This is a genomic window from Flavobacterium pectinovorum, from assembly GCF_006438875.1.
GTDB lineage: Bacteria > Bacteroidota > Bacteroidia > Flavobacteriales > Flavobacteriaceae > Flavobacterium > Flavobacterium pectinovorum_A.
On the sequence record NZ_RCZH01000001.1, the window covers coordinates 173015 to 230685 of the forward strand.

The window sequence follows — 57671 nt, forward strand, 5'->3', positions numbered from 1 at the left end:
ACAAGCATCAAAGGCGATGCTTCATTTAGTAACAAATTATCGAATGCTATTCTGGAGAAACTGGAAAAAGAATATACTAAAACCCAAGTGCAAACTTTTGATCTTTCTAAAACGCCTTTGCCTTATTTGAACGAATTGCAGCTTAATGCATTTTATACTCCCGAAGAAGCACATACAACAGCCCAGTTAGAATCAATTAAACTTTCTGATGAGGCTATACAAGATTTATTAGAAGCTGATATTATCGTTATTGGTGTTCCTATTTATAATTTTGGAATTCCAGCCTTATTAAAAGGATGGATCGATCAGGTTGCAAGAGCTGGTAAGACTTTTAGTTATGACGAAAATGGACCAAAAGGATTGATAACTGGTAAAAAAGTATATTTATCTGTTGCGTCGGGAGCTGTGTTTTCTGATGGTCCGTACAAAAGTTATGATTTTGCAGAACCTTATTTACGTGTAGTTTTAGGCTTTTTGGGAATTACAGATGTTACGACTTTTCGCGTAGAAGGAACTTCAATTCCTGATTTTGCCGAAAGTGCTTTACCAAATGCTTTGGCTGCTGTTGAAGAATATGCTTTTTAATTAAAATGAAATTACGATAGTTGGACATTGTCGTATGTAGTAAACCCGACATTCCCGATCCCGAAACTTCGGGACGGGATAAAACCTGTCGGGTTTGACGTAGAATATGATGAGGATTTGAAAATCGAAATCTTTTCACACAAAATACCCACAATCATTGTCATTTCGACCGGAGGGAGACCCGAGCGATAGCGAACAGACGAAGTAAATCACATAAAGTAGCTCGCCAACAGTGTGTCTTCCCGCGTTTGATTTACTATCGGTCGGGTCTCCTTTCGGTCGAAATGAAGATTGTGTTTAAACTTTGTGAAGATGGATTGAAATCCATCCCTACAATATGTTTTATTCCTTTGGAACTGCTTTAAAAATTCCTATGGAATAATTTATTTTGTGGCAATGCCTAATCCCGAAACTTCGGGACAGATTAATTCATTGAAACTTTTTACAAAATATTTAATTTAAAAAATATCTCGGAGAGATTATCTATTGGTAGAACATAAAGATACCCATCAATATTTGTCCTGTAGGGACTACACCGTCGTGTTTCCGGTTTATTACGGATATTGCTTCTTCGTCCTTAACCCATTTAATATAGCACAGCAAAAACGAGTTTTATATCATAGAAATCAGAATGATAAAAATGGATAAATCAATTTTAAAAATTAACTCTTGTCAAAGTTCTTTACAGTCTTGGTTGAAAACTTTGACAAAGATCGTTGTGTTTAGTAAACTGGTTTGAATATCGAATACTATAATTACTTCTCTATAATCATCGTAACACCTTGTCCTCCGGCGGCACAAATGGAGATTAATCCTTTTCCGGAACCTTTTTCGTTCAGTAATTTTGCCATAACGCCAATAATTCTTCCGCCTGTTGCGGCAAAAGGATGAGCTGCGGCAAGACTGCTTCCTTTCACATTTAGTTTTTCTCTGTCAATAGCGCCAAGAGGTTTTTTAAGTCCTATTTGAGTACTTAGTTCAGGGCTTTCCCAAATTTTCAGAGTAGCTAAAACCTGTGCGGCAAAAGCTTCGTGAATCTCATAATAATCAAAATCCTGTAAGGTCAAACCCGCTTTCTCGAGCATTCTGCTTACTGCAAATAACGGTGCTAATAAAAGGTTTTGTTGGTTTTTGACATATTCGATTGCTGCAATTTCGCCAAATGTTATATAAGCTAAAATTGGAAGTCCTTGTTCTTTTGCCCATTCTTCGGTGGCTAAAAGTACACAAGATGCACCATCAGTAAGCGGAGTTGAGTTTCCTGCCGTGAGAGTTCCGTTTACTTTATCGAAAGCAGGTTTTAGTTTTGCCAGTTTTTCCAAAGTGCTGTCTCTTCTGAGATTATTGTCTTTTTCAAGTCCGTTAAACGGAGTAATCATATCGTCAAAAAAGCCTTCATCATAGGCTTTTGCCATATTCAAATGACTTTTGAGCGCGAAGTTATCCTGATCTTCACGGGAAATTTGATAATGTTTGGCTGTAATTTCAGTATGACCGCCCATCGAAAGTCCGGTTTGGGATTCTTCGTTTTTAGGAACCAATGGTGATAGGTCTTTTGGACGTAGTTTCAAAAACAGCTTGATTTTTTCTCCTAATGATTTTGCCTGTCTGGCATTCAATAAAATCTTTCTAAGTTTTTCGCTTACCGCAATTGGCATATCGCTAATAGAGTCAACGCCGCCGGCAATTCCTGAATCTATTTGGCCCAACGCAATTTTGTTGGCGATATAAATGGCACTTTCTATTCCGGTATCACAGGCTTGTTGCAAATCACAGGCAGGAGTTGCGGGATCAAGAGAAGTTTTCATAACACATTCCCTGATCAAATTATTATCATAAGTATGTTTAATAACAGCACCGCCGGCAACTTCACCCAACAATTTGCCTTCTAGTTTGTATTTGCTGATGAGCCCGTTTAGTGCAGCTGTCATCATTTCTGTGTTTCCAACATTCGCGTAAGCGGTATTAGCTCTTGCAAATGGAATTCGATTGTAACCTACAATAGCTACTTTTCTAATTGTTTGGGTATTATTCATAATTATGAGGTTTGTTTTTTGAAAGACTTTTTTAAATTTTCCAGCTTAAAGATAAGTAGACTTATTTATAATTTGAGCTTTTGTATTCATATTGTTTTTTATTTCCGAATAATATTACAATTTATTTTTATTTAGAATAATTAAAAATAATCTTGTTTTAGAAAGATTTAGCAATTACTTTTGCCACGAAAATCAAAACCAATTAAAATGAATATAATGACCCTAAAAAAAGTTTTACTTTGTCTGGTGTTGCTAAGCTCACTATCAATGATGAGTCAAGAACTTGGAAAAGTAACCGGAAAAATTTCCCTAAACGGAAATGCACCTGCCGAAAATATTTCTGTTGTTCTTAAAGGAACAAAATACGTAGCTGTTACCAATGAACATGGACAATACGAGATTAAAAATGTTAAACCGGCTACCTATACAGTTATTATTAGAGCAGTAGGAATTCATAAAGTTGAAGATCAGATTGTTGTTACGGCAAAACAAACGACGATTAAAAACTTCACACTTTCTGAAAGTCAGGAAGATCTTGACGAAGTAGTGATTACAAAAAACAAATACAAACAAGATAAACCTTCGTTATCATTACGTTTGCAGACTCCGGTACTTGAAATTCCGCAAAACATTCAGATTGTGAGTGGTCAGACTTTAAAAGACCAACAAATTACAAGTATGAGTGATGGAGTGATCAGAAACGTGAGTGGAGCGGTACGTTTAGAGCACTGGGGAGATTTGTACACGAATATTACAATGCGTGGTTCTCAAATTCAGGCTTTTCGTAATGGTTTTAATGTGGTTTCTTCTTTCTGGGGACCTCTTACAGAAGATATGAGCTTTGTAGATCATATTGAATTTGTAAAAGGACCTGCAGGATTTATGCTTTCGAGCGGTGATCCAAGCGGACTTTATAATGTGGTTACTAAAAAACCAACCGGAATTACAAAAGGGGAAGTATCTGTATTAGGCGGAAGCTATGATTTTTACAGAGTAAGTATCGATCTTGACGGAAAATTAGATAAAAAAGGAAAATTATTATACAGATTCAACGGAGCTGCTCAAAATAAAGGTTCGCATCGTGCATTTGAACACAATAATCGTTATGTAATTGCTCCGGTAATTTCGTACCAAATTGATGACAAAACAAAAATTACAGCTGAATATAATTTTCAGTATGCAAACATGACAGAAGTTGGTTCTTATTATGTTTTTGGACCTAAATCAGAAGGTTATGCGACATTGCCTGTTGGATTTACAATGACACAACCGGGATTGCCGGATACTAATATTCAGGATCATAGCGGATATCTTATGTTTGAACATAAGTTTGATGACAATTGGAAATTGACGGCGCAAACTTCTTATTTTAAATACATTCAACAAGGATATAGTTCCTGGCCAGGAGTTGTAGGTCCAGGTCCGGTTGACAGAGATTTTAACGGAGTTCCTGAGGGTAATCTTGAAAAAGGAGAAATCATTAGAAACGTTGGTATTTGGGACGCAGAAAGTAATATGTATTTGGGTCAAATTTTTCTTAACGGAAAATTCACTACAGGATCAATAACTCACAAAGTATTAGGTGGAGTAGATTTGGGAAATAAAGATTATATGGCAGATTGGGGACAATCGCATGATCTTGATACCGTAGATAATCCGTTCAATGTTTATAATCCAAATTATGGAACTCCATCAAATGGTTTGCCTGCTTTTGATCATACAACACCGTTATCAGTAAGAGCAGGTGGTAAAATGAATTCTTCATACGCAGCCGGATATGTTCAGGACGAACTTGGTTTTTTCGAAAACAAATTGAGATTGACTCTTGCCGGAAGATATACCTGGATTAGTCAGACAAGCTGGGGAGAAACTCAGGCAGACAGTCATATCACGCCACGTGTTGGTGTTAGTTTCTCTGTAACGGATGATCTGGCAGTTTACGGATTGTATGATCAGGCTTTTTTACCGCAATCGGGTATAATTAAAAATGGAGACAAAGTAAAACCGCTAACCGGGAATAACATCGAATTTGGTATCAAAAAAGATTGGTTTGACGGGGCTTGGAATACTTCTGCATCAATTTATCGTATTGTAAAAGAAAACGAACTTACGGCTGATCCAACTAATGGACCAAACGATATTTATAAAATTGTTTTAGGAGAAAAAAGAGCTCAGGGTGTTGAATTTGACGTGAGAGGAAAATTGTTAGACGGTCTTAATCTTATTGCTAATTATGCTTTTACAGAATCTGTTGTAACGAGTTCGGCTATTTCGACTATAAGTGTTGGTTCAGTTGTTCCCGGATATGCAAAACATACTGCAAATGCATGGTTAAATTATAGCCTTCAAAGCGGTAAACTGAAAGGATTGGGCGCTTCTATTGGAGGTACTTTTCTTGCAGGCCGTCAAACGGATACCTGGAGCGCAGGAGCAGAGAAATTACCTAACTATTTCAAACTTGACGGAGGTTTATCTTATGAAACGGGAAAAATAAAAATTACGGCAAACGTATTTAATATCCTTGATAAATACCTTTACAGCGGATCTTATTACGAATGGCTTAATGCTTACTATTGGCAAACCGAAGCACCAAGAAATTTTAGGGTTGGTGTAACGTATAAATTCTAAGAACAATCTCTTTAGAATAACAAATGAAAAGCATCCGTTTCTGCGGATGCTTTTTTTTATGGTTTTGGCTCGCGGATTGTGCAGATTAAACAAGTTTTCGCAGATCCTTTTTTTGTATTAGAAAAATGTAGATATTTTTTTGCCCACGGATGACACGGATTTAAACTGGTTTTCGCTGGTTTTTTATTTTCACTTTTCGGATTGGGATAAGACGATAATTTTAAACAAAAAAATCTGTGTTAATTCGTTTAATCCGTACAATCCGTGGGCAAATTCGCCCAGTTTATCCGTTACGTATCAACGGAATCACTTTTGAACCTATAAGTTCAATAGCATTCATTAATTGCGTATGCGTAAGACCTGCATTATCCATCTGGAATGTAAATCTTGAGATTCCGCCAAGTGCTTCGCTGTGTTTTAAAATTTTCTCAGCAACACGTTCCGAACCTCCCACAATTAGAACACCAAGATCATCGATAAGTCCGTCAAATTTGGCTTTTGTAACAGGTGGCCAACCGCGCTCGAGTCCTAATTTTGTCCAGAGTTCAGCATAACCGGGATAATATTCTTCAATTGCTTTTTCGGTTGTAGTTCCAACAAAACCAGGTGAATGTATTCCTACTTTAAGTTCTTCGGGTTGGTATCCAGCGGCTTTTCCGGCTTCACGATACAAATCGATTAAAGGACGAAAACGATGTGTTTGTCCTCCAATAATAGCAACCATTAAAGGCAAACCAAGACTTCCTGCTCTTACGAAAGATTCCGGAGTTCCGCCAACACCAAGCCAAACCGGTAATTTTTCTTGTAATGTTCTGGGATAAACTGGAAGATTATTCAACGCAGGGCGAAATTTCCCCGACCACGTTACAAACTCATTATCTCTAATTTGTAGAAATAGCTCTAATTTCTCTTTAAAAAGCGCATCATAATCATTCAAATTATATCCGAAAAGGGGATAAGCTTCAATAGAAGATCCACGGCCAACGACGATTTCGGCCCTTCCTTTCGAAATTAAATCAAGCGTTGCGAAGCTTTGGTAAACACGCACAGGATCTGCAGCACTTAAAACCGAAACAGCACTGGATAAACGAATGCGACTTGTTTTTGCAGCAGCAGCACTTAAAATGACAACTGTAGCCGAATCTAAAAACTCTTTTTTATGATGTTCTCCAATTCCAAAAACGTCAAGTCCCGCCTGATCTGCCAGTTCAATTCTTTGCAGTAATTGTTCCATTGCATCAACACTGCTCAAAGTGTTATTGTCTCCGTACATTGCCGAAGCAAAACTGTCTATTCCTATTTCCATTTTTTTATATTTTAGCATTAGAACACTTTCATTAAGTTGAGTTTTTTGACTAGCCTCCAGCTTTAACCCAATGTCATTAAGTTAAGTTTTTTGATTATATTTTTTATCTCAAAGTGTATTTTTGAATAGCCTCCAGCTTTAGCTGGAGTTTATATAAAATTAATCTGAATGGCTTTAGCTAAAAATGTACGATTTAACTAAAGCCTTCTTATTGTGCGTATTAAACACCTAAAGCTAAAGCTCAATGTCATTAAATTAGGGAAAAATCCAATGGAACAATTTGTTTTTGTTCCATCGGAACATTTCATTGGTAGCCCAATAAATATGGCGTTTTTTCACGTTCCGTAGGAACGTTTGATTTTATAAATAATAATTGGTAAAAACATGTACGGATTACATATACAATTTCTCAAACGTCCCAATGGGACGATGTTTCTCTCAATGCATTTTTTTTCTACCAATGAGTTGTTCCGATGGAACAAAATCTAAAATATCTTAACTTAATGACATTAAAGTTATAGGCAATAGGCTCTAAGCTTTTTCAAAAAGCCTACAGCGTACATAAAGCCTATAGCATTATCAATGTGAAAAACCAAAAGAAACACTAATCAAAATGATCAGAATTACAATTAGTGTAATGACCACATAAAGATAATCTTTTTCTAAAAGGAACGAAAACAAAGAAAGCAGCACACGAAAAACAGGCGTTAGAAACAGTAGAATGATTCCGACGAAAATTAAAGATTCGCCATTTCCCTGAATAGCACCCTTATAAATAGCTGAAATTACTTCGAATATATTGCGGTCATTTTCATGAAAGACAGAATAATCTTCAATATCTGAACTGTGTCCTAATAAATAAACAATTCCGCCAATGAAAGCAACTGACAATGAAGTCCAGACACCGTAACGCAGTAAATTTCCAATTATAGTCTGAAAATCTTTCTCTCCAAATTTTTCGTTTTGCATAACCTTAGATTTTTCCATTAAGTCCATTATAAATCATATTTACTGCAAGTACAAAAATCAGGCAGGCAAAAAATATTCGTAGTTTTTTAGGGTTTGTTCTCACTAATACTTTGGCTCCCGCCATAGCTCCAAACAAAACACCAATGACAACAGGCATACAAATTCCGGGTTCGATATACCCTTTCTGGATATAGATTACAGAACTAGCCATTGCTGTAACGCCCATCATAAAATTGCTGGTTGTAGTAGAAACTTTAAACGGAATTCTCATGATATTATCCATCGCAATCACTTTGAAAGCGCCTGAACCAATCCCTAATAATCCCGACATCATTCCGGCGATTCCCATCATGCCAAAACCTCCAACTACATTTTTGGTTCCGTAACTTACGACTTCGCCATCATGCGTGGGATAAGTTCCGTCCAATCTTAGTTTTTTGGCCAATGGACTGGATTCTAAAACAATATGTTCTTCTTTTTTTCGAAGAGAATTTATAGCTGAGAAAATTAAAGTAAGTCCAAATAGTACTGCTATAAAGGATGTTGGCGCAATTGTAGAAAGTAAGGCTCCGCAAACGGCTCCAATTGTTGTTGCGATTTCGAGAAAGATTCCTAAACGCATATTGGTGATTCCTTCTTTGACATATGCCGAAGCTGAACCTGAGGATGTTGCAATTACAGAAACCAAAGCGGCCCCAATTGCATAATGGATATCGACACCAAGAATAACTGTTAAAAGTGGAATAATTATGATTCCACCACCTAAACCTGATAATGAACCAATAAAACCTGCTAAAAAAGCACCAAGAATCATAATCAGCGTAAATGTAAGTACAGTCATTCGGATAAATTTTGTTTGGTGCTAATTTACGAATAGAAATTTGGTAGAAGGATATTTGAGGGCTTAAAAAAACCTTAAAAAGAAAATGGTAACTATATCAGATAGTTAGGTTTAGTAACTTTTGATAGAATTTAGTTTATTTGTTTTAAATCAGAAAAGCCAAGTTTCACTTCAGGAATTGGTTTCTATAATTTTTTGTACACTATTAATAAAGGTTTCAGTGTTTTTAACTTCGTGTTTGATTGATAAGTCATAATCTGTAAGTTTAAATTGTTCGATTATGTCTTTTTTTAAGTATTTTATCATGGATTCGACACTTCGGGTATCATTTTCCTGTTGTCGTTTTAAATCTCTCTGTTTGCTTTCGAGATATTGTAAACTCTTTCTTAATCTTTGAGTATTTAATTTTTCCAATATTTATTCTCTTTAAAAATTTACTAAAAAACGATAATTCGGAGATTGCGTAGTCTTGTGATGTTCTAAAATAGGATTGAATTTTCTTTTAATCATTCACGATTATGATTCTCCATAGCGCTCCCGAATTTGAGATTTAGTTTTTGAAAAACAGTTATATAATTTCTTAAATATTTTATAAAATTCCCATGTTATAGATGTAGTTTGTTGGAAATGTTGTGATTAAGAATGGTTCTTTCCAATTCCTATAAAAAAATAATTCTTGTTCTTCGTAATCATAACCGTAATTTTATCATTTCGACCGAAGGGAGAAATCACATAACGGATTCAAAGTTCGTTGCTCTCTGGATGTGATTTCTCCCTTCGGTCGAAATGACAATCTCCTTGTCTTTTGAACGGATTAATCCCGAAGCCCAATGTCATTACGTTAAGCTTTTTTTAGACAATTATGATTAAAAAAAATCGCGCAATCCCGAGGCTTCGGGAGCAAAGCCGCCAAGTTTGCATACTTTTCTTTGCGACTTTGCGACTTTGCGCGAAAAATTTTGGACCAAAAGCTTAACTTAATGAGATTGCCCGAAGCCTCAGGACGTTGCTATAATATAATTCGTTCCGCCGGAACTTTAGAAAAGAACCGCAGGCACGAATTATATTGTAGGTATGGTAATTTTTTATCCTAATCCTTATACTTTTCTAAATTTATTATCAAAAGCAAAAGAAGTTCTTCCGATTGTAGAAAGCAATAAAGCCGCTGCAGAACTTGTTAAAACAGAATAATCGAAAGGCGCTTTTATAGAAACTGAAATCGCCATGCTTATCGCAAAAAGTAACATTAATCCCGAAGTTCCAAGAGCTATGATTCGGGTTTTGAAACCAATGATTAGAAATAAACCAAATAGAATTTCGAAAGTAGTTGCCAAAACTCCTAATATTCCCGCCACAGATTTACTGGCAAAAGAGTTTAAGGTTTGGGTATAAGCAATAAAGTTTTCCCAGTTTCCCCATGCCACTCCGGGATCTCCGGGTGCGCCCCAAAGTCCAAAACGATCTGCAACCGCTGATAACATGGTGATTCCTAAAACAATTCTTAAAACTAAACCGGCTTGTGGTATTGTTATATTTTTCATTTGGATAAATTTTTATGTAAAAGTAAAAAGATGTTGGGTAACTTTGTGAGCCAATTTACATAAAAACCACAGCCCAGATGTTGCCGTATAAATCCCTAATTCAAATTGATCGCCAATCGTCGATTACGCTTTATATACAAGTGTGCAATACCTTTATTTCGTTAATAACTAGTGGCACATTAAAACCATCAGATGTATTGCCGAGTTCTCGTGTTTTATCAGAGCTAATTGGCATTAACAGAAACACGGTTAAGTTGGCTTATGAAGAATTAATTAGTCAGGGTTGGGCAGAATCTGTAGATCGAAAAGGCGTTTTTGTACTTTCGAAACTGCCTATAATTACTAAAATAAAATTACCTGAAACCCATAAAAACCAATCTCAGGAAGGTTTTATATGGACGAATAGCTTTGAGAAAGAATTTGCTTTATCGGCTAAAATTATTCATAAAGATCCCATTGTTATAGATGATGGTTTTCCAGATGTTCGCTTGGCGCCAATAGATCAATTAATGCGCGAATACCGAAGCTTATCGCGAAAATTTTATGGCAAAAACTTCCTGAAATACGGCAGTACAATGGGATCTGAAAATCTTCGTATAGCAATTTGTAATTATCTTTCGAACACGCGCGGTTTATTGGTTTCGCCCGAAAATATAATCATTACAAAAGGCAGCCAAATGGGCATTTATCTGGCGTCACAGTTAATTTTAAATCCAAATGATACGATTGCAGTTGGTATTTCGAGTTTTACGACGGCTGATGATACTTTTAAATATCGCGGCGCAAATTTAGAACGAATTCCAGTTGACGATAACGGAATGGACGTTGACTTTTTGCAGGAAGTGCTACAACACAAAAAAATAAAAGCAGTTTACATCATTCCGCATCATCATTGTCCAACGGGCGTAACAATGAGCATGGAACGTCGTTTAAAACTGCTGAATCTTGCCAAAGAATATCGTTTTGCGATTATAGAAGACGATTATGATTTTGATTTTCACTACGATAATAAGCCTTATTTGCCTTTGGCAAGCATTGATCACAATCAGAATGTGATTTATATTGGATCGATTTCAAAGACTTTTGCGCCCGCTTTGCGAATTGGTTTTATGGTTGGACCTCCTGCGTTTATTGAGGCTACAGCATCGTTGCGAAAAATGATCGACAGACAAGGCGATACACTTCTTGAAGAAGCTTTTGCCGTTATGTTTGAAAATGGGGAAATGGAAAGGCATTTTAGAAAATCATTAAAAATTTACAAACAGCGCCGAAATCATTTCTGCGAACTTCTGTCAGCAGATTTTAAAAACGAAATAGAATTCAGGATTCCGGAAGGTGGATTGGCGGTTTGGGCGAATTTTAATGAAAGTATTAATTTAATAAAAATGTCTGATGAAGCGGCTAAAAAGGGACTTTCGATCAGTAACGGCAATTTTTATAAAAATGATACTTTCTCCCCAAATGCAGTCCGAATGGGATTTGCTTCCTTGACCGAAAATGAAACGGAAAAGGCATTCACAATTCTGAAAAGCATATTTTAATAAACTTCTGGACCACTATCGATTTTAGAATTGGGGTATTTTACATTTTGATCACTGACCTAATTTTGTATAAAAAATACAATTATGAAGTCTATTTATCAGATTAAAAAAATCGAAACAACCGCAGAAATTAATCAATGTTGGGATGTAGCTTATGTTTTAAGACCGCATTTGGACAAGAATAACTGGAATGCAACTATTGCAGAAATGATGCAAAACGAAAAGTACAGCATCGCCGGAATTATGGATGGTGATAAGGTTGCTGCCTTTGCAGGATATCGAATTATGACTTCTTTGCATAGCGGAAACATTATTTATATTGATGATTTGTGCACGCTGGAAGCTTACAGAGGCAAAGGTTTTGCTACTCAATTATTAAATCATGTAAAAGAAGTTGCCATTTCGCTCAACAAAGAAGCAGTAGTTTTAGATACTGGCTTTAATAACAATACAGCCCAAAAAGTATATCTAAAAAATGGTTTTGAATTGGTTGCAGTTCATTTAGCAAACAGATTGAAAAAGTAAGTTTTTAAAGATTTTTGCTTAAGTTCACAGCAAACCCGAGAGGTTTTAAAAACCTGTCGGGTTTAGTGGCAATACATTTCTCGCATTTTTTGTCATTTCGACCGRAGGGAGAAATCACATTACGKATTCACGGTTCGTTGCTCTCTGGATGTGATTTCTCCCTYCGGTCGAAATGACAAGATTATGGTTATATGATATATTTTAAAGAAATCAGTTCAATTCTTTTTCTATAAGATCTTTTATCATCTGATGTGAATCATTTATAGATTCCTGATATTTTTCAGGATCAAAACTTTCTCCGTTTATAGCAACGGTATGAATATTTGTAATGCCAATTATATTAAAAACAGTTTTTAAATAATTGCTCTGAAAATTCATATGTTCGTTATATTCTCCTTTTTCGTAGCCTTGTGCGCCTCTGGAAAGCAATAGAAATACCGTTTTGTTTTGAAGCAAACCAATATACGGATTCTGCATATTCTCCGGATTAAGTTTCCAGGTTTCGTTGACTCTCAAAACCTGATCAATATAAGCTTTTAGCGTACTTGGAATCGACCAGTTGTACATGGGCGCACCAATTACAATAACGTCCGCTTCGCGTAACTCGGCGATATATTCGTCACTTGTTTTTAGCGCTTCAATTTCCTGCAAAGAGCGTGAAGCTTCGGGTTTGAAAGCTGCTGCAATCCAATTTTCGTTAATGTGTGGAACGTGAGTTTCGCCTAAATCCCTATACGTAATACCGTTATTATTGTGGATGTTTTTCCAGTGATCTGTAAATACTTCGGTAAGTTTTCTGCTTTTAGAATTATGTTTTCTGGCACTTGAATTTAAAACTAATACTTTCTTCATTTGGATAAAATTTTTATACAAAAGTATCGCTGTAGTGGACTGATTTTCTATACCAATTTACATAAAAACTACAGTCCAGATTGCGTGTCGTCAAACCCATCTTCTTTATCCTTAAAAGCCCAGCTTGCCATTGCTTCAATAACGGGCATTAACCCGTTTCCTGCGGCACTCAAACGATAAGTCACAAATGGAGGAACAACCGGTTTTGCTTCTCTAATAACAAGATTATCGGCTTCAAGCTGTTTCAAATGCTGAATCAACATTTTCTCGGTAACTGCCGGAATAGCTCTTTTTAATTCGCTATAGCGTTTGCTTCCGCCAGAAAGATGATAGATAATAATCGGTTTCCAATAGCCGCCAATTTTTTCCATAACATAGGTTACAGGGCATGTTTCTAAGGCATATTGCTTATTTTCCTGAATAGTCGACGATTCTTTGATTGCTGTCATTTGTGCATACTTTAGGGTAAGTACTTGTATAAAAGTAAGTACAAATATACCTTTGTTTCAGATAATAAAAAAATATAAAGCTATGAAAATTACAATTTTAGGTTCATTAGGAAATATCGGAAAACCATTGACCAAGAAACTTATTGCATCAGGAAATCAGATAACCGTAATCAGCAGCAATGCAGACAGAACAGAAGCTATTGAAACTTTGGGCGCTAAAGCGGCAATTGGATCTGTTAGTGATGCCGCTTTTCTAAAAAGTACATTTGCCGAAACTGATGCTATTTTTGCCTTAACGCCACCAAATATGGGCGGATCAAATATCATTGAAAATACTACTGATGCCGGCAAAGCAATCGCAACGGCAATTAAGGAAGCCGGAATAAAACGTGTTGTAATGTTAAGTAGTATTGGAGCTGATTTACCTAACGGAACTGGGCCAATTACTGGACTTCATAACATCGAGAAAATCTACGAAATATTAGAGAACGTATCGGTTACTTTTCTTCGTGCCGGATTTTTCTATACGAATTTGTACAATGATGTTCCGATGATAAAAGGAGCTGGGATTATTGGTTCCAATTATGCAGCAGAAACTAAAATACCTTTTGTACATCCTGAAAATATTGCAACCGCAGCTGCCGAAGAATTGCAAAAAACGACATCAGGAAAAAATATCCGTTATATTGTGAGTGATGTCCGCACACCAAATGAGGTCGCAAAAGTTTTGGGTCTGGCAATTGATAAACCAGAATTACCGTGGGTAGAATTTACAGATGAACAAGCGCTTGGCGGAATGAAACAAGCCGGACTTCCGGACGAAATAGCTGGATTATATGCCGAAATGGGCGCTGGTCTGAGAAGTGGAAAAATTCAGGAAGACTTTTTAACTAATAAAATTTCTGTTGACGGAAAGACAAAATTAGAAGATTTTGCAAAAGAATTTGCAGAGAGATTTTAATTTTTATAAAAAAGAGCTGATCGTAAAATCAGCTCTTTTTTTTGTATTTAACCTATTGGGGTAATTAACTTTAAGTCCCAGCGGGACAACATATTTATAAAAAATCAAAAATAATTACGCAAAAGAACCCCATCGGTGTGAGACGTTAATTTACTAATAACAAAGAGGTATTTCACTCCGCTGGAGTTTGATTTTCAAAACATGTATTAAATTAGCTATAAATATATTGCTCCGCTGGAGCTTGGATTAAAAAAAAATAGCAGATATATTTATAAGTGATTAATTATGATTATGTTAAAAGTTTTTCTCCAGAATGTTTTTTACATTGCTAATAAAGAACTCCGTGTTTTTTAGTTCGGGTTTAATTTCAGGATGATAATCGGATAGTTGAAATTGCTCCAGCATATCTTTTTTTAAGTATTTGATTAAGGATTCAATACTTCTTGTATCATTTTGATGTTCTTTTTTTAGCTCTCGTTGTTTGCTTTCCAGATAATCTAAAGCCTTTTTTAGTCGTTGAACGTTTAATCCTTCCAATCTGATACAATTTTTAAAGTTTAATAAAAAACAATAATCTGGAGTGTGATAAAATTCAATATGTTCCAAAAACTATTACCATTTGAATCTATACCATTCCAGACTATCGTATTTCTCTACATACGTATTATTTGACAGTTTAGTTTTATATAGAACCCTTTATTTAACAGACTTTTAGCATGAAACCGACATCTTTAATTTGTATGTGTTTGAAGGTTAGTGTATTTGGTTGTTTTTATGATAAAAAGGAGAGGTGAAAAAGGATAAAAATTCTTTTAATTTTTTAAAGATTTCGCAATGTTAGCTACTAATTAGTCTATTACATTGATAGGATAATAAAAGTTTTATCGTTTTATGCATAAAAATTAAAAATAACTCTTTAAATTTGCCGCACAAATGAAAAACAATAACCAAGATAAAATGTATTATAGCTGCGACATGATGATGTGTTGTGATGTTGCTATGCGTATGTTTTGATCTGGCTGATATAAAAGTTTACTTTATTTTAAGGCCTTTCATAAACAATTGAAAGGTCTTTTTATTTTAAAAACGGAATCAAATTATAATGCAATAAAAAGTATTGCCCAAAATAAACTTGAATAAAAAATGATTGAATTAAAAAATGTAACTAAAAATTTCCATCAGAAAAACCGAATTGTTTCGGCTTTATCAGATGTTTCGCTTAAGGTTCCTCCAGGCAAAATATTTGGTGTAATAGGAACTTCGGGAGCGGGAAAAAGCACCTTAATTCGATGTGTAAACTTATTAGAAAGACCAACTTCGGGAGAAATTATAGTAGATGGAAAATCGTTAATACAACTATCAAATGCGCAGCTTGCGATTGAAAGAAGACAAATCGGAATGATTTTTCAGCATTTTAATCTGCTTTCGTCAAGAACTGTTTTTGAGAATGTTGCTTTTCCGCTGGAACTTGTCGGAGCTTCAAAATCAGATATTAAAACCCGAGTTTTAGAATTGCTTCAATTAGTAGGTTTGGACGAAAAAGCAAACGATTATCCTGCAAGTCTTTCCGGAGGTCAAAAACAAAGAGTTGCAATTGCAAGAACTTTGGCTAATAATCCCAAAGTGCTATTATGCGATGAAGCCACGAGTGCGTTGGATCCTGCGACTACAAGATCGATTTTAAATTTATTAAAAGATATCAACCGCCGTCTTAATATCACGATTTTGCTAATTACCCACCAAATGGAAGTTGTAAAATCTATTTGTGATGAAGTTGCCGTAATCAGTCACGGAAAACTAATAGAGCAGGGAAGTGTGGGAGAAATTTTTGCAGATCCAAAACACGAATTGACAAAAGAATTTATTTCGTCGTCCTTGCATATTGATGTTCCAACGGTTTATCAGGAAAGACTTCAAAAAGAAGATGGCGAAGGTTTAAGTCCGCTGTTAAGACTTGAAATGACAGGAAAATCAGTAAATGAACCTGTTATTTCGGAAGTTTCGAGATTATTTGATACCAATTTTAAAATTGTAAGCGCACAAATGGATCAGGCAGGAGACGTTAATTTCGGAGTTATGCTGATCGAACTTTCCGGTAAACGGGAGAATTACGAAGCTGCAATTCAATATTTTATTTCTAAACACATTAAAACAGAAATTATAGGTTATGTCTGAATCCATTTTTGAATTATTATTAAAAGGCACTTGGGAAACCATCGTTATGACATTTGTCTCTGGTTTTTTTGGCTTTGTATTGGGACTTCCAACAGGAATTTTACTTTTCTTAACCCGAAAAAATCAAATATTAGAACAACCGGTTTTAAACCGAACTTTATCTGTTTTGGTTAACATTTTCAGATCGATACCATTCATTATATTAATAGTCTGGATGATCCCGTTTACACGCGCACTTGTAGGAACTTCTATTGGCGTAAGTGCCGCATTAGTTCCGTTAAGTATAGGAGCAGCGCCTTTCATTGCACGACTTGTAGAAAATAGTTTACTGGGTTTGCCTTCAGGATTAATCGAAGCCGCAAGAGCTTTGGGCGCAACGCCTTTGCAAATTGTCTATAAAGTTTTACTTCCCGAAGCTTTGCCATCTTTAATAAATGCAGCATCAATAACGCTGATAACACTTGTAGGTTATTCGGCAATGGGCGGAGCTGTTGGAGCAGGCGGTTTAGGACAAGTTGGATATCAATACGGATATATAGGTTATGATGCCGTAACGATGAACTCGGTTTTGGCATTGCTTGTACTATTGGTGTTTCTGATACAATTTGCGGGAGATACATTATCAAAACGATTTGACCACAGATAGATAAGTTTGCCACAAAGGCTCAAAGACGCTAAGTTTTGTTTAAAGTAAATAATTTTTTGTTTCACGCAGATTATTAAATTCAAATCTGCTTAAATCTTTTTAAACCTGCGTGAAAAATCTTTGCAAACTCTGCGGTTAAAAAACAGAATGATTACGATTTGACCACAGATAGAATAAGTTTGCCACAAAGACTCAAAGGCGTTAAGTTTTGTTTAAAGTAAATAATTTTTTGTTTCACGCAGATTTAAAAAGATTTAAGCTGATGAACGCAGATTATTAATTCAAATCTGCTTAAATCTTTTTAAATCTGCGTGAAAAAACTTTGCCAACGCTGTGTTAAAAAACATAAATATTAATTATAAATTAAAAAATAGAATGATTACTAAGATAAAATTTTTAAAAACAATCGGAATTATAGCCTTGTCATTATCACTGGCAAATTGTGGAAAAAGTAAAAACGACGATCCGCATCATATAAAAGTTGGTGTTGCAACCGGACCGGAATATGCGGTGGCACAAGCAGCGCAAAAAGTAGCAAAAGACAAATACGGTCTTGATGTAGAATTGGTTTCATTTAACGATTATGTAATCCCAAATGAGGCTTTAAGCCAAGGTGATATCGATGCCAATGCTTTTCAGCACAAACCTTATCTTGATGAGCAATCAAAACAACGCGGCTATAAATTGGCAATAATTGCAAAAACCTTCATTTATCCAATCGCTGCTTATTCTAAAAAGATCAAAAATCTTTCGGAATTAAAAAACGAAAGCACAATTATTATTCCAAATGATCCAACAAATGGCGGACGTTCTTTATTGCTTTTGCAGAAAAACGGTTTATTGAAATTGCGTCCAAATGTGGGATTATTGCCTAAAGTAACAGATATTGTAGAGAATCCTAAAAATCTAAAAATATTAGAATTGGAAGCGCCACAATTGCCACGAGCTTTAGACGATCAAAATGTAACGATTGCGATCATCAACAATACTTTTGCTTCTCAAGCCGGATTGGTTCCTGCACGTGATGCCTTGTTTGTAGAAGATAAAGATTCGCCCTACGTAAATCTTATCGTAAGCCGTGAAGACAATAAAAAAGACGAAAGAATACAACAATTTGTAAAAGCTTTTCAATCTGTAGAAGTAGAGCAGGCAGCCCTTCGCGAGTTTAAAGGCGGAGCGGTAAAAGGCTGGTAATATCTTATTTATTATATATTTTCAATTTTAAAACTCATCATAATCTGATGAGTTTTTTTGTATAATTGAGAAAAGGATAAAAAACAACACGAATTGCACTAATTTACACAGATTCTAATTAATTAACCTTGTTTGCGAAATTAATTTCATAAAGGAATTAGTGACAATTCGTGCAATTCGTGTTCAAAATTTTAGTCTATATAAGATCGCTTTTTTTATGCATTAAACATTGAAAAGGCTTATATTTGAGAGATCAAAGCCTTCTTTTTCAAAGAAAGATTTTAAACTATAATTTTCCAATACACAAAGTCATTTATGAAGCTATTTTTTTTGAAAGCAATGTTATTTTTAATGTTCTTAACTTTATTTTCCTGTGAATCAAAAAAACAAAAGCAAGAGCCAAAAGCCTATAAAGCCGGAGTGATTTTGTCTTTTGATGATGCTTATGTAGATGAATGGTACAATGCAGACCAGGCTTTGAAAAAATATGGATGGAAAGCTACTTTTAATGTTTGCCGAATAGATTCTATTGGTGCGCCGCAAATCAAAAAACTGCTTCAAATGCAAAAAGAAGGACACGAAATTGCAGGCCACGGATATCACCATTATAATGCTGTAAAATTTGTTAAGAAATACGGAATTAACGAATACATGAAACAGGAAATACAGCCTATGATTGTGTCCATGAAAAAGAAATCATTTAAGGTCACAACATTTGCTTATCCTTACGGAGAAAGATCTGATGCATTGGATAAAGCATTATCAGCCAAATTTAAAATTATCAGAGGAAGAGCTTTTGGTGGCGAAGTTCCGGAGAAACAAGACAGTTATTTCAATAATTCAAAAATTGTATTTGCTTTTGATATTGACAATAGCCACATTCATTTTAGTATTCCGTATGTTTTAGAATTACTGGATTATGCCAAAAAGAACAACAAAATTTTGCTTTTGTGCGGTCATAAACCAGTCAAAAATGTAACCGAAAACTATCAGACAAAAATAGAAACTTTAGAATTTATCTGTAAATACATCAAGCAACATGATCTTAAATTCTATACTTCATCAGATTTAGATGATTTGCTTCCGCAGAAGTAAAACTGATTTTTAAGAGTAGTAATTAGTGTTTGAATGTTGAGTCCCGGCGGGACGGTATATTTATAGAATAGTTTTAAATCATTTGATAGAACCCCATAGGGGTGATATATTCAGAAAAATAATAAAAGAAGATATCGCTCCGCTGGAGCTTTAGCGAAAGAACGCATAAATTAGCTATAAATATAATACTCCTCCGGAGCAGAAAATAATATGTCTTTCTGTGTTTTATAATAATTGAGCCCAACTAACTGATTAAGGCTTTATCACTTTAGATAAAATCCTGGGAATTTGAATCAAATCATAATCATCTTCAAAAACAATATATTGATTGTGCCAGGAAGGAGAAAATTTGTCTTTGAAATTGCGCAGTCCTTTATAATGGGAAAAGGATTTTACTTTTTCGTAAGCATATTTCATTGATTTTTCCTGAATCGTTTGTGGATTTTCGATTCCGCTCATTGGTGCCAAACCAAGATCTACAGATATAATTTCTTTTGATTTAAGATAATTAAAGAGCGCCACCATTATAAAATCCATGATGCCATTTGGAGCATCGTCTGTTTTGCGAATCAAATCATACGTACTTTCGTCTTTTGCATAATCCGGAATGATATTTATGAAAGCAAGAATTTTTCCTTCGTTGTTTTCGACCGTAATAATAGTCTGTTTTTTGAGTTCTTCCCACAGAAAAATTCCCTGCGAAAAAAGAATTTCCTTTCTTGAAGTTTCCTGTAGCCATTGATCGCTGACAGCTTTAATTTGCTGCAATAATCCGTCTTTTATTGGAGGTTCGTTTACAATGGCTTGTAAACCAAGATCAGTAATTTTTTTAAGACCATTTCGCAAAGATTTTCTGTTTTGACCTTCCAGATTGAATTCCCTGAGATCGACAACCGCGGCTTGCCCCAGAAAGAAGTATTTTTTGCCAATTTCAGTATATATTTTCAGACTCACTTCCGGAATTCGGTAATAGATACTTCGAAGTCCAAAATCGTAACAGAATTTATCAAATTCAAGGATACAAAGCTTGATTTCTTCGCTGGTACTTCCAACAGGATTTTCTAAAGCAACGGCAAAATTCCCTGCCAATCGATACGAAATAAAGGCATTTTTGTTTTTAGAAATAAAAAATAATTTATCAAAATAGGTTTTAAAATACCCCAGACTTGAGTTTCCGTATTGTTTCATTAGCTCCGTTACAATTTCTTTTTCTTCGTCTGTTGGCGTATTTTTCAGGATTGAGGGTTTTACCAAAGTATAGATTAAAAAACAAAAAGAAAGGAATCCGCTGATCTTGAGCGAGATTAAAAAATGTGTCGCAAAAGTTCCCGTTGGATGCAGATTTTCGCTTCCAATAAGAAAGTAATTCTGAAGCGTATATCTAATAGATTCTTCTAAACTAAAATCAATATTAAAATGTTTTTTGTCAAAGAAATAAAAGCCCAGAACACCATAAATAAGAACGGCAAGAATGCTTAATAACGAAGTTTGTAGACCAATAATACCAAGCTTTGGATTTGTTTTGATGTAATACTCTTTTCTTGTGGCGATCAAAACAAGGAGCACGAGAAGAGCGATTGTAGATTCTTCAAAATCAATTGCTTTGGTTAAATTCCCTATCAAAGAAATTACAGATAAAAGCACTGCAAACCACCAAGCCATTCTAAGACCTTTGAGCATAAATGCTGATGTAACCAACAAAAAAAGCCCTGTTGTAAGTACCAGATAATTTGAAGTGCTTATCGCTTCTATTGGCAGGAAATCCTTAAGAATATGCAATCTGCTATGGATTGCGGGCGTGATTGCCGAAATAATATTGATGACGCCCAGAATCAACAAAAGCAAAGCCGGAATAATACGCAATAAAAGCTTCTGAATTTTGGAAATAAAAAGAAGTACACCTGCAAATAACGGAAGCCAGAATTCGAAAAAACGATAAAATAAAGTGATTGCAACCGCTTCCATAGTATTAAAACCATACCGAATTAAAATATATCCCATTGAAACTTCTACAGCGCCCAAACCTCTTAGAAATGGAGAAATAATCAGGAAAATCACCGCAACAACATACGCTATTGTTGCAGCAAAAAGAGATGGCTCAAATTGCAATGCTTTCATAGCAATGTAAATGTGCAAAATTCCAACGGCGTCAATAATTACGGAACATAATACTATTTTTAGAAAGGTATTTCTGTTTATTTTATGCTCTTGTAAATCGATTAGAAATGGTTCTATTTTAGGAAAATTTTTTAAGATAAACCGATACAATTTCCCTTTTTGGATTAGAGAATTAAACAAAAGTACAAACATCGGAATGATGATAATCACGAGTCCAAAAAACAGCCATTCATTATAACCAACACTTCCTTTTAACAAAGAGTAGATAAATAAAGGTATCGCAAAGAGTATGACAGATAAGATACCTACAAATCCATAAATTGCGGATGCTAAGTGAACATCTGTTTTTGTTACTCCTTTTTTTAGTAAAGGTTCCGTAAAGAATAATAATGATGTGATGCCGCCGGCGGGAATAAATATACTTATAAAATTACGTTTCAGAAATAGGGAAGTAGCATCTTTCAAAGTGATTTTGGCACCAATAGACGAAAACGAAATTACGTACATTAATCCTTGCAGGAAAATATAGGAGAAAGTAACTATGAAACCAATTATTATCCAGATTGGAGTTGCTTCTGTAATACTGTTTTTTATTTGATAAAGTTCGTTTCTTTCTTCTTTTATAAACCAAAAACCAATTAGAAAAAAGATAAATGTCAACACAATCTGACTTAATAATTTGCCCTTTTTAGAAAAAAAATCAAGCATTCTCTTTTTAAGGAAATTTAGATTGACAGTAATGTTTTTGTTTTCTCTCATAATGAGCGCACTTGGTTACTTTATTATAAAAATACTGTATTTTTTTGCATTTAAGTTGTTTTGGTGTTTAAAAATCAATGAATTAAGTTTTGAATAAGAAATGCTATACTTCAGCTAAAGATTAAATTAAGATTTGATGTTTATAAAGTAAAAACTTGTTAATTCGTTTAAAGCAGATTAATAAAATAAAATTTTTGATGTACATTTATACATCAATTTTTAGGGATATTATGGAAGATAAGAAACAAGTATTTCAGACTGAAACAAAACTACGTTGGCGAGCTTTTCAATGGTCGACGCGATTGATTATTTTTCTATTACTAATGTTGATTCCCGTCTTTATTATCACGCTCAATCGGGGACTAAAACCTGTATTGCCAATTTTAGGTAATGATCCTTCGACCCAAAAATTATTAAATCCAACCACTCCGCAGGAACTTAGTATAAAAGACCTCAGAAAATACAAAGGTTTTGACAGTTTTTTGAGATCAAAATCAAAAATGGAAGCGTTGAAAAAGCAAAATCAGGCAATTGATTTTCAGGAAATCCGGGCAGCATTTTATGTAGATTGGGATCCGCAGAGTTTATTTTCACTTCAAAAAAATATTGACAAACTCAATATGGTTATTCCGGAATGGTTTTTTATAGATCCTAAAACTGATTTACTTCGCACAGAAATTGATACGGCAGCTTTGAAAATTATGAAAAAAGCCGGAATCAAAATTATTCCCATAATCAATAACATTAACGAATCTAAAGGAGGCGATTTTGATGGTGATTTGGTTCACCGAATCCTGCATGACGATTTAAAAAGAGAAAGACTGATCAATGATATTATAAAAAATCTTAAGCAATATAAACTTCAGGGAATTAATATAGATTTTGAAGAATTTAAAGAAAACAGCGATGAACCAATTATTGCTTTTCAGAAAGAACTTTACGAAAAACTGCATGCACAAGGATTAATTGTCACTCAGGATATAATGGCTGATAATGGCGATTTTAATATAAAAGCATTGGCAAAATACAACGATTATATGTTCCTGATGGCATATGACGAACATTATGCCGGAAGTGTTCCGGGAGCAATAAGCAGTCAAAAATGGACGGAGAGAATACTTGATGAAATTGCCAAAGAAATTCCGTCAGACAAAATAATTCTTTGTTTTGCCGGATATGGTTATGATTGGGAACAAAATAAAGAGGCAATAACCGTTACTTATGATGAAGCATTGTCGCTCGCAAAACAATATGGTGCCACGATTACTTTTGACAATACTACTTATAACAATTCTTTTAGTTATAAAGATGGACGAGGAAACAAACATCAGGTTTATTTTACAGATGCTGCAACCAATTTTAATACCATTCGTTTTGCTGATGAATACGGAACTGCAGGTACAGCATTGTGGAGATTGGGAAGTGAAGACGGCAGATTATGGCATTATTATAATCGAAGTTTAACGAATGAAAGTATTATCAAAAGCAGTTTTGATTTTCGAGTATTAGAGAAAGTACACATGAGTTTTTCGACACCGGATTATATTGGCGAAGGTGAAGTTCTGAATGTTTTGACAGATCCTCAGCCAGGGAAAATTAAGCTTCAAACAGATCCAAAAGAATCGATAATAACAGAGGAAAATTATCTTGAATTGCCAACAAAATATGTAATAAGTAAGTTTGGAAATGTGCACAATGAAGTGGTTTTGACTTTTGATGATGGTCCTGATCCAACTTATACACCGCAAATTTTGGATATTTTAAAACGCGAAAAAGTACCGGCAACTTTTTTTGTCGTAGGACTTCAGGGAGAAGATAATATTCCGCTTTTACAGCGAATTTATACAGAAGGACATGAAATTGGGAATCATACTTTTACACATCCAAATATTGCATTGGTAAGTAAAGAAAGAGCCTCGGCAGAAATGGAAACGACCCGTTTATTGATTGAAGCCGTTACAGGCAGAAGCACAGTGCTTTTTAGAGCGCCATACAATGCTGATGCTGAACCCACAACAGAAGCAGAATTAAGACCTGTTGCGTTAAGCAAAGCCCAGAATTATTATACTGTAGGAGAAAGCATTGACCCAAATGACTGGGAAAAAGGAATTATCGCAGATAGTATTTATAACAGGACTATTCGAGAATATGAAGCATATCCCAGCAAAGGAATAATTTTGCTTCATGATGCAGGCGGAAACAGACAACAAACTGTAGAAGCTTTGCCACGGATTATTAAATATTTTAAAGACAAAGGCGTTCGATTTACTACTGTTTCTAAGCTATTAGGAAAAAGTAAAAACGAAATTATGCCTAAAGCCAAAGGAAATTTAATGACGATTGACAATATTATTTTTGGTTTGGGATATTGGTTAGGAAATTTTATTACAGCCGTTTTCTGGATTGCGATTCTTTTGGGATTTTTTAGGATTTTGCTGATGGCATTTATGGCCTTTTACAAAAAATGGAAAGATTTCAAACATCCTTTATCTTATAGTGATGACGGAGATATTTATCCAAAGGTAAGCATCATTGTACCGGCGTATAATGAGGAAGTAAATGCTTTAAAAACAATTCAGAATTTACTTCGTCAGGATTACCCAAATTTCGATATTATTTTTGTTGATGATGGTTCAAAAGACAGCACTTTTTCTAAAGTAGATGTAGAATATAAAGATCATCATATCGTAAAAGTGAATACGAAAGTAAATGGCGGAAAAGCCTCGGCACTTAACTACGGAATTTCCCTAACAAAGAATGATTTTGTAGTTTGTATTGATGCCGATACACAATTAAAAACGGATGCACTTTCTCAATTAATGAAGTGCTTTAGGTTACAGTTCAAAAATCATCAAAAAGTAGGAGCCGTTGCCGGAAATGTAAAAGTAGGGAACGAAAATACAATGTTGGCAAGATGGCAAAGTATCGAATATACAACCGCACAGAACTTTGACAGACGAGCTTTTGATTTAATTAACGGAATAACGGTCGTACCAGGAGCAATTGGAGCCTTTAGAAAAGAAGCTATCGAAAATGCCGGAGGTTTTACAACTGATACTCTTGCAGAAGATTGTGATTTGACAATCAGGATTTTGCGAAACAATTATCGTATTGTCAATTGTGTTGAAGCAGTTGCCGTTACAGAAGCGCCGGAAACTTTGAATGAGTTCATGAAACAGCGTTTTCGCTGGAGTTATGGAATTATGCAGGCATTCTGGAAAAATCGTGATGCTTGTTTTAATCCCAAATACAAAGGTCTTGGAATGATCGCTTTGCCAAATGTGTTGATTTTTCAGATCATACTTCCAATATTTGCCCCATTGGCAGATTTAATCCTGATATTAAGTTTAATCTGGAATCATAATGATCCTGACAGCCTTCATAAAATAGCGATTTATTATCTCGTATTTATGCTCGTAGATATGCTGGTGAGTGTTATTGCTTTTGTTTTTGAAAAAGAGAAATTAAGCAAATTAATTTGGCTTATTCCGCAGCGATTTGTGTATCGTCAATTAATGTATGTTATACTATTCCGAGCCATTCGAAGAGCCATAAAAGGAGAAAGTCAGAGTTGGGGAGTATTAACCAGAACCGGAAATGTTGGCTCATTAGATTAGTTATCAGGGACTTAATTTTTTATAACAAAAATTTGGTTTTAAGTAAAAATTGAAACGTTTTTTTATTTTCTAATGGTCATTTAAACTATATATTTGATCCGCGCTATAGCAAGGATTAGAAAAGAAAATTGGGTAAATAATTAAATAAATAAAATGGTGGTTTTAGGAGATAAAGAGTATTATAAAGGAATTGACAAAATCAATTTTGAAGGAAAAGATTCAGATAATCCTTTGGCTTTCAGATATTATAATCCGGAACAAATTGTTGCAGGCAAAACCATGCGCGAACATTTTAAATTTGCAGTATCGTATTGGTACAGTTTCGGAGGTAATGGTTCAGATGTTTTTGGACAAGCCACTCAGACTCTTGCCTGGAATGAATTTAGAGAACCTATTCAGGCTGCAAAAAACCGAGCCGATGCTGCTTTTGAATTTATAGGCAAAATGGGATTTGGTTATTATTGTTTTCACGATCATGATTTGGTTCAGGAAGGACAGACTTTTACCCAAACTGAGTTGCGATTGGCAACGATGACAGATTATTTAAAAGAAAAACAAGCTGCCTCAGGAATTAAGGCGCTTTGGGGAGCTGCAAACTGCTTTTCTAATCCACGATATATGAATGGCGCTGCTACAAATCCTGATTTCAGGGTCGTAGCCAGAGCCGCCGCTCAGGTCAAATTAGCCTTGGATACTACTATTGCTCTTGGTGGAGAGAGTTATGTATTTTGGGGAGCCCGCGAAGGATATTTAAGTTTACTTAATACTGATATGAAGCGTGAACTGGATCATATGGGCGCATTTCTGGCTCAGGCACGAGATTATGCAAGAGAACAAGGTTTTAAAGGTAATTTTTTAATAGAGCCAAAACCTATGGAACCTTCTAAACATCAATATGATTTTGATTGTGCCACAACAATTGGTTTCTTGCGTGAATATGGTTTAGAGAAAGATTTTAAAATAAATATAGAAGTAAACCATGCAACAATGGCACAACATTCTTTTCCGCATGAGCTTGAAGTAGCTGCAATGTCAGGAATGTTAGGGAGTATTGATGCCAATAGAGGAGATCCTCAAAACGGTTGGGATACATCTCAGTTTCCAAACAATATTCAGGATGTAACAGAAGCGATGTTGGTTTTTCTAAAAGCAGGAGGAGTTCAGGGCGGCGGAGTAAATTTTGATTCAAAAATAAGAAGAAATTCTACAGATATGGAAGATGTATTTTTGGCACATATTGGTGGTGCAGATGTTTTTGCAAGAGCCTTATTGACTGCCGATAAGATTATCACTTCTTCGCCTTATGAAAGTCTTAGAAAACAACGTTACAGTTCTTTTGACAGCGGAAAAGGAAAAGAATTTGAAGAAGGTAAATTGAATTTTAAAGACTTATACGCTATTGCGAAAGAAAACGGGGAACTGGAATTACAAAGCGGAAAACAAGAACTTTTTGAGAATATAATCAATAGATATATTTAATTTCAAACTGAAGTTTTTTTACCACAGCGAACACAAAGTTTTTTATCCATAAGATTTTATAAAAAACACAAAGGACACAAAGCTTTGTGTTGATGTAGCTTTGTGTCCTTTGTGTTTTTAACAAACTTAGTTGAGTAAAAAAACTTTGTGCACTCTGCGGTAAAATCTCAATGGTAAAAAAAATCCTATCCGCATCGCAGATAGGATTTTTTAGTTTAGAATCAGGGCAAATTTTAAACCTTACTTTTTAACGAATTTAAAGTTTTGAACTCCATTTTCAGTTGTCGAAGCTTTTATCATATAAACACCTTTTGCAAGATTATTTACCGGAACTTCTGAAGTAATCATATCTTCGGCAACAATAGTTGTTTTCCAAACTTCTTTACCTGCCGTGTCATACATAGAAAGCGCAACAGGACCATTAATCGTATGATCAAACTTTATTTGAAAAGTCGTCGATGCAGGATTCGGAAATACATAATTGGTTGCGGCAGTTTTAAAATAACTCGGAGTGCTTAACACAGATCCAAGAGAAATAGCATAAAGCGCAGCATCGGCCTGAGGCAATTGAACGCTTAATGTTCCTTGTGTTGTGCTTGTAGTACCGGAGTATAATTCTTTGACCGTATAATTTCCTGAACCTAAGCCTAAACGACTTAAGTTGATATTGTTCGTTACGGCAGCATTACTGTAATTAAATACCGCAACATAAGTAACATCATTGTGAGTAGCCGAGAAAATATTGGCAGCATTGTAACCCGTATTTCCATCGGCAGGACGAAAGTTTACATCAGCGCGGGCAACATTCATAACATCATTATTTTGTAAAAGAGATTGCGCTTTCGCTTTCCATGCACCTGCAACAGAAAAATCATCACCACTTGTAATTGTTCCTGTTACGACACTGCTCAAAAGTCTTGCACGGTTTTCTCCTGCAGTAACAGTCCCAAACACAACATGATCAGCATCCAGATAATCGTAAATCTGATTTTGCCACCATCCATAAGTAGTACTGTTAAGCGTATAATCAGTATCGCCAATACTGCTGTAAGCATCGCAGGCAATACGGCGTACATGTACATACGGTCCCGTTGCAATATTGGGTGAAATTGCAGCTTCAACCAACATAGTTCCGTTAATTTCATCTATTAAATATTTCATTCCTTCCTGATAAGCTTCCATACCCGTATGCAATTGATAATTTACAAAACTATCAGCCTCAATACTGGCGTGCGTCAAAAAGTCGACTTTTACCATCTCAAAACCCGCTGCTTTAAAGCGATTAATGAAATAGTGTATTCTTGCCTTAGTTCCCGGACTTGTAGGATCCATTGCATAAGCGCCGTCAAGCTCAAAAGGAGCACCATTAACCGTAGTCCAACATTGATTGTAACTGTATGAACTGCCCTCGACCTGACGATTGTATTTACCCCAATCTACAAACGGAGCCCAGTAAATACCCGCTTTAAAACCTTTACTTTTGGCATAAGTAACAAATTGTGCCAGTTGCGCATCAGTCATATTATCCCAATAAGAATCCAAATCTATGAATAGTGTATTATCCTCGGTTTTGTATGCCGGACAATCATCATGAAAAAAGTCTGTAACTGCATTAACCTTCGTTAAATTGATAGAAGTCTGCATGGCGCCCCAACTGTTCCAACCTATAGGTTTTGGAGCCGTCCAGTCAAAAATATATTTAGGTTGCAGTGCTGCATTTGCCTGAGCAAATTCTTCAAAACCAGATCTCCAATCGTCATTAGCGCTAATAATTACCTTTGGCGAAGGACAACTTGTTTGACCAACGTTTACCCAACCGTGACCACGAGTATCCCTTGTAATCTCTTTCTTTGTCCATCCTGCAATAACCGAAACATAAGCAGATGAAGTTCCACCGCCGTTTACAGTAATACCGGTTTTCCATTTTGTATGTTCAAGAGAACCTATAACCAAACCTTTACGATTGGTATTATTGTAAATATTAGTAACCTCAGATGCCGTAAAATCGGCAGCATTAAGCGGATAAGCATTGTATCGAACCCAGGCATCATTATCGTAAGGGACAAATACAGCTCTCGTGTCTCCGCTGCCAAAGTTTGGCGTAACCTGATAACTCGTCAATGGTGACATTTTATAGCAATTAGATCCATTTCCCGTAAGGACAACCTGCACGGCAAGATAATTTTTATTGGTATACGTATAAAAAATCTGTTGCATGCCTAAAGTATAATTTCCACTTAAAGTGAAAATATGCTTCGTACCGCTGCCAATATTGTCTGTAAAGGATTCGGAAGTATAAACCGCCGTGGCAAAATTACTACTCACATATTGCTGATCACTAAAAGCATAAGCCGATGCCTTCGCGATTACTGTCGCACCATTGAATTTTACGTCGTACGTTTTATTACCTAAATTGTAAACTATACTATTATTGGTACCAAAAGTAACAGTTTGCAACGTACCGGCAGCAATTGGTGTCAAAACGAACTTGTCCAGATTAGGCGCCCACGAACTCGTGTTGTCCCAAAGCAGAGTAGTGTTTCCGCTGTTTAAGTACACGCTTATATTTTTTGAAGCCGCAGTACTCCAACCGCCACTTGACTCACACGGAATCGCTATAGCTGTTGCTGAACCCGCTGTTAAACGGATTGTTCGAGGATCACCGGTGCAATAAAACAATTGTAAATTGTACCAGCCTGTTGCAGATACTGTAACATTTACAGAAACGCTGCTATCTCCACCCAGATTCCCTACTATTTTGCCGGAACAAGCATCACAGGTTTGTATGTTGGCGCTGTTGGTTCTGGTGCCATTTTCAAATTCATAAGTTTGAGCTGACCCATATAGGGCAAACAATGAGGCTATGACGGTAAGAAATCCTTTAACCGAAAATTTTTCTTTTGTAATTTTTTCTTGCATAATAATTTATTTTAAATAGTTAAGATGCAGTACTATACTATACTGTGCTACAATGATAAGAAAAATATGAATAGAATGTATAAAATGTTAAAAAATAATTGATTTAATTATTTTTTACAGACTTAATTATGGTATTTGTTTATTGTTTGCTGATGTTGTTAAAAAAGAATATTCCGATTAATGATAAAGTATAGCGCACGAAAAATGCATATTGATGTTTTACAGGATATGATTCCTTACTTTTTTAACTAAAAGTTATTTAGAGTGGAATTATTAAAATTAATCATTTGATTAAATCTTTTGTTTAAAATTAAAAAATATTTATATCTTTGCCTCAGATTAAAATTATTATGGCACCAAAAAGCAAAGACGCAAGCACCGAGGAAAGAATAAAAGAAGCAGCCCGAACCGTATTTACCCAAAAGGGATATTCGGCTACGCGTACTCGTGATATTGCCGAAGAAGCTGGGATTAATCTGGCTTTGTTAAACTATTATTTTAGAAGCAAAGAGAAACTCTTTGAGCTTGTCATGGCAGAAAAAGTTGGGAAGTTGTTTGGTGTAATTGCACCAATTGTTAACAATCAAAATACTTCGCTTGACGAAAAGGTAACCTTGATTGCTGACGCTTATATTACAATGTTAACTCAAAATCCGGGTTTGCCTTTGTTTGTTTTGAGCGAAATACGAAATAATCCAGAGCATTTTGGCAATAAAATGCAAGCCGGAAAATTACTGACAGAATCTTATTTTGTGAAACAATTAATAGAAAAAAGACCGGACATACATCCGTTACATTTTATTATAAATGTTTTATCGATGTGTATTTTTCCGTTTATTGCAAAACCCGTTTTAGAATCTGCGGGAGTTATGTCAGCAAATCAGTTAAATGATTTTACAGAAGAAAGAAAGACATTCATTGTAAAATGGTTTAAAGCTATGATAGACTCGTAGCTATTTTTTTGGACTTAATTTAATCAAATGATTAAAACGAAATATTAAATATTAAAAAATTGAGTATGAAAAGGTTATTAGTTATTGTACTGGTTATTTTTCCTGTATTACAGTTTTATGCACAACAAGAACGCAAGATTTTAAAACTTGAAGATTGTTATGCACTGGCAGAAGAAAATTACCCGTTATCTAAAAAAAGAGATTTGATTGCCAAAAGCAGCGAATACACAATTGATAATATTGCAAAAGGATATTATCCTAAGTTTGACATTTTTGGACAGGCAACTTATCAGTCAGATGTGACAAAATTACCCGTTCGGCTTCCGGGTCTTGAAGTGCCTATTTTAAAGAACGATCAATATCGCGCTTACGCGGAAGTGAATCAGCTTATTTATGATGGAGGTGCTTTGAAACAACAGAAAGAACTTGTTGAAAAACAAACGAAAGTTTCGGAACAGCAACTCAAAGTTGATTTGTATGCCGTAAAACAACGCATTACGGAACTTTATTTCGGAATTCTTGTTTTTGAAGAACAGCTTCGCCAGAATGATTTGCTTAAAAATGATATTAACATCGGAATGAAAACTGTTCAGGCACAACTTACAAATGGAACGGCTTTTAGAAGCAGTCTGGATTTGCTTAAAGCAGAATATCTCAAAGCAGATCAAATCGCCATTGGGATTCGCAATTACAGAAAATCATATTTAGATATGCTCGGACTTTTTATTAATTCAGAACTGGCTTCGGACACACAACTGGAAACTCCTGCAAATGTTGTTAATTTAACAGAGATAAAACGTCCTGAACTGGCGCTTTTTAGTTATCGAAATGAAAGTTTGGAACTCGGCAAAAAAACAATCGAAATACAGAATTTACCCAAGTTTAATTTTTTTGTCCAAGGCGGTATGGGAAATCCCGGACTAAATATGCTTGAAGAAGGCTGGAAAGGATATTATATTGGCGGCGTTAGGCTTAATTGGTCTTTAACGGGACTTTATACCGATAAAAAACAAAAGCAGATTATCGATATTAACAAAGAACAACTCGAAGTCGATAAGGAAGTTTTCCTTTTTAATACAAATCAATCTGTAAAACAGCAAAATGCCGAAATCACGAAACTGGAAGAATACCTTATTTCTGATACTGAAATCATAGCGCTTAGAAACAATGTAAAAAAAGCAGCTTTGGCACAATTAGAAAATGGTGTAATTGATTCAAGTGATTATCTGCGTGATGTAAACGAGGAAAATACGGCGGCGCAAAATAAAATAATCCACGAAACAGATTTGCTTTTGGCCAAATACAGACAAAAATTAATAACCGGTAATTAATTATAAAGATGAAAAGAATACTATTCATAACAATAGCAGCATTCGCAATATCATGTTCTGATAATAAGAATGAATTTGATGCCACAGGAACTTTTGAAGCCGTAGAAACTATTATTCCGGCAGAAGCTGGCGGAATTATCAAAGAACTCAAAGTTGAGGAAGGGAATGCCTTAAAGGAAGGTCAGGTTGTAGGTTATATCGATACGATTCAACTTTCGCTTAAGCGAGATCAATTATTGGCACAAATTAAAGCCACACAAAGCAAAAAACCGGATATCAACTCGCAGTTGGATGTGTACAGAGAAGAATTGCGTCAGGCGAAAATCGATCAGCAACGCATGCAAAATCTCGTAAAAGCTGATGCTGCAACGAGAAAGCAACTTGATGACGCCACAACAAAAGTTGCCGTGATTCAAAAGCAAATAAACGCTTTGCAAACCCAACTGAATATTAGTACAACCGGAATTGATGATGAAACGCAAACTTTGAAAGTGCAAATAAATCAGATAAAAGATCAATTATCAAAATCTAAAATCGTAAACAAAACCACGGGAACGGTATTGACAAAATATGCTGAGGTTGGTGAAATGGCAACAATTGGTAAACCATTATATAAAATCGCAGATTTGTCAACTATAATTTTGAGGGTTTATATTACCGGAGATCAATTGCCAACGGTTAAACTGAACGATAAAGTGAAAGTTTTTGTTGATGCCACAGACAAAACCTATAAAGAATATGAAGGTGTTGTTGAATGGATTAGCGATAAAGCAGAGTTTACACCAAAAACAATCCAGACAAAAGACGAACGTGCCAATTTGGTTTATGCCGTAAAGGTTAGAGTCAAAAATGAAGGTTATCTTAAAATTGGAATGTATGGCGAAATAAAACTTTCGAAATAATGGAATCCGTTGTTGTAAAAAATATTGTCAAAACCTACGGCAAGGAAAAAAAGATAGCAGTAAACGATGTTTCTTTTTCAGTAAACAAAGGCGAGCTTTTTGGTTTGATTGGTCCTGATGGAGCGGGCAAAACCAGTATTTTTAGGATTCTGACCACCCTTTTGCTTGCAGACCAGGGTTCAGCTACAGTTGGCGGTCTTGATGTGGTAAAAGATTTTAAAGCTATCCGAAATACAATAGGCTATATGCCTGGGAAATTCTCGTTGTATCAGGATTTGACTGTCGAAGAAAATCTGAACTTTTTCGCGACATTATTCGGAACAACGATCGAAGAAAATTACGATTTGATAAAAGATATTTACATTCAGATTGAACCTTTTAAAACCCGAAGAGCCGGGAAATTATCAGGCGGAATGAAACAAAAACTAGCTTTGTGCTGCGCATTGATTCACAAACCAAATGTGCTTTTTCTGGACGAACCTACAACCGGAGTTGATCCTGTTTCAAGAAAAGAATTTTGGGAAATGCTCAAGAAACTAAAACAGCAGGATATTACCATTATCGTATCAACGCCATATATGGATGAAGCCAATCTTTGCGACAGAATTGCCCTGATTCAGGATGGAAAAATACTGTCGATAGATACTCCCAAAAATATAATTGGTAATTATCCCGATGCACTTTTTGCAGTAAAAGCTGCCGAAATGTATCCGCTTTTGCAGGCTTTGAAACTATATCCAGACCGACTTGCGAGTTATGCATTTGGAGAATTTGCTCATTTTTCTTTCAAAGGAAATCCTGATAAAGCAGGTTTAAAGCTGTTTCTCGAAAGTAAAGGAATTAAAAACATTGAGATAAAAGAGGCAGATGTGACGATTGAGGATAGTTTTATTAAGCTTTTGAGTTAGTATGCGCATTTTTGTCATCCCGAGGAACGAGGGATCTCCGCGAGTAACTCGACAAAGATTAGCAATTTATTTTACAGGAATGACAAGATTATGGAAGCTTTGTGTGTAGGTGTAGTCCCTACGGGACAAATATTTTGGAGCGGCGTAATAATTTTTCTACCAACAGATAATCTCTCCGAGATATACTTGTAGGAATTAAATATGTAATAAAAAATTAAAAAAAATACTCCGTTAGGAGTTTCTGCCAATATATAATCTCTCCGAGATATACTTTTAGGAGTCAAATATGTTGGCAAAAGATATAAAAACGATAAATGTATCAGTTTTATAGGTCACAAATATGTGATCGAAAATCAAAAAAATACTCCGTTAGGAGTTATCTGTTGGTAGAAAAAGAAATGAAATATAATTGTATTGTCCCGTAGGGACAATACAATTATATACGATTGACAAAATACGCCCCAACGATTTAAAACCAATTTTATGAACGAAAATGTAATTTCATGTAACGCATTAACAAAACGATTTGGAGATTTTACAGCTGTAGATTCCATCACGTTTGACGTAGAAAAAGGAGAGATTTTCGGTTTTCTTGGAGCAAATGGTGCGGGGAAAACCACTGCAATGAGAATGTTGTGCGGATTATCGATTCCAACATCCGGAGAAGCGACAATTGCCGGATTTAATGTGTATAAAGAAACAGAGAAAATAAAGAAAAATATTGGGTATATGAGTCAGAAATTCTCGTTGTATGATGATTTGACGGTGCAGGAAAACATTACTTTTTTTGCCGGAATTTATGGGCTTTCAGATAAATCTATTAAAGAAAATAGTGCTTCATTATTGAAACAATTGGGCATGGAAGATCAGGCGAATAAAAGAGTAGGTTCGCTTCCGTTGGGATGGAAACAGAAATTGGCATTTTCGACTGCCATTATTCATAAACCGGAAATTGTATTTCTCGACGAGCCTACCGGAGGCGTTGATCCTGTTACTCGTAGACAATTTTGGGATTTAATTTATGAAGCCTCAGGAAACGGAATTACCGTTTTTGTAACGACACATTATATGGACGAAGCAGAATATTGCAACAGAGTTTCGATAATGGTCGATGGAAGGGTAGAAGCACTAGATACGCCAACCAATTTGAAAAAGCAGTTTAATGTTTCGACAATGGACGAGGTATTTTATCATCTTGCCAGAGAAGCAAAACGTGGGGAATAATATAAAAAAACATTGGGTGTAAATGATTTTAATACATAGAAATATAGATTTTGCAAACCTAAAAAAGGCATTTCATTTATTTTAAATGCATCCCGTCCCGTCCCGACGCTTCGGGATTGGGATCGGGACTATGTGATAGAAATTTGTTTCTTTTTGTACCCTTTTTTACACATAAAATCTATGTTCTATGTGTTAGAATGACAATTTTAATGAATTACTGATAATACGTTAATATAAAATATGAAACAGTTTCTAACATTTGTAAGGAAGGAATTTTTGCACGTACTGCGCGACAAAAAAACATTATTCATTCTCTTTGGAATGCCCATTGTGCAAATCCTGATTTTTGGTTTTGCGTTGACAAACGAAGTGAAAAATTCACAAATTGTTGTAGTGGATTATGCTAAAGATATGGCTTCACAGGAAATCATAACTAAAATCGAAGCGAGCCGTTATTTTGAAATCACAAAAAGTCTTAGCGGAAGCAAGGAACTCGAAGCGGCATTTAGAACCGGGGAAATAAAAATGGCAATTGTATTTCCGGAAGGATTCAATAATCAGTTATTACATCAGAATAAAGCACAGATTCAGGTTATTGCAGATGCTTCGGACCCTAATAATGCGACAACATTAACCAATTATGTATCATCGATAATAAGCGATTATCAGGCACAGATGAACGAAAATAGTCCGGTTCCATATCAAATCAAGCCGGAAGTAAAGATGTTGTATAATCCACAATTAAAAGGTGCGCCTAATTTTGTTCCCGGTGTTATGGCTTTGGTTCTAATGCTTGTTTGCGTAATGATGACGGCAATTTCTATTGTGAAAGAAAAAGAAACAGGAACAATGGAAATCCTTTTGGTTTCGCCCTTTAAACCTCTTATGGTGATACTCTCAAAAGCAGTTCCATATCTTTTACTTTCGATGGTAAATGTAATTTCTATCTTGTTATTGAGTGTTTTTGTGCTTGATCTTCCTATTGCGGGAAATATTTTCTTGCTTTTTGCCGAAAGTACCTTGTTTATTATAACCTGTTTAACGTTAGGAATCTTTATTTCGGTAAAAACAGATTCCCAACAAACTGCAATGTTGATTTCGTTATTAGGAATGCTTTTGCCAACGCTGCTTTTTAGCGGTTTTATGTTTCCCATAGAAAATATGCCGGTTCCTTTGCAATGGTTTTCGAACATCGTTCCTTCAAAATGGTATTATATCATCGTAAAAGGAATTATGATCAAAGGATTAGGATTTTCATATATATGGAAGGAAACTCTGATTCTCTTTGGAATTACTGTTTTCTTATTGATAATTAGCCTTAAAAGCTTTAAAATACGATTGTAATGAGAATTATAAAATTTTTGCTCATCAAAGAATTCAAGCAAATATTCCGCAATCGCGCTATATTGGCGGTGATAATTGTAATGCCGGTTATTCAGCTTATTGTTTTGCCGCTTGCTGCCAATTATGAAATCAAAAACATCAATCTGGCTGTAGTAGACAATGATCGATCTGATTATTCGAGAGATTTAATTAATAAAGTTGTTGCTTCCGGATATTTTAAACTTCGCAGTTATAACGACTCCTATAAACAAGCTTTTACTCAGGTTGAAGAGGATCATGCCGATTTAATTCTGGAAATTCCAAGAGGTTTTGAACAAGATTTAATACGCGAAAATCACCAACAGCTTTTTATTGGCGTGAATGCCATTAACGGAACTAAAGCAGGCTTAGGCGCCGGATATATTGCCGATATTATAAGAGATTATAACAATAATTTGCGAGTAAAGAATAATCCTAAAGGGACTTTTAATCCAATTCCGCAAATAGAAATTACATCTTCAAACTGGTACAATCCGCACTTGAATTATAGATTGTATATGGTTCCGGGAATCTTGGCTATTTTGGTAACACTTGTGGGTGGATTTTTATCGGCGTTGAATATTGTAAAAGAAAAAGAAGCCGGAACAATTGAGCAAATTAATGTTTCTCCTGTTAAAAAATATCATTTTATACTAGGGAAATTAATTCCGTTCTGGATTCTGGGTAATGTTGTCTTTACCTTAGGATTATTGGTTGGATGGTTGTTTTATGGCATAATTCCGCTAGGCAATCTATTGGTTTTATATGCTTTTGTGTGCGTTTATTTATTGGCAATTTTAGGTTTTGGTTTATTGATCTCGACCATTTGTGAAACCCAGCAACAAGCAATGTTAATCATGTTTTTCTTTGTGATGATATTTGTTCTAATGGGCGGTTTGTTTACACCAATTGACAGTATGCCGGATTGGGCAAAAACGGTTTCAAAATTTAATCCCATAAGTTATTTTATAGATGTCATGCGAATGGTGATTATCAAAGGAAGCGGTTTCAGGGATATTTCAAAACATATTCTGATTATAATTGGTTTTGCAATTGTATTAAATTTTGCCGCGATTCTTAATTATCGTAAAACGTCGTAAAAGTCTACCAAGGTTTAACGGTTTAATCAAGAAAGCAATTATAAAAATCCGTTTTTATCAGCGTTTTCGCTTTAGCGAATCAGTAAAATCAGCGTCTAATTTTGACGCGGATAAAACAGATTTACTTCGTAAAAACGCGGATAAAAACGGATTTTATTTGCATTATCAATATATAATTTCTACAAGATATTTTTTCTAATTACCAGTTAAAACAGGTCATTATCTATAATTTTTTGTTTTTTTTAAGAAATTAGACATTAACTAAAGTGTTTATGTATCTTTGCGCTCGCAATGGTTTAGCTATTCTTTTCGAGTTTAGCTGACGAAGAGGGAATCAGGTGCAAATCCTGAACAAGCCCGTTACTGTAAAATTCCATGCAACATTTTGACTGATTCAACGGCTTTTTTAAGCTTTTGAAATCGAATCTTTTGCCACTGCATTTTTTTCAAATGTGGGAAGGCTGATCAAAATGGGAATAAGTCAGGAGACCTGCCACTGCACATAATTTCAAGCTCTCGGGGACCAGAGTTTTGGGAGAAACACAAATATCAAACTAACATTTGATTTCGATTTTACCGTTAACAACTATTTAGTTAAATAGAGTATTTTGCTATGCACTTATGTGAAAATAGGCGTTTTTGCCTAAAACATGGTGGATTGTTTCTGCTTTTATGGATTTTATTTTGGAATCCGATTTATGCACAGAATAATCTTCCAAAGAATAATAAGGAGTCAGATTCTTTAAAAAAACACCAATTGAATGAGGTTATTGTAACCACAAGCAAACGTGAATTTAAGGTTGAATCTCCAATGCCTGTACAAATCTTGTCCGGTAAACAGCTTGAAAAACTAAACAGTCTTTCTGTAGCAGATGCTGTACGTTATTTTTCTGGCGTGCAATTGAAAGATTATGGCGGAATTGGCGGTTTAAAAACCATAAACGTTAGAAGTTTAGGAAGCGCGCATACCGCAGTTTTTTATGATGGAATGAGTGTAGGAAATGCGCAAAACGGTCAAGTAGATCTGGGGAAATATTCACTGGACAACATTGAAGCCATTGAATTGTATAACGGGCAAAAGTCTACCATTTTTCAGCCTGCGCGAGGTTTTTTCTCTTCAAATACACTTTTCTTAAAAACCAAAGTCCCTGATTTTTCATCGGGAAAAACGACTAAAATCAGAACTTCGGTAAAAACCGGTTCTTTCGGACTTTTTAATCCTTCTTTTCTTTATCAGCAAAAAATATCTTCTACTTTCTCTCTTACAGCAAGTGCAGATTGGCTTAAAGCCGATGGAAAATACAAGTACAGATATCAGAAGACGAACGGTTACGATACAACAGCAGTTCGTCAAAATGGCGATATCGAAGCTTTAAGAAGTGAATTAGCGCTGCATGCAAAACTAGGAACTGGTCAGGCTTCGCTAAAAACGTATTATTACGATTCAGAACGTGGACTTCCGGGAGCGATTTTAGCCAATAAATATGAATATGTGCAGCGACAATGGGACAGGAATTTCTTTGTACACGGTTCTTATCAGAATTCATTTTCTAAGAAATACGAATTGCTCGCCAATCTAAAATTCAGCAGAGATTACAACCGTTACATCGATCCGGATTATAAAACGCTGCAAGGTGCGCTGGATAATAAATATTATCAAAACGAATTTTACGCTTCTGTTGTCAATCAATACACGATTAAGGAATGGTGGAAAGTATCTCTTGCAACCGATTTTTCGATCAATAAGCTTGATGCCAATTTATACCGATTTCCGTATCCAACGCGATATTCTTATCTGGGCGCATTGTCTACAGAAATGCATTGGTCAAGACTTGATATTCAGGCAAATTTTTTAGGCGCTTATGTAGATGAACAGGTTAAATATTATCAGCAAGGAGATAGTCAGCATGTTTTTTGCCCGGTTATATCGGCTTCTTATCAGCCATTTGATACTAAAAATTTCAGAGTCAGGGCATTTTACAAAGAATCTTTCAGAATGCCGACTTTCAATGATTTGTATTACACTTTTATAGGAAACAGCTCTTTAAAACCTGAATTTACTACACAATACGATTTTGGATCAACTTATATTATTGAACCAAAAAAGTTTTTACAATCAGCTTCTTTTCAGGCTGATGTTTACTACAATCACGTAAAAGATAAAATTGTCGCCATGCCATCTGCCAATTTATTTAGATGGACAATGATGAATCTTGGCGAAGTAGATATAACGGGTTTCGAACTTAATACCAACTTCGTATTCCGATTTCCCGAGCAAATATTTCTGGATTTGGGTTTAAGTTATACGTATCAGAAAGCAATCGATGTGACGCCAAAAGGTACTACTTATGGTGATCAGATTCCGTATACGCCGATGAACAGCGGCACGGCAACTTCGTCTATAAGCTGGAAAAACTGGCAGCTGAACTATAGTTTTATTTATACCGGAGAACGCTACAGCCAGAAAGCAAATATTCCGGTAAATTTTGTAAAGCCTTGGTACACGAGTGATATGGCTTTGATCTGGGATGGAAAATTCTTAAAACTTCCAACAAAAATAGGAGCGGAGGTAAACAATATATTCAATCAGTATTATGATGTGGTTTTGAATTTTCCGATGCCCGGGAGGAATTATCGTTTGAGTATGTCTGTAAATTTTTAATGTAAAAGATTCTAATAATTAAATTTTCTGTTATGAAAACAAATTTCAAGTTTTTGATCTTATTGGTTTTAGTCGCTATAGGCTTTCAGTCGTGTCAGGAAGACGATCCCATTATTCCTGAAGAGGTTGTGGTTTTACCTCCGGAAACGGCTACGACTGTAGAAGGATTTTATCTTCTTAATGAAGGTAATATGAATATGAACAAATCGTCATTAGACTATTATGACTATAAATCCGGGAGTTACAGACGAAATGTTTACGGTCAGGCAAATCCCGAAGCTACTTTAGGTTTGGGCGATGTTGGGAACGATATTGGGATTTACGGATCAAAAGTTTATGCGGTAATCAATAACTCAAACAAGGTCGAAGTTATGGATGCTGCGACAACTAAACGTCTTAAGGTTATTGATGTGAAAAATTGTCGTTATGTAACTTTTGCAAACGGAAAAGCTTATGCAAGTGCTTATGATGGTGAAGTACAATTGGGCGAAAATTCTCCAAATGGTTTTGTTGCCGAAATTGATACGACATCACTTAAAATTACAAGAACCGTAAAAGTGGGACGTCAACCGGAGGAAATGGCGGTTGTAGGAGACAAATTATATATCGCAAATTCTGGTGGATATAGTCCTCCAAACTACGAGAGAACAGTTTCTGTAATTGACTTAAAAACCTTTACAAAGATTAAAGATATTGATGTTGCGATCAACCTTCACAGGCTTAAAGCCGATGCTGATGGCGACATTTATGTAAGTTCTCGCGGGGATTATTATGATACTCCGTCAAAACTTTTTGTGATTGATACTAAAACGGATAAGATCAAGAAAACCTTTGATATTGCTTGTTCTAATATTAGTATCGTTGGCGATAAAGCCTACATCATTGGATCAGAATTTAGTTATGTTACTTTCAAATGGAAAATAAACTATTCTATGATCGATGTCAAAAAAGAGATTTTGCTCGAAGGAAGTTTTTTGCCTAAAACAGTCAGCGACGAAATTAAAACTCCTTACGGACTTGCTGTAGATCCGTTTTCATTAAATGTTTACATAACAGATGCCGGAGATTATGTTTCGCCAGGTAAACTTTACTGTGTAGATAAAGACGGAGTTACAAAGTTTAAAGTTATTACAGGAGATATTCCGGCGCATTTTGCCTTTAAATACAAGAAAACAACCATTAAATAAATAACCATTAAATTAAAAAAAGAAGAATGAAGAAAATTTTATTTGCCTTGTCTATGATCCTGTTTTTGGCAGGATGTTCTAAAGATGATGATGCTGTGGCAACGCCTCCAAAAATTGCAATAACTATTCCCGCAATTGGTTTCGCGACAGATATAATGCAGTGGTTTAGAGTTAAACCTCAAGTAGAAAGCGAAACCGTGAGTACTTACAAATGGTTGGTGAATGGTCAGGAAGTGTCTACAACTACTGATTTATCTTATGTATTTGCAACTGCGGGAACTTACAACATTGAATTTAAAGCTAAAAATGCGGCTGGAGAAAGCAACAAGACATTTACAGTTATTGTGAGTGCCAAAGCTTATTTTAACGGAATAAAAAATGTATTTGATTTCTTTCCTGCACCGGGACAATTTACAAATGGTTTACCGGAATATGTTGCGGGAGATACAGATGAGACAATGCGTGCAAAAGCTCAAAAAGCTATTACAACAGATGACAGCATGATTAGTCTGGGAGGATATGGCGGGTATGTTGTCATGGGATTTGATCATACCGTTATAAATAAAGAAGGAAATGATTTTATTGTACTTGGAAATGCTTTTCCAAATTGGGCAGAACCCGGGATTATAATGGTTTCTTACGATGCTAATGGTAATGGAAAACCAGATGATGAATGGTTTGAAATCGCCGGTTCTGAGCACGTAAAGCCAACTACAATTAAAAATTATGAATTAACCTATTACAAACCAGCTACAGAGCCGGAAGACCCAAGTGAGCCAAATTATATTCGTTGGACAGATAATCAGGGGAAAACGGGATATGTTTCTAAAAATCCTTTTCACGGTCAGCCTTTTTATCCCTTATGGAAAGGAAATACGATCACTTTTAAGGGAGCATATTTACAATCGAATGCATTTGATCAATCAGGAACTGGAACTTACTGGGTTTGCCCGGCATATGATTGGGGTTATGCAGATAACTGGTCAGATGCAGATGACAAAGCGCAAATCGATATTAATTGGGCGGTAAATGCGAAAGGAGAATCCGTAAAACTGAAAGGTATAGATTTTGTAAAAGTGTATAATTCTAACCGTGCTGAAGCGGGTTGGTTAGGAGAAGTTTCGACAGAAGTTTCAGGTTTTAAAGATTTAAACTTACCATAAATTTGAGTTTTATTGCGGTCAAAAAACGTTAAAAGTTTAAAGTTTCAGGTTTCAAGTTAGTAAACCCGCGAAGTTTTTAAAACCTGTCGGGTTTGTCACTTCCTAAACAGTTCCCGAGGAACAAAATATATTGTAGGGATGGATTTTAATCCATCTTTCGCAATGCATAATCACAATCTTGTCATCCCGAACAAGGGATAATATAAACGACAAAAGTACCCGTAACAACAAACCCGACAAGTTTTTAAAAACTGTCGGGTTTGTTGTTTATTAGAATTTCCTGATTTTACTCTTTATACAATATAATTGTTGCTTTATAACCTGTACCAACGTTCCATTGGCTGGCTTTGATTACAGCACCTTTATCATCATAAACCTGAAATTCAGCTGTATTTGGCGAAGCAGAACCTTCGTTCAAAGCTTCAAAATCAATTTTATTCATTCCTTTTACAAGAGTTATTTTAAAACCTTGAAAATCACCATTTAAACCTACTTCTTTTTCAATGACTTTATCATTGAGATAAACTCTGATTTTATCGCCATCTACAAACGCAGCATCACGATAACGAATTGTAGAAACCGTTGTGTTGGTTACAAAACCTCCTAAATACTCATTTCTTCTGTAAAAGATACCTTCAACATTGGCTTCCGGTTTATACAGACTATTATTTTTATAGAGATCATCAGGATTGATTTTTAAAACCGTTGGCTCTTTTACCGGAGGCAAATCTGTAGGTGGCGGAGTTTCTGGCGGCAAGTTTTCTTTAATCTCAGAATTGTTGGCAGGAATTGGTTTGTATTTACCATTTACTTCTTTTTGCGCATATCCGTGCAGAGAAAACCCTGTTATTATAATTATAAACAATATTCTTTTCATACTTCTTTAATTGATTTAAAGCATTAAAAATTGCTTAATGCCTATGTAGATAACATTTAATGATGCGTATTTATTGCCTTTAGCAGAAATTAATTCTCAAATAAAATCGGTTTTTGCTTAGCAGAATACTTTTTGGTATTGCATTTTAAAGTTACTAAAATTTTGATTAGTAATGTTTTATAAAGAAAGTTTAATTGAAGTACTATTTCATACCAAACCTGCTATTGTTTATTTCAAGTATGACGAGATATCATTAATCCTTAAGATAGTATAGCGAAATACGACAATTGTTAGAGAAGAATCAGATCGAAAGAACTGGTTTATAAGGCATTTTGATCGTGGCATATATGTTGGCTATAAAATGATTGGAAAATAGAAGTGTGGACATTTAAAAAACAATTATAAGGGCAGAACCATATAAGACGGGTTATTATTAAAAATTAAAACCAAGATTATAAATTTAATTTATAATGATACAAAATTATCAATTTGATTAATGAAGATAACCGCCATACATTTGTCTCATCAAATCAGAACAATTATTTGAAAATTAAAAATTTATAACATTAAAAACTTTAATCATGAAATTTACAAGAAACGCAAACGCAAACTGGAAAGGTACAGGAATGGAAGGAAACGGAACCATTACAACACAAAGTACAACATTGAACAACGCACAATTATCTTTTAAAACCCGTTTTGCAGAAGGAGTAGGAACAAATCCTGAAGAACTGATCGCTGCTGCACATGCAGGATGTTTTACAATGCAATTGAGCTTTTTATTATCAGAAGCAGGTTTTGTACCGGAAGATTTAAATACAGTTGCCAAAGTAACTTTTGAAGATGGTACAATTACATTAATTACGCTGGAACTTACAGGTTCAGTTCCCGGAATTTCAGTTGAAGATTTCGAAAAATCAGCTCAAAAAGCAAAAGAAATCTGTCCGATTTCAAAATTGCTTAACACAGAAATTGTTTTAAAAACAACCTTATTATCTTAATTAGTTTCTAACAACTACAAATAAATTGAATTAACATCTTAAAAAATAAAAAAATGAAAACAGCAATTTTAAAAAGACAATGGAATCGTTTATTCCTGTCTGCAGCATTAATTATGAGCGTTTTATTGGGAACAAATGCAAACGCACAAACAGCACCAACAAAAGTAAAAAATGTAGTTTTGGTACACGGAGCATTCGCTGATGGTTCCGGATGGAGAAAATTATATGATGTACTTTCTAAAAAAGGATATAAAGTAACGATTGTTCAAAATCCGTTAAGTTCTCTTGAAGATGATGTAGCCGCAACAAAGGTTGTTCTTGACAATCAGGACGGACCAACAATTTTGGTAGGACATTCCTGGGGTGGAACTGTAATTACTGAAGCAGGAAATCACCCTAAAGTTGTTGGATTGGTTTATGTAGCAGCTTTTCAGCCCGATAACGGAGAGAATACTGTACAATGGTTGCAAACTGCACCTCCTGCACCTGAAAATGGCGTTTTACCTCCAAACGATAAAGGTATTGTTTATTATGATCAGGCTAAATTTCATGCAGGATTTTGTGCTGACATAAGCAAAGAAGAAGCTGCATTTATGTATGCCTCACAGGGTGCTTTTTATGCCAAAGGATTTGGAACACCTGTGACAAAAGCAGCATGGAGAGATAAACCGGCTTATGGAATTATTGCAACGCAAGATAAAAGTATCGATCCTTCTATTGAACGTGCAATGTACAAACGTTCTAAAACTAAAGCTGTTGAAATAAAAGGAAGCCACTGTGTTTTTATGTCGCAGCCTGAAGCAGTTGCGAATGTAATTATTGGTGCAGCCAAAGATTTAAGCGCAAAATAATACAAACCTTTTACTAATAAAAAAGCCGAAATTCTCTTGAGGATTTCGGTTTTTTTTATGATTTATAGAATTCAATAGTTTGTGCCGTTAGGTACTAAATGTTGGTAGAAGATATGAATGGTTATAAAATTAGCGTGCCGTAGGTACGCAATGGCATCGTTGTGTTGCGTACCTACGGCACGCCTGTGAATTATGAATCGAATGTGCTACCAACATGTAGTACCTAACGGCACAAAATAGAGGGTTCTAACTTTTGTATGGTTGATGGAATTCAATAATTTGTGCTTTTAGACATTAAACATTGGTAGAAAATATGAATTGTAATAAAATTAGTTTTTGTTCCATCGGAACATCTCATCGGTAGACTAATAAAAGCGTGTTTTTTTTACGTTCCGTAGGAACGTTTGAATAACAACAATAAATAATATATGTTTCTAAATTTACCAAACGTCCCCTGGGTAATGTCATTAAGTTAAGCTTTTAGAAAATAAAATTATTGCAGATCAAATCCGTTTTTATCCGCGTTTTTACGAAGTAAATCTGTTTTATCCGCGTCAAAATTAGACGCTGATTTTACTAATTCGCTAAAGCGAAAACGCTGATAAAAACGGATTTTTCTAATTAGTTTCTTTCTATGCTTATAGCATTATTTAATTTTTATCTAATTTATCTTGTCGTTGCCTTAATAAAATAAGGCGAATCGTTCCATCTTATTTTTCGATAGGCAAAATTTTGCTGCAAGGATTCCGGAAGGCAATTCCAAATTGCTTCATTCATTTTTTCGAGTAATAATTTTTTCGAAAAAGTATCTGATACCACAAGACTAATTTCACGCACAGGTTTTGGTTCTTTAAAATGCTTAAAAAGTCCTGTTTCCACTTCGTTAATCATCGAAAGTTCCGGTATAATGGCAAATCCTAATTGTGCTCTTACCAGATTTTTTAAAGTTTCAATCGAGCTGATATCATAACTAAACTGATCCTTAATTTTTCCTGGATTTTTAATGTCGCAAATATCCAATAACTGCGCATTGTAGCAATATTCATGATGCAGCAAAAGCAATTCGGTTTTGTCTGACGGTTGTAATTCATAGTGAGATTCTGCCGCCATTGGATGCACCGTATTTAGGTAAGCAACAAAAGGTTCTTTGAAAACGGGATGTTCAATTAAATGCGGATTTCCCGTTGGTGTTGCCATAATTGCCACATCAAGTGCGCCTGTCATGACATCATTCATAAGCTGACCTGTATTGGCTTCCTTTATGATAAATTGCATTTTTGGCGTTGCTATTTTCATCGCTTTTATAAAAAGCGGAATCAGATAAGGCGATAATGTCGAAATTATTCCGATTTTGACTTCTCCTTCAAGTTTATTTTTCTCATTGACAATAAAATCCCTGATTTCATCAGCTTCCCGAAGAATTTTTTTGGCACGATTTATAATTTCAGTTCCCAGTAAAGTAGGGGTTAAGGGGACTTTATTTCGATCAAAAATTTTAATTCCGATTTCTTCTTCCAGATTTTTTAACTGAATCGTTAGTCCGGGTTGTGTAACCATACAAGTTTCGGCAGCGCGTGCAAAATGGCGTTCTTCGTCTAAGGCTACAATATATTTTAACTGTTGTATGGTCATCTTTATAAATAATTTATATAAAGATAGAAAAATATTAGTTTACGTTATTAAGTTGTTTTCTTTAAAATTATGAATTGCTAAAATATTCTCATTTTTGAATAGCCTCCAGCTTTAGCGCAATGTCATTAAGTTAAGATATTTTAGATTTTGTTCCATCGGAACATCTCATCGGTAGAAAAAAATGCATCAAGAGAAACATCGTCCCATTGGGACGTTTGAGAAATTGTCTACGTAATCTGTATCTGTTTTTAACAATTATTATTTATAAAATCAAACGTTCCTACGGAACGTAAAAAAACACCGTATTTATTGGGTTACCGATGAAATGTTCCGATGGAACAAAAACAAATTGCTCCATTATAAGTTAAGATATTTTAGATTTTGTTCCATCGGAACATCTCATCGGTAGAAAAAAAAATGCATCAAGAGAAACATCGTCCCATTGGGACGTTTGAGAATTGTATACGTAATCTGTATCTGTTTTTAACAATTATTATTTATAAAATCAAACGTTCCTGCGGAACGTGAAAAAATACCGTATTTATTGAACTACCATGAAATGTTCCGATGGAACAAAAACAAATTGCCAATGGATTTTTTCCTTAATGACATTGAGCTTTAGCTGGAGATTGAAGAATTTATATAAAAAAGGCTTTAGCCAAATAACAATATATTTTGGCTAAAGCCGATTCCTAATTTCATTTAAAAACTGCAAGTAAATCTGGAGCTATGCAAAAAGTTGTAGCTTCAATTTTTTGATTTACAGTGCTACTTACTTTTCTTCAAAGCATCTAATAATTCTACCATATCCACAATAGCATATGTAGAAGAGTAGTCAGATACGGCATAAGGCAAGATTAAACTATTGTTGTGAATTATTGCACCACAGGAATATACTACATTCGGGACATAACCTTCTCGCTCGTCTTCCAGCGGTGAAAGCAATGGTTCTGTAAGTCTGCCAATTTCTTTGGTTGGATCGTCGAGATCAAATAATGACGCACCTATGCAATAGCGTCTCATTGTACCAACACCGTGGGTAATAACGAGCCAGCCTTCTTCAGTCCAAAGTGGTGAACCGCAATTTCCTATTTGTGTAAACTCCCAGGTATAACGGGGTTCCTGAAGTAGTACAGGATTATTCCATTGTGTGACTCTGTCAGAATACATGATATAATTGTTAACACCATCAATTCTGGCGAGCATGGCAAATTTCCCTTTTATTTTTTTTGGGAATAAAGCCAGATTTTTATTTTGAGCACCAATTCCGTGCAAAGGCATTACTCTAAAGGTGTAAAAATCTTCGGTAGAAATAAGTTTAGGGAGTATCGTATGTCCATTATAGGCCGTATAGGTTGCCATAACACGAGAAGAATCATCATCATCGACAAAACGAACAAAACGAGCATCTTCGATACCTCGGCTCTCAGATTCGGATATTGGAAATATAACACGTTCTGTAATATCAGAATCGTGCTTGAATTCTAAGTCATAAAATGATTTGGCCAACCACATTATCTCGCTCAGCGCCGTTCTTCTTTCTTCCCGAATTGACGGATCGCTTAAGGCTGTATCAACCATATTTTTTAGTACAGCATACTCAAATTCATTGGGCAGCTCCTGCATAATCTGGGTTATGTATTTGTCCTGCGTGTGCATTTCGGACAATTTTGATGAAAATCGTTCTTTATTGAAAAAAGTTTTATGCATAATCTCGGCTTTATCGATATTATGACCAATTTTCATGACTTGCAGGTTGTTATTTCGGTCCAAAATTCCTCTTCTAAAAACAATGGATGAAATATGACCTTCGCCCGTCGCCCTAAACGAAATAATAACACGTTTTTCTCCTTCTTCTAAACCCGATTGATCAAAATCTTCTACAATTGAGGGATTAAAAATAGCCGCAGATTCTATAGCATATTCCATTGTACAATAAGAACCTATCAGCATTTTTCGATCCAAAGACATGGCTTCATAATCAATTTTTATTGCTTCTATTAAAGGTCTTATTCGTTCGCAATGTTTAAAAAATATAGCGGAAATATTTCGATGACGTCTGGCAAATTCGCGAAGAGTCTGTTCTAAGGTTTCGAGGACTTGTCTTTCGTCCAGCATCATTATGCGTAAGACCATTTGTTGGGTTCGTTCATCACCATTCATAAAATATCGGGCAACAACTCTTTTGGAATCTGGGGTAAATATTATATTTTTTCGAATGACTGATACTCGCATAATAAATCCATTTTTAGGTGTTAGAAAAAAAATACTTTAGGTTCGCTACATATAAATTGTTCTGAAAAAATAAAGAAATATCCATATTTAAAAAAACAAGATTAATCCTATATAGCGCAGTAATTATATACAAGTTAATGATTTTGGTAAAGAAAAAAAACTTTATTTTTTTATTATTTTTCAATGGATTAATCCCGAAGTCTTGAGATTACCTTATCTTTTTCAGTTAGAGTGGACTATTTTGTCATTTCCAGGAACGAGAAATCACACACGAAACTCTGTAAAGTAAATCCAATATTCATTTCGAGATACGTACTTCAAACCCGACAGGTTTTAATACCGTCCCGTCCCGACGCTTCGGGATCGGGATCGCGCAATGTCATTAAGTTAAGCTTTTTGGACCATAATTTTTTTTAAAATAACAAGGTATAAACACAATCTTGTCATTTCGATCCCGAGGCTTCGGGAGAGAAATCTTCGCAAGTAACTCCGCAACATGAATCTAATCTTTGTCGAGACGATTAGGATTAGAAAAATAAACCCCTCTAAGCATTATTTTGCTTTAGAGGGGTTTTTATATTTAAGGACCGTTCTATTAATTCCAGATTTCATTCATCTCTGTTAATATAATCGGTTTACCGTCAGTTACAACAATAGTATGTTCATGTTGTGCCATAAAACCGCCTTTGTTTCCAACCATTGTCCAGCCATCTTGTAAAGTTTCTGCATAAGTAGAAGTCGTTGCGATAAAGGTTTCAATAGCCACAACAGAATTTTTCTTGAATCTGGTCAGATTAAATTTATCTCTGTAATTTGCTATTTCATGCGGTGCTTCGTGAAGACTTCTTCCTATACCGTGTCCGGTTAAATTCTTGATGACTTTGTAACCTTTTTTCTTTGCTTCTGTTTCAATTAAAAATCCGATATCAGAAATCCGAACTCCGCCTTTGATACTATAGATTGCTTTTTGTAAAATTTGTTTTGAAGCTTCAACCAATTTTTGATGTTGGTTTACATCTGTTCCAATAACAAATGAGCCTCCGTTGTCTGACCAAAATCCATCAAGCTCTGCCGAAACATCAATATTAATTAAGTCGCCTTCATTAAGTATTCTCTTTTCAGAAGGGATTCCGTGGCAAAATTCATTATTTACACTAATACAAGTCCATCCTGGAAACCCATAAGTTAAATATGGTGCTGATTTTGCTCCTAAATCGTTAAGGATTTGCCCACCAAAATCGTCTAGCTCTTTTGTTGTTATACCAGGTTGGGCAAAGTTTCTCATTTCCTTCAATGCATAGGCAACGGCTTCGCTTGCCTTTTTCATTCCAACCAATTCTGATTCTGTTGTAATTGACATATTTTTTTCTTTTTTTTTGATTAAAGATTTGTCGTGCTTATTTTATAGTAAAGTCCGTGTATGAACTATTAATTTTGATCTGTCAGTTCAATGTCCATAGTTTTTATAAGTCCATCTTGAAAAGTATAGACATGTTTAACGATTCCGTCAAACATTAAATTGCCTTGTAAATCTTTTACAATTTGATGTACTGTAACTTCCAGACTTCCGTTTTCTCTTTCGCTGAAACCAATTGGTTCAACCTTAGGATTTATCTCCGTCCATTGTCTTGTCCAATAGCGCATAATTTCATTGTGTCCGCTAATATAGCCACCTTCCCAAGCTTTAGACCATTGTACATCCGGTTGCATTGTCGAAAGTGTTTTGTCAATATTTCTTTCGTTAAAAGCAGTATAGGCTTTTCTAATTGTATTTTCTGATTGATTTGCCATTTCCTGATTAATTAATCTCGCAACGCATTGTTGTTAGTATTTTTTCGAAACCGGCTTTTTCATACGCTCTGACAGCTGCATCATTCTCAGAGTAAACTTGTAGTCGAACCTCAGTGATTCCTTTGGATAGAATCCATTTCTTAAGATCGTTCAATAATAGATTATTTAGGCCTCTTCCTCTAAATTCCGGTTTTACATACATAAAACCAAGATATCCAAAAAGTTCGTAACGCTCAAAGGGTTTTCCTGATCGGATTTGGGCATATCCGGAACCAACGATTTCATTATCAACTTCGATTACTAAGATTTCGGTTCCTTCATCTAGTATAAGATCTTGTATATCATAATAAAAGATTTTTCCATCTTTTAAAGTTGGGTCAAAAGGACGTTCAGCTTCAACAAGAGATTGTAGGAATTCGTTAAGTTCAGGCAAATCTGTATTTGTAGCGGGTCTTGTGATTATGTCTTTATTATTTATATCCATATTCAAATATATTTAAAATAATTAAAAACGCCAATTAAAACGCGGCTGAGATTTAGCGGAATCAGGAAGTAGAACCGAAATTTTATGTAGATGTAAATAAAAAATAGCGGCTTTAATGGCCGCTATTATCATATTATATTCTGTTTTTTAGACAGTGTAGAAATGTCTGATTCTTAATTATCGCAGAAAGAACCAATTTGTTTTAAATGTCTTTCTGTTTGGTATTTATTAAAGTTGTCCCATTTTGGAGGAGAACTTGTTTTTTGTCCGTACATCGCATCCAGACAAACATTATTGTCTTTGTATTTATCGTGTAAAACAGCCAGGATTTTAAAGAAAAACTCGTCTAACATTATGATTGCTTCAAATTCTGATTTTAGAGTTTCATAATTTGAATCTGATGGATTTAATATTTGTAAAAGGTCTAAAACTTCTTTCTTTTCCTCTTCGTTTATTTCAGTTAAATAACCCATTTTTAGGGTTTTAAAAACCAAATTATTCCAAGCTTTGCTGTCATGTCCCCATTGAACATCAGGAAGATTCAATGAATGCTCGCAAATTAAAATGATAGAAAAAAGAACATCATTTAAGTATTCTGCCGGAAATTCATCAAAGCTTCTGAATTCGAAACCGCTTTGGTACATTTTTTCCTGATTAAAATCAAGACCTAATTCAGAAAGCATTTCATATTCCATGTCAGCTTCAATCTGATCGCGCCACCAAATGTTTTCTTCTTTTTCGAATTTTAATAATTTTCTAAAATCATCAACTTTATAAGTTAGAATTTTACCTTTTGGCATTGCCGTGTTATATGTTCCAACGCCTATGTAACGTGACATGGCATTTCTCATAGAACCTAAAGTAAATTTTTTGTCCAGACTGTATTTATCGCTTATCACACCCATAATATCAGGACTTCCAAGAGTTGCTATAAAGAATGGCTCAAACCATTGCAACATATAGATGGCGTTGCTATGCGTTTTATTGAATTCATTATAGTCGACAATTCTGCTGTCTTCTGTCAATGACGGTAATGTAATATGAAAATGATAGGTTCCGTTGTTGAACAAAACCAGATTTTCCTGATTGGTCATGAACATATTAAGACCATTGTTGTAATCGGGAAAACTTAATTTTCCGTCTAAAACAGCAGATTCATTGATTTTATCAAGGAATAATTTTTTCGTTGCTTTTAGTTCTTTACAAGAATCAGCGATTGTTCTGTTTTCAAAATATTTGGTTACAAACTCGATTGAATCACCATCAAAATGTACAGAACCCATTGTTTTGTTTCTTTGGGTAATCATACTTTGAATGTTGTATGGCTGATCTTCAAGGAAAAGTTCCATGATAGATTTTCCTAAATAATCAGGATTTTCAATTGGTTGCGCAATCACTTCACCAGTTTCTGTATCCATTAATGGTTTTATAGGTGATAAAGTTTTATGCTGATAGTTGATATCTAATTTTTCAAGCGAATGACTGTTCATCATTCGGCTCACGGTATAATTTTCGTTTATATCAAAAGCTTTTTTCAAGACAGGAGTTAAGCTTTCGGGTTTGTAGCATTTTCTGTAGTCGATACTATACTTTTCAAAACCAATTTTTTCTTGTATAAATTCACCAGAAACAATTAGGGATTGTTCAAATTGCATGTAGGTTTCGTTTTCTAATCCTATTCCCCAATAATATTTTTGTGTCTGATTGTCTTTCATTTATACTAATTTTCTTTTTATGTGGTTATTTTGAACTGTTTGAAATCAATTTTTTTGTTTGGAAATTTGAGACTAATCGCTTAAATATCAGAGGGCACAAAATCTTTCAACGGATAAAGCATAATTGTTTGCATCCATTAAAAAAGCCTTCTTTTACTTTTAAAATTGTATGAATTTATATTTGTCTCAGAAATTTTGCACTTGTATCGACTGAATGATTGATAATGCAGTAGAGTTTTATAAGTAGGTTATAAAAACACTATTGCAATTAATTACTTTTATATCAATAATTTAAGAAGATGAATAGCCGAATTATAACTTTTGCTATTCCTGTTTTTTCCAAGTTGCAAAAGTAGTACTTTATTATATCATTTCCAAGTGGTTAACACGTTGAAAATCAATAATTTTTTTAGAGGTTTAAACAATTGAGGAAATTGTTTTTATTTATTCATGGTAATAGAATACATAAGAGGAATATAACTCATCATTCCACCAATCTTTTCTAACTTCTGAAAAGTAATTATAATTCAGTTTACCGGCTTGTGATTGTAGCGGATATACTACTTTGCCATTTTCGCGATATGCTTTATGTAAATCGGTTTCGGGAACAACCGGAACAATATGACCGGAAAGTCCTTTTTCTCTTCTTTTGGCACAAATCATTCCAATTCCGCCATTAGCATTTACTTTATTCTGAATTTCATCGGCAGTAAACATTCTTTCCCAGCCAAAACTCGCTCCCCATTCCAAAAACCAATCGTGTATGGCGCTGGAATAAATACGATCAACAGTTTGTTCAAAAACGACTTCGACTTCCTGACCGTTTAATATTTTTTCAAGAGATTCATCTGTCCACCAAACCGTTGGGAGATACACTTTTGAGAAGTAGCAATAATCATAAGAATATACGTTGCAATACGTATCTTCAACCGTTCTTTGATACCTGATATTAGTTTCAACATCCAGTTTAGCAATCAGCTTTGCAATACTTTCTTTTTTAGTCGCAACATTTGTCAAATCTCTATACGGAATACTGGAATCCATAAGCGGTTTTTCCTTCATTTCCATAGAATCTAACTGAGATTCCGAATCAGGTAATAAGTCGGCTATTTTTATTTGAGTGTTCGCTGTTGGATTATCACTCAAAGGTAATGATGCTACTGATATGGTATGTTTCTCCATCTTGACTGCTTAAAATTTGTTGGCTGAATGCTACAAAAAATCGCCATTTGCATAACGTAATTTTGTCAACCAAAAGTGTAAATATATTTCAAACTTTTTAAACAGCTCTATAAAAAGGCAAATTTTAGAAAACATTTATAATTAAATTTGTTGGTTTATTGCGAAGTTTCATCCTAATTTTGTCACATTAAAAGCATTTAATGATTTGTTATTAAAGGAGTATAATCAAGATGTTAAGGCTTTTTCAAGGAGCGTTTTTCTTCTCTTTTTTATGTTAGTTTCAAGCTTGAGTTTTCGTTATATTTGCGCTTCTAAAATTTTCTCATGAATTTCTCTGTAAAAGCCATTCACCCAATTTATAATCTGCAATTTGGATTAGTCTGTTTAAGTTCGTTACTCTTTTCGGCCAGTTTTAACATGTTGATTCCCGAGCTTCCGGAGTATTTGAGCAAAATGGGCGGGGCAGAGTATAAAGGATTAATTATTGCACTTTTTACCTTAACGGCAGGGATTTCAAGACCTTTTAGCGGTCGTTTGACAGATACTTTAGGACGAGTTCCTGTTATGGCTGTGGGATCGATTGTTTGTTTTGTCTGCGGAATTCTTTATCCGGTTTTAGGAACAGTTTCGGGTTTTTTATTCTTGCGATTGATTCACGGATTTTCTACAGGATTTAAACCTACGGCTACGGCAGCTTATGTGGCAGATATTGTTCCCAGAGAACGTTGGGGCGAAGCATTGGGCTTACATGGACTTTGCTTTTCTATAGGGATGGCTTTGGGACCCGCAATTGGAAGTACCATTAAGATTTATTCTTCGATGAACATGCTTTTTTATGCTTCTTCTGTTTTTGCGCTGATGTCTATTTTAATTTTAATGAATATGAAGGAAACTTTAAAATACAAACAGCGTTTTAGCCTGCGTATTCTAAAGATTTCGAGAAAAGATATTATCGCCGTAGAAGTATTGCCGGCAGCAATTGTTACCTTTCTTTCTTATATGGCTTATGGCGTGATTTTGACTTTAATTCCGGATTGGAGTCAGCATTTAGGGATTACGAATAAAGGTTTGTTTTTTATGGTTTTTACGATTACTTCGGTAATGATTCGTTTTGGAGCCGGAAAAGCATCTGACAAATATGGGCGCTTGCATATCATCGCAATTGGACTTTTCTTTTTGATTATATCGCTGTTTATTGTTGGATTCTCCACCTCAATCACCGGACTTTTGGTTGGAGCGGCAATTTATGGCGTTTCTACCGGAATTGTTTCACCGGCGTTAAATGCCTGGACGGTCGACATGAGTTTCGCTGATCATCGTGGTAAAGCTATGGCAACGATGTACATTGCCCTTGAAGCCGGAATTGGTCTTGGCGCTCTTATTGCGGGATGGATGTATCAGGATGTGATTGCAAAAATCCCAATGCTTATGTATGCCAGTGCAGCAATGGTTTTCCTGGCCTTAGGGTATGTTGCGATGCGTTTGCGAAAAGGTGAAAAAGGTTTAGTTTAACTTGCCAGACAGAAAAAAAACGCCATAATAATCGCGCAAAGACGCAAGGTCGCAAAGTTTTAATTTTTTAAATTTATGCTAAAAGACAAAAAGGCTTTACGACTTTGTGTCTTTGCGCGAGATGTTTTTTTTAATTTTTTAGATATCTTCTTGACTTAATAGCATTATTTAAATCTTATATCCATTCTTTTGCGCTATCAAAATCATCCGGTAAATAGGTAAGATATTGAACCATTCTTGGACTTTTTCCTTTATTTGGTGTGGCACAATGTGGTAAAGTATTATTCCAGATTATAAAATCTCCGGCATTTCCTGTAATAGGTTCCGGTTTTAAGGTGACAACAGCTTTATCTCTTGGGTTTTCATCTGGTTTGAGATTGTCCAGCCAATGATTTATTTGATTGTGAAATCCCGCAACACAATGAAAAGCTCCTTCATCTATATCGCAATCAGTGAGATAAAGCAAACCCTGAAGTCCAAATTTTATAGGTTGTTTTAAACTGGTATCCCAATGAAGCTGACTTCCCAGAAAACTAAATTCTTCAGTTTCTGGAGGGCTAAAGCTTACTTTATCAATCGTTTTGTATATTTTGTCTGTTTTATAAAGCTGTTCGTATGCTTTTTTTATTCTTGGAGAAAACCTGTTTTTATTTAAGGTTTCGTGATCTGAAAAATTAAGCATTAATCCTTTCTGATTTTCATGTCTGTTATACCAGGTTTCTTTTTTATTGGGATCCATTTTTAAATACTCCCAAATTGCCTGTTGTGTTTCTTCACAGTCTTTTTTTGAAATGGCATTTTTTACAATTACATAGCCATTTTTATCCCAAAATTCAAGATCTTCCTTTGAGAGAACTTCTTCTGCGGTTTCTGGAGCTTCATTATTTTCGCTTTTTCTTTTATCATTTATCCAGATTTTAAAAGTTTCAAAATCAGGTTTCTCAAAATACAAAAACTGTAACGCGTCTTCCATACCAATACCCAATTGATATAAAGCTTTTATTTCGTCGTTCCATGTTTGAGTACTATTTCCAGAAGAATTTCCGGAAGGATTTAAAGTACGTTTCCATAGGTTTTCAAGAATAATCAAAGGCTCTGTCATTTTAATAGCTTTAGAATAAGAATCTGTTAATTCAAAAATAGTGATTTATAATTTTCTGTTTAAAGTATAAATACCTGTTTTTAATATTAGAATAAAGTATTAAAAATGGTTATATTTTTTATTATTTCTTAGAGTATAAGTGACCAGATTTTTTACTTTTTCATGCGTATTATTATATTTTTTGTCTTCAAATTCAAAATTCATTTTCTTAAGCATTGCCACAGAATTTATATTATCAGAAGAAGGAAATGCCGTAATTAT

The 57671-nt window shown here is 35.0% G+C and carries 44 protein-coding genes and 1 riboswitch (2 of these 45 running past the window's edge); of the genes, 24 read left to right on the forward strand and 20 right to left on the reverse strand.

Annotated elements, in window-relative coordinates; all coding sequences use genetic code 11:
* Positions 1-585 carry the 3' portion of an FMN-dependent NADH-azoreductase gene (locus EAH81_RS00765; RefSeq protein ID WP_140502537.1) on the forward strand. Its footprint begins 27 nt before the window's first position, so the window shows 585 of its 612 coding nt (coding positions 28-612); the start codon falls outside the window, past its left edge; it ends in the stop codon at positions 583-585.
* 755 nt (positions 586-1340) lie between these two features.
* Here the strand turns inward: EAH81_RS00765 and EAH81_RS00770 are convergent.
* Positions 1341-2621: an acetyl-CoA C-acetyltransferase gene (locus tag EAH81_RS00770; RefSeq protein WP_140502541.1), complete on the reverse strand. Its 1281-nt coding sequence runs from the start codon at positions 2619-2621 to the stop codon at positions 1341-1343.
* A 216-nt stretch (positions 2622-2837) separates the two neighbouring features.
* On the opposite strand from EAH81_RS00770, the gene EAH81_RS00775 reads away from it, so the two are divergent.
* Complete coding sequence (locus tag EAH81_RS00775) at positions 2838-5249, forward strand: TonB-dependent receptor (RefSeq protein WP_241676480.1); 2412 nt, start codon at positions 2838-2840, stop codon at positions 5247-5249.
* Between the two features lie 283 nt (positions 5250-5532).
* On the opposite strand, the gene EAH81_RS00780 is transcribed toward EAH81_RS00775, so the two are convergent.
* The 4 genes from EAH81_RS00780 to EAH81_RS00800 all read right to left on the reverse strand — a co-directional run bounded on the left by EAH81_RS00780 (position 5533) and on the right by EAH81_RS00800 (position 9906).
* Complete coding sequence (locus tag EAH81_RS00780) at positions 5533-6555, reverse strand: LLM class flavin-dependent oxidoreductase (protein ID WP_140502548.1); 1023 nt, start codon at positions 6553-6555, stop codon at positions 5533-5535.
* Positions 6556-7134: 579 nt separating this feature from the next.
* Complete coding sequence (locus EAH81_RS00785; RefSeq protein ID WP_241676481.1) at positions 7135-7524, reverse strand: DUF1634 domain-containing protein; 390 nt, start codon at positions 7522-7524, stop codon at positions 7135-7137.
* Positions 7525-7528: 4 nt separating this feature from the next.
* Complete coding sequence (locus EAH81_RS00790; protein WP_140502554.1) at positions 7529-8365, reverse strand: sulfite exporter TauE/SafE family protein; 837 nt, start codon at positions 8363-8365, stop codon at positions 7529-7531.
* 1097 nt (positions 8366-9462) lie between these two features.
* Positions 9463-9906 carry a DoxX family protein gene (locus EAH81_RS00800; protein WP_140502566.1) on the reverse strand — a complete coding sequence of 148 codons (444 nt, stop codon included), beginning with the start codon at positions 9904-9906 and terminating at the stop codon, positions 9463-9465.
* 77 nt (positions 9907-9983) lie between these two features.
* Between EAH81_RS00800 and EAH81_RS00805 the strand changes: the two genes are divergently transcribed.
* Both EAH81_RS00805 and EAH81_RS00810 read left to right on the forward strand, forming a co-directional pair.
* Positions 9984-11447, forward strand: a complete 1464-nt coding sequence (locus EAH81_RS00805; protein WP_140502570.1) for a PLP-dependent aminotransferase family protein — start codon at positions 9984-9986, stop codon at positions 11445-11447.
* Between the two features lie 84 nt (positions 11448-11531).
* Positions 11532-11972: a GNAT family N-acetyltransferase gene (locus EAH81_RS00810; RefSeq protein ID WP_140502574.1), complete on the forward strand. Its 441-nt coding sequence runs from the start codon at positions 11532-11534 to the stop codon at positions 11970-11972.
* 210 nt (positions 11973-12182) lie between these two features.
* Here the strand turns inward: EAH81_RS00810 and EAH81_RS00815 are convergent, their stop codons facing one another.
* Entirely contained in the window at positions 12183-12824 is a 642-nt protein-coding gene (locus EAH81_RS00815) for an FMN-dependent NADH-azoreductase (RefSeq protein ID WP_140502579.1), read from the reverse strand.
* Between the two features lie 68 nt (positions 12825-12892).
* Positions 12893-13273 (reverse strand): winged helix-turn-helix transcriptional regulator, encoded by a 381-nt coding sequence (locus tag EAH81_RS00820; protein WP_140502583.1) that lies wholly within the window; start codon positions 13271-13273, stop codon positions 12893-12895.
* Positions 13274-13355: 82 nt separating this feature from the next.
* On the opposite strand from EAH81_RS00820, the gene EAH81_RS00825 reads away from it, so the two are divergent.
* Positions 13356-14234: an NAD(P)H-binding protein gene (locus EAH81_RS00825; protein ID WP_140502588.1), complete on the forward strand. Its 879-nt coding sequence runs from the start codon at positions 13356-13358 to the stop codon at positions 14232-14234.
* A 294-nt stretch (positions 14235-14528) separates the two neighbouring features.
* Here EAH81_RS00825 and EAH81_RS00830 read toward each other — a convergent pair whose 3' ends face one another.
* Positions 14529-14771 (reverse strand): hypothetical protein, encoded by a 243-nt coding sequence (locus tag EAH81_RS00830; RefSeq protein ID WP_140502593.1) that lies wholly within the window; start codon positions 14769-14771, stop codon positions 14529-14531.
* Between the two features lie 606 nt (positions 14772-15377).
* On the opposite strand from EAH81_RS00830, the gene metN reads away from it, so the two are divergent.
* From metN to EAH81_RS00850, 4 genes are all read left to right on the forward strand, one after another.
* Positions 15378-16409 (forward strand): methionine ABC transporter ATP-binding protein MetN, encoded by a 1032-nt coding sequence (gene metN / locus EAH81_RS00835; RefSeq protein WP_140502598.1) that lies wholly within the window; start codon positions 15378-15380, stop codon positions 16407-16409.
* Positions 16402-17055, forward strand: a complete 654-nt coding sequence (gene metI, locus EAH81_RS00840) for a methionine ABC transporter permease MetI (protein ID WP_140502604.1) — start codon at positions 16402-16404, stop codon at positions 17053-17055. The genes metN and metI overlap by 8 nt, the downstream gene beginning before the upstream one ends.
* 375 nt (positions 17056-17430) lie before the next feature.
* Positions 17431-18249 (forward strand): methionine ABC transporter substrate-binding lipoprotein MetQ, encoded by an 819-nt coding sequence (metQ, locus tag EAH81_RS00845; RefSeq protein ID WP_140502609.1) that lies wholly within the window; start codon positions 17431-17433, stop codon positions 18247-18249.
* A gap of 315 nt (positions 18250-18564) precedes the next feature.
* A complete protein-coding gene (locus EAH81_RS00850; RefSeq protein WP_140502614.1) occupies positions 18565-19344 on the forward strand; it encodes a polysaccharide deacetylase family protein in 780 nt (259 codons plus the stop codon).
* A gap of 252 nt (positions 19345-19596) precedes the next feature.
* On the opposite strand, the gene EAH81_RS00855 is transcribed toward EAH81_RS00850, so the two are convergent.
* Positions 19597-22221 (reverse strand): phosphatidylglycerol lysyltransferase domain-containing protein, encoded by a 2625-nt coding sequence (locus EAH81_RS00855; protein ID WP_140502618.1) that lies wholly within the window; start codon positions 22219-22221, stop codon positions 19597-19599.
* Positions 22222-22418: 197 nt separating this feature from the next.
* Between EAH81_RS00855 and EAH81_RS00860 the strand changes: the two genes are divergently transcribed.
* Both EAH81_RS00860 and xylA read left to right on the forward strand, forming a co-directional pair.
* Positions 22419-25838 carry a glycosyltransferase gene (locus tag EAH81_RS00860; RefSeq protein WP_241676482.1) on the forward strand — a complete coding sequence of 1140 codons (3420 nt, stop codon included), beginning with the start codon at positions 22419-22421 and terminating at the stop codon, positions 25836-25838.
* Positions 25839-25991: 153 nt separating this feature from the next.
* Positions 25992-27317 (forward strand): xylose isomerase, encoded by a 1326-nt coding sequence (xylA, locus tag EAH81_RS00865; RefSeq protein ID WP_140502623.1) that lies wholly within the window; start codon positions 25992-25994, stop codon positions 27315-27317.
* 240 nt (positions 27318-27557) lie between these two features.
* On the opposite strand, the gene EAH81_RS00870 is transcribed toward xylA, so the two are convergent.
* Entirely contained in the window at positions 27558-30236 is a 2679-nt protein-coding gene (locus EAH81_RS00870) for a T9SS type A sorting domain-containing protein (protein ID WP_140502628.1), read from the reverse strand.
* 350 nt (positions 30237-30586) lie between these two features.
* Between EAH81_RS00870 and EAH81_RS00875 the strand changes: the two genes are divergently transcribed.
* The 10 genes from EAH81_RS00875 to EAH81_RS00920 all read left to right on the forward strand — a co-directional run bounded on the left by EAH81_RS00875 (position 30587) and on the right by EAH81_RS00920 (position 43028).
* Positions 30587-31189 (forward strand): TetR/AcrR family transcriptional regulator, encoded by a 603-nt coding sequence (locus tag EAH81_RS00875; protein ID WP_140502634.1) that lies wholly within the window; start codon positions 30587-30589, stop codon positions 31187-31189.
* 65 nt (positions 31190-31254) lie between these two features.
* Positions 31255-32520 carry a TolC family protein gene (locus EAH81_RS00880; protein WP_140502639.1) on the forward strand — a complete coding sequence of 422 codons (1266 nt, stop codon included), beginning with the start codon at positions 31255-31257 and terminating at the stop codon, positions 32518-32520.
* An 8-nt stretch (positions 32521-32528) separates the two neighbouring features.
* Positions 32529-33422: an HlyD family secretion protein gene (locus EAH81_RS00885; protein ID WP_194150808.1), complete on the forward strand. Its 894-nt coding sequence runs from the start codon at positions 32529-32531 to the stop codon at positions 33420-33422.
* Entirely contained in the window at positions 33422-34330 is a 909-nt protein-coding gene (locus tag EAH81_RS00890; RefSeq protein WP_140502649.1) for an ABC transporter ATP-binding protein, read from the forward strand. Before EAH81_RS00885 ends, EAH81_RS00890 begins: the two co-directional genes overlap by 1 nt.
* Positions 34331-34813: 483 nt before the next feature.
* Positions 34814-35554: an ABC transporter ATP-binding protein gene (locus EAH81_RS00895; RefSeq protein WP_140502654.1), complete on the forward strand. Its 741-nt coding sequence runs from the start codon at positions 34814-34816 to the stop codon at positions 35552-35554.
* 240 nt (positions 35555-35794) lie between these two features.
* Positions 35795-36898, forward strand: coding sequence for an ABC transporter permease (locus EAH81_RS00900; RefSeq protein ID WP_140502659.1), 1104 nt, complete (start codon positions 35795-35797; stop codon positions 36896-36898).
* Positions 36898-38016, forward strand: coding sequence for an ABC transporter permease (locus EAH81_RS00905; RefSeq protein WP_140502665.1), 1119 nt, complete (start codon positions 36898-36900; stop codon positions 38014-38016). Before EAH81_RS00900 ends, EAH81_RS00905 begins: the two co-directional genes overlap by 1 nt.
* Before the next feature lie 275 nt (positions 38017-38291).
* Positions 38292-38529: riboswitch (cobalamin riboswitch) on the forward strand.
* Between the two features lie 100 nt (positions 38530-38629).
* A complete protein-coding gene (locus EAH81_RS00910; RefSeq protein ID WP_140502670.1) occupies positions 38630-40678 on the forward strand; it encodes a TonB-dependent receptor plug domain-containing protein in 2049 nt (682 codons plus the stop codon).
* A gap of 32 nt (positions 40679-40710) precedes the next feature.
* Entirely contained in the window at positions 40711-41865 is a 1155-nt protein-coding gene (locus tag EAH81_RS00915) for a YncE family protein (RefSeq protein ID WP_140502676.1), read from the forward strand.
* A 26-nt stretch (positions 41866-41891) separates the two neighbouring features.
* On the forward strand, positions 41892-43028 hold the full coding sequence (locus EAH81_RS00920; RefSeq protein ID WP_241676483.1) for a PKD-like domain-containing protein: 1137 nt from the start codon (positions 41892-41894) through the stop codon (positions 43026-43028).
* 286 nt (positions 43029-43314) lie between these two features.
* On the opposite strand, the gene EAH81_RS00925 is transcribed toward EAH81_RS00920, so the two are convergent.
* Positions 43315-43905, reverse strand: coding sequence for a hypothetical protein (locus tag EAH81_RS00925; RefSeq protein WP_140502686.1), 591 nt, complete (start codon positions 43903-43905; stop codon positions 43315-43317).
* 581 nt (positions 43906-44486) lie between these two features.
* Between EAH81_RS00925 and EAH81_RS00930 the strand changes: the two genes are divergently transcribed.
* A complete protein-coding gene (locus EAH81_RS00930) occupies positions 44487-44906 on the forward strand; it encodes an OsmC family protein (protein WP_140502691.1) in 420 nt (139 codons plus the stop codon).
* Positions 44907-44959: 53 nt separating this feature from the next.
* Entirely contained in the window at positions 44960-45757 is a 798-nt protein-coding gene (locus EAH81_RS00935) for an alpha/beta hydrolase (protein ID WP_140502696.1), read from the forward strand.
* Between the two features lie 666 nt (positions 45758-46423).
* Here EAH81_RS00935 and EAH81_RS00940 read toward each other — a convergent pair.
* From EAH81_RS00940 to EAH81_RS00970, 7 genes are all read right to left on the reverse strand, one after another.
* Entirely contained in the window at positions 46424-47389 is a 966-nt protein-coding gene (locus EAH81_RS00940; RefSeq protein WP_140502701.1) for a hydrogen peroxide-inducible genes activator, read from the reverse strand.
* 768 nt (positions 47390-48157) lie between these two features.
* Positions 48158-49624, reverse strand: a complete 1467-nt coding sequence (locus EAH81_RS00945; RefSeq protein WP_140502706.1) for a glycoside hydrolase family 130 protein — start codon at positions 49622-49624, stop codon at positions 48158-48160.
* Positions 49625-50219: 595 nt separating this feature from the next.
* The gene (gene map, locus EAH81_RS00950) at positions 50220-50984 is read right to left on the reverse strand and encodes a type I methionyl aminopeptidase (RefSeq protein WP_140502711.1); all 765 of its coding nucleotides are present in this window, start codon (positions 50982-50984) and stop codon (positions 50220-50222) included.
* A 68-nt stretch (positions 50985-51052) separates the two neighbouring features.
* A complete protein-coding gene (locus tag EAH81_RS00955) occupies positions 51053-51415 on the reverse strand; it encodes a nuclear transport factor 2 family protein (protein ID WP_140502717.1) in 363 nt (120 codons plus the stop codon).
* A 7-nt stretch (positions 51416-51422) separates the two neighbouring features.
* A complete protein-coding gene (locus EAH81_RS00960; protein ID WP_140502723.1) occupies positions 51423-51899 on the reverse strand; it encodes a GNAT family N-acetyltransferase in 477 nt (158 codons plus the stop codon).
* Between the two features lie 173 nt (positions 51900-52072).
* Positions 52073-53614, reverse strand: a complete 1542-nt coding sequence (locus EAH81_RS00965; RefSeq protein WP_140502728.1) for a hypothetical protein — start codon at positions 53612-53614, stop codon at positions 52073-52075.
* 444 nt (positions 53615-54058) lie between these two features.
* A complete protein-coding gene (locus tag EAH81_RS00970; protein ID WP_140502733.1) occupies positions 54059-54796 on the reverse strand; it encodes a hypothetical protein in 738 nt (245 codons plus the stop codon).
* Positions 54797-55120: 324 nt separating this feature from the next.
* Here EAH81_RS00970 and EAH81_RS00975 point away from each other — a divergent pair, with 324 nt between their 5' ends.
* Entirely contained in the window at positions 55121-56308 is a 1188-nt protein-coding gene (locus EAH81_RS00975; protein ID WP_140502738.1) for an MFS transporter, read from the forward strand.
* A 175-nt stretch (positions 56309-56483) separates the two neighbouring features.
* Here EAH81_RS00975 and EAH81_RS00980 read toward each other — a convergent pair whose 3' ends face one another.
* Together EAH81_RS00980 and EAH81_RS00985 are read right to left on the reverse strand one after the other, a co-directional pair.
* Positions 56484-57410: a phytanoyl-CoA dioxygenase family protein gene (locus EAH81_RS00980; RefSeq protein ID WP_140502743.1), complete on the reverse strand. Its 927-nt coding sequence runs from the start codon at positions 57408-57410 to the stop codon at positions 56484-56486.
* Positions 57411-57509: 99 nt separating this feature from the next.
* A protein-coding gene (locus tag EAH81_RS00985; RefSeq protein ID WP_140502748.1) for a GNAT family N-acetyltransferase crosses the window boundary here: on the reverse strand, positions 57510-57671 show its 3' portion. The gene runs 396 nt beyond the window's last position; the window shows 162 of its 558 coding nt (coding positions 397-558); its start codon lies off the right edge, out of view — the gene reads right to left on this strand; the stop codon is at positions 57510-57512.

Bases quoted from the DNA above. Each gene is read 5' to 3' on its own strand.
- EAH81_RS00975 (WP_140502738.1), top strand. From the start codon at position 55,121: ATGAATTTCTCTGTAAAAGCCATTCACCCAATTTATAATCTGCAATTT.
- EAH81_RS00785 (WP_241676481.1), bottom strand. From the start codon at position 7,524: ATGCAAAACGAAAAATTTGGAGAGAAAGATTTTCAGACTATAATTGGA.
- EAH81_RS00890 (WP_140502649.1), top strand. From the start codon at position 33,422: ATGGAATCCGTTGTTGTAAAAAATATTGTCAAAACCTACGGCAAGGAA.
- EAH81_RS00910 (WP_140502670.1), top strand. From the start codon at position 38,630: ATGCACTTATGTGAAAATAGGCGTTTTTGCCTAAAACATGGTGGATTG.
- EAH81_RS00925 (WP_140502686.1), bottom strand. From the start codon at position 43,905: ATGAAAAGAATATTGTTTATAATTATAATAACAGGGTTTTCTCTGCAC.
- EAH81_RS00810 (WP_140502574.1), top strand. From the start codon at position 11,532: ATGAAGTCTATTTATCAGATTAAAAAAATCGAAACAACCGCAGAAATT.
- EAH81_RS00860 (WP_241676482.1), top strand. From the start codon at position 22,419: ATGTACATTTATACATCAATTTTTAGGGATATTATGGAAGATAAGAAA.
- EAH81_RS00880 (WP_140502639.1), top strand. From the start codon at position 31,255: ATGAAAAGGTTATTAGTTATTGTACTGGTTATTTTTCCTGTATTACAG.
- EAH81_RS00895 (WP_140502654.1), top strand. From the start codon at position 34,814: ATGAACGAAAATGTAATTTCATGTAACGCATTAACAAAACGATTTGGA.
- EAH81_RS00905 (WP_140502665.1), top strand. From the start codon at position 36,898: ATGAGAATTATAAAATTTTTGCTCATCAAAGAATTCAAGCAAATATTC.
- EAH81_RS00965 (WP_140502728.1), bottom strand. From the start codon at position 53,614: ATGAAAGACAATCAGACACAAAAATATTATTGGGGAATAGGATTAGAA.
- EAH81_RS00875 (WP_140502634.1), top strand. From the start codon at position 30,587: ATGGCACCAAAAAGCAAAGACGCAAGCACCGAGGAAAGAATAAAAGAA.
- EAH81_RS00790 (WP_140502554.1), bottom strand. From the start codon at position 8,365: ATGACTGTACTTACATTTACGCTGATTATGATTCTTGGTGCTTTTTTA.
- EAH81_RS00780 (WP_140502548.1), bottom strand. From the start codon at position 6,555: ATGGAAATAGGAATAGACAGTTTTGCTTCGGCAATGTACGGAGACAAT.
- EAH81_RS00955 (WP_140502717.1), bottom strand. From the start codon at position 51,415: ATGGCAAATCAATCAGAAAATACAATTAGAAAAGCCTATACTGCTTTT.
- EAH81_RS00775 (WP_241676480.1), top strand. From the start codon at position 2,838: ATGACCCTAAAAAAAGTTTTACTTTGTCTGGTGTTGCTAAGCTCACTA.
- metN (WP_140502598.1), top strand. From the start codon at position 15,378: ATGATTGAATTAAAAAATGTAACTAAAAATTTCCATCAGAAAAACCGA.
- EAH81_RS00870 (WP_140502628.1), bottom strand. From the start codon at position 30,236: ATGCAAGAAAAAATTACAAAAGAAAAATTTTCGGTTAAAGGATTTCTT.
- EAH81_RS00855 (WP_140502618.1), bottom strand. From the start codon at position 22,221: ATGAGAGAAAACAAAAACATTACTGTCAATCTAAATTTCCTTAAAAAG.
- map (WP_140502711.1), bottom strand. From the start codon at position 50,984: ATGTCAATTACAACAGAATCAGAATTGGTTGGAATGAAAAAGGCAAGC.
- EAH81_RS00915 (WP_140502676.1), top strand. From the start codon at position 40,711: ATGAAAACAAATTTCAAGTTTTTGATCTTATTGGTTTTAGTCGCTATA.
- EAH81_RS00770 (WP_140502541.1), bottom strand. From the start codon at position 2,621: ATGAATAATACCCAAACAATTAGAAAAGTAGCTATTGTAGGTTACAAT.
- EAH81_RS00935 (WP_140502696.1), top strand. From the start codon at position 44,960: ATGAAAACAGCAATTTTAAAAAGACAATGGAATCGTTTATTCCTGTCT.
- EAH81_RS00960 (WP_140502723.1), bottom strand. From the start codon at position 51,899: ATGGATATAAATAATAAAGACATAATCACAAGACCCGCTACAAATACA.
- xylA (WP_140502623.1), top strand. From the start codon at position 25,992: ATGGTGGTTTTAGGAGATAAAGAGTATTATAAAGGAATTGACAAAATC.
- EAH81_RS00900 (WP_140502659.1), top strand. From the start codon at position 35,795: ATGAAACAGTTTCTAACATTTGTAAGGAAGGAATTTTTGCACGTACTG.
- EAH81_RS00825 (WP_140502588.1), top strand. From the start codon at position 13,356: ATGAAAATTACAATTTTAGGTTCATTAGGAAATATCGGAAAACCATTG.
- metQ (WP_140502609.1), top strand. From the start codon at position 17,431: ATGATTACTAAGATAAAATTTTTAAAAACAATCGGAATTATAGCCTTG.
- EAH81_RS00850 (WP_140502614.1), top strand. From the start codon at position 18,565: ATGAAGCTATTTTTTTTGAAAGCAATGTTATTTTTAATGTTCTTAACT.
- EAH81_RS00940 (WP_140502701.1), bottom strand. From the start codon at position 47,389: ATGACCATACAACAGTTAAAATATATTGTAGCCTTAGACGAAGAACGC.
- EAH81_RS00820 (WP_140502583.1), bottom strand. From the start codon at position 13,273: ATGACAGCAATCAAAGAATCGTCGACTATTCAGGAAAATAAGCAATAT.
- EAH81_RS00815 (WP_140502579.1), bottom strand. From the start codon at position 12,824: ATGAAGAAAGTATTAGTTTTAAATTCAAGTGCCAGAAAACATAATTCT.
- EAH81_RS00805 (WP_140502570.1), top strand. From the start codon at position 9,984: ATGTTGCCGTATAAATCCCTAATTCAAATTGATCGCCAATCGTCGATT.
- metI (WP_140502604.1), top strand. From the start codon at position 16,402: ATGTCTGAATCCATTTTTGAATTATTATTAAAAGGCACTTGGGAAACC.
- EAH81_RS00800 (WP_140502566.1), bottom strand. From the start codon at position 9,906: ATGAAAAATATAACAATACCACAAGCCGGTTTAGTTTTAAGAATTGTT.
- EAH81_RS00970 (WP_140502733.1), bottom strand. From the start codon at position 54,796: ATGGAGAAACATACCATATCAGTAGCATCATTACCTTTGAGTGATAAT.
- EAH81_RS00980 (WP_140502743.1), bottom strand. From the start codon at position 57,410: ATGACAGAGCCTTTGATTATTCTTGAAAACCTATGGAAACGTACTTTA.
- EAH81_RS00945 (WP_140502706.1), bottom strand. From the start codon at position 49,624: ATGCGAGTATCAGTCATTCGAAAAAATATAATATTTACCCCAGATTCC.
- EAH81_RS00920 (WP_241676483.1), top strand. From the start codon at position 41,892: ATGAAGAAAATTTTATTTGCCTTGTCTATGATCCTGTTTTTGGCAGGA.
- EAH81_RS00885 (WP_194150808.1), top strand. From the start codon at position 32,529: ATGAAAAGAATACTATTCATAACAATAGCAGCATTCGCAATATCATGT.
- EAH81_RS00930 (WP_140502691.1), top strand. From the start codon at position 44,487: ATGAAATTTACAAGAAACGCAAACGCAAACTGGAAAGGTACAGGAATG.